The following is a 56,385-nucleotide window of genomic DNA, read 5'->3' as shown; positions in this document are numbered from 1 at the left end:
GGAATGGCAATGTAGCCCGAATCGCGGCCCATGACTTCGATAAAGAAGCACCGGTCGTGGGAGTCGGCCGTGTCCCGGATCTTGTCGATGGCCTCCAGGGCCGTGTTGACGGCCGTATCGTAGCCGATGGTGTAGTCCGTGCCGTAGAGGTCGTTGTCGATGGTGCCCGGGGCGCCCACGGTCGGAATGCCGAACTCCTGCTCGAAGATGGTGGCGCCGGTAAACGTGCCGTTGCCGCCGATGGCCACCAGGCCGTCGATGCCGTTGTTGACGAGCTGGTCGAAAGCTTCCTGCCGGCCTTCCTTGGTCTGGAACTTCATGCTCCGGGCCGACTTGAGGATGGTGCCGCCCTTTTGCACGGTATTGGACACCGAGGCGGAGTCGAGCTTCACGAATTCGCCTTTGATCATGCCGCTGTAGCCGCGCATGATGCCGTATACTTCAATGCCGTGGTAAACAGCCGTGCGCACCACCGCCCGGATGCAGGCGTTCATACCAGGCGAGTCGCCGCCGCTGGTGAAAACTGCAATGCGTTTCATCATTTCTTGGGGTAAGCCGAATCAATTCGGAATGAAGCAGGCAAAGGTGAGGATTCCGCGGCAAAATCAAAGCCTGCCGCCGGCGCTAAGTCGACTTGAGCGCGCGTCGGCTGGCTGTTTTTTTTGAAACTGCGTATTGGATGATACCGGGGGAGCTGTTATCTTAACAGCCCACAGAAGCCCGTTTAACCGGATTTCGGCCCGCCTCTTCTTTAAACATTCCCACCCCTCCTTAAGCGACGCCCCTATGTTTGGCTTTTTCGAAAACGAACAAACTAAGAAAGTAAAGAGCCACATCATGAATCTGGCGGCCCTGGCCAAAGCTGATGGGCACATCGACGAGCGGGAGATGAGCTTTATCGTGGCCGTGGGGAAAAAGAACGGCATGCGGGCCGACGAAATCAAGAACGTGGTGGCCAACTCGGGCAGCGTCAACCTGGTGATTCCCGACAACGACTCGGAGCGGTTCGACCAGATTTTCGACCTCGTGGACATGATGCTGGCCGACGGCGTGGTGGACGACCACGAAATGGACTTCTGCATCGACATGGCCGAAAAACTGGGTTTCCGCAAGGCCATCGTGGGGGTGCTGGTGCGCAAAATATCGATGGGCGTCAAGGACGGCCTGCCCCGGCAGCAGATCAAGGACGAAAGCCAGTCGTTTCTCAACTTCCAGAAAGACGGCCACGGCCCCGGGCTGTAAGCCGCCCCTTTCGAATAGAAAACAACAAGTCCTGCCGCGCGCGAGTGCAGCAGGACTTTTTTGTTGCGCCGCAAGCCGCGGGTTAGGCCGTTGCGGGCTGGGCAGTAGTTACGAAATCAATGGCGCGCAGCAGGGCGGCGGCGGCCTCGTCGATTTCGGCTTCGGAAATGGTCAGGGGCGGGGCTAGGCGCAGGGAGTTGTCGCAAAACAGAAACCAGTCGGTGAGGATGCCCTCGTGCTCCAGGGCCCGGTCGATGATGGGCTTGAGCACGGCGTAGGAGTCAAACTCGACGGCCATCAGCAAGCCGTGCCCGCGCACGGCCCGAATGGCCGGGTGGCGCAGCAGCTGCCGGAACCGGGCCGCCTTGGCGGGCACGGCCGCCAGCAGGTTCTCGTCCTGAATCACGCGCAGCGTGGCCAGCGAAGCCGCGCACGACACCGGGTGGCCGCCAAACGTGGTGCAGTGGCCCAGCACCGGGTTGCTCTTGAAGCCGGCCATAATCTCCCGAGAGGAAATAAAGGCGCCGATGGGCATACCCCCGCCCATGCCCTTGGCGCAGACGAGAATGTCGGGCTCCAGGCCAAACTGTTCGAAAGCCCAGAACGAGCCCGTGCGCCCGAAGCCGCACTGAATTTCGTCCAGAATCAGCAGGGTGCCGGTTTCAGTGCAGCGCTGGCGCAGGGCCGGCAGGTAGCCCGGCGCCGGTACCCGCACGCCGGCCTCGCCCTGCACGGTTTCGACAATGACGGCCGCGGTGCGCTCCGTAATCAGGTCCAGGTCGGCCAGCTCGTTGAAGCGCAGGTGGCGCACGTCGGGCAGCAGGGGGCGGTAGCTTTGGCGGAAGCTTTCGGAGCCGGTGATGGACAGGGCGCCGTGGGTGGAGCCGTGGTAGGCGTTGTGGCAGGAAATCAGCTCGGTGCGGCCGGTGTGGCGCTTGGCCAGCTTCAGAGCGCCCTCAATGGCTTCGGCCCCGGAGTTGGTGAAATACACCGTGTCGAGGTGGGTGGGCAGGGTGTGGTGCAGGGCCTGAGCCAGCTCGGCCGGCGGGGCCTGCACCAGCTCGCCGTACACCATCAGGTGCAGGTACTTGTCGGCCTGGTCCTTGATGGCCTGCACCACCCGCGGGTGGCGGTGACCCACGTTGCTGACGCCGATGCCGGAAATCAGGTCGAGGTAGCGGCGGCCGTCGGGGGCGTACATGTACACGCCCTCGGCGCGCTCAATTTCGAGCAGCAGGGGCGTGTCGGAGGTTTGGGCCTGGTGGCGCAGAAACAGCTGGCGGGAGGTAAGCATCATCAACTCTAAACAGATTCGGTCCGCAAAGGTACGCACACCGGGCCGCCGGTAGGGGAGTAGAGTAAAGGCAAAGGAGCCGGGGCTAACGGCGCGGCCAACGAAAGGCTATGCTGCCGAGTCGGAGCCATAAAACCGAAAAAGGCTGCCGAAGCAGCCTTTTCTTACGATGCAGAGGTAACCGGAATCAGTCGTCGGCGCCGGCGGGCAGGGCCCCCGGGCGGCCGGTGACGCGCTTGAGCACTTCTTTCGTGAATTCCCGCTCGGCCTGAAACAGCTTGCCTACCTGCCGGATGCTGAGCACTTTCTGAAACCGCTCGAAGTACTCTTTTTCCAGGTTGACCTCGCTCTGGCGCAGGGTCAGGGCCTGAGTCAGGTTGTCCCGGATCTGCTGGTCAGAAAGGCTTTCCGTGTCACTGATGCGCAGCTGGCGCATGCGGCGGTTGAGGTCCCGGCGCTTGCCGGCAAATTCGTTGTAGACGGGCCAGAACTTCTGGGCCTGGTCCTGGGTGAGGGAAATTTTCTCGGTGAGGTAGGCAATCTTGGCGTTTTCGAGCTGGCTGAGGCGGCGTCCGCCCTGGGCGGCCGCAGTGCCCGGCCCGGCCGCCAGCAGCAGCAGCGCCAGCAGGGTACGAAGCAGGTATTTCATAGGAAAAGGAGTGGGAAACATGGGGAATACAGCGCTATAAATAGGTTTCTTCGGTAGGTTGGGCGTCTAGGGCATCCTGCAGCTCGGTGGGTGAAGCCTGCAGGTAGCTGGTCATGGCCTGGTCGGTGGCGGGCAGCTCGGCCAGGTCGGTGAGCGAAACGCGGGTATCACTGGCCAGCAGGTACTGCACCAGCTCGGCTTGCGGTACCCGGGCCAGGGCCGTGGTGGGCGCGGAGGCGGAAGGCGTGAGCAGAAAGGCCGTAGCAAAGCTGCCCAGCACCAGGCCCGAGGCCAACACTGTGCGCACCGGCTGCGAAAGGGCCGCCAGCCAAGACCAGGTGGCCACGGTTTCGCGGGCCGGGGCGGGCTGCACCCGGGTCATGATCTGCATCGGCAGCCGGTCGAAGTACCCGGCGGGCGGCGCAGCCAGCGGCTGGGGCCGGCGGGGATGCTCATCGAGGCGGAATGGCGTTTTCATAGGGCTTGGATGCGGCCGGGGCCGCAAAGTTTAATCGGGCTGGGTTTCGTCATTGATATACTGCTCCACTTTTTTCACCGCGTGGTGGTAGGACGCCTTCAGGGCGCCCACGCTGGTACCGGTTATTTCGGCCATCTGCTCGTAGGGCGTCTCGTCGTAGTAGCGCATGTTGAACACCAGGCGCTGCTTGTCGGGCAAACGCAGGATGGCTTTCTGCAGGCGCTTCTCCACGTCGTCGCCGGCCAGGCCGGGGTCGGCTTCGACCTTGGCGGCCAGCTCGGCGCCCACGTCGTTGAGGGGCAGGAAAAACTTGCGCCGCTTACTGCTCAGAAAGTTGAGGCACTCGTTGGTGGCAATGCGGTAAATCCAGGTGTAGAGCGAGGCATCCTGGCGGAAGTTGCCCAAGTGGTTCCAGACCTTGACGAACGTATCCTGGGTCAGGTCGTCGGCGTCGGCGTGGTCGATGACCATCTTGCGCACGTGCCAGTAGACCTTCTGCTGGTACTTGCGCACGAGCTGGTTGAAGGCCAGATTCCGGCTGGCCGGGTCGGCGAACTTGGCAAGGATGTCCTGGTCTTCCAAGCAGGGAACGGGGTTAGAAGCGGCGGTGGTGAGCTGGTTAGAAGACCAAGATACGGTCGGGTTTAGTGGGGGCGGAATAATTTTTTCCGCCGCGCCCGTCAGCCGGCCTGGCGGAATGCGCCGCAAAAACCGGTTTGATGAGTAAGTTGCGGCCCCAAAAGCTTCCCGGGCAGCTGTAGCCAGCCGGGGCCTTTAGCCGAATTCTCAGCTCCTTCGCATGCGCGCATCTTCTCTTTCGTGTTGGGCCCTCGGGGCCGGTATTGTGGCCGGGGCCCTGGGTGGCTGCTCCCCCAAAAAAGCCGAGAACAAGGCCGTCACCCAGGCGCCGCCCCCGGCCGCGGTGCCGGCCGCGCCGTCGGTTATTGATACTGGTGCGGCCATGGGGGCCCCCGCGCTGGACTCGGCCAATCTGTCGGCTAAGTTTGTGCGGGGCCTGCGGGAGCTGACCGGCGGCAAGGACTACCGGGTGCGGGGCAAGTACCTGATTCTGGGCCGCCAGGACTCGGTGGCGTTTCCCACGGCCCTGCCCGCGGGGCGCCCGGTTATCTACACCGGGCAGCGCGGCGACCAGACGGCCACGCTCACCGTCACGCGCCTCAATTACACCAGCATCGAGTTTGTGGCCGAGCTGGCCGGCGACGAGCACAAAGCCCAGCGCGTGGAAGCCGTGGCCGACCTGAACCCGGGATTCTACCTGGGCGCGGAAGCTCCCGAAGACTCCCAGTCGCAGACGGCCTTCGGGGCGGCCGAATTCGTGGCCGAAACGCCCCAGGGCAACTTCTCGGTCCAGATTGGCCTGGATAAGGACGCGGACAAGGCTACACTGTTTGCCTACGACGCCACCGGCAAGCCTTTGCCCAAATGGCGGAACATGCCCACGCTGTGGCGGCTGGCGCTGTAATGGACGCCTTGGTTTTCCGCCGCCTGAGGCTTCTGCTGGGTGGAGTAAACCAAGGCCCGCGGGCTATTTCGTGCTGAAGGCCACACCCAGGGTCACGTTGGTATTGTCGGTGGGCTTGCCTTCCAGCACCCGGCTCTCGAACGTGTAGGCGTAGGTGGCCGAGAGGGCGAAGCGGGCGCTGAAACGCAAGGCCAGAGTCGTGAGCTGGGTGGCGCGGTAATCGGCGAAATAGGCCAGGTTGGGCTGGTAGAGCGTGGTGGCGTTAAGCGTGAACACGCGGTAGGAGTAGACCACTTTCAGCCGCGTGGAGCTGCGCGACACTACCCGCTCGGTGCCGCCCTGGAAGTAGGTGGCCTCCCGGATCAGCAGGTTGCTCAGGGCCACTTCCCGGCCCAGCGAGTCGGAGTAGAACGCCCAGCCCGGGCCGGCGCCCAGCTGAAAGCGGTTGTTGATGCCCCGCAGGTTGCTGCGCTCGTAGCCCCCGATGCCGTAGAAGCGGAACCGGCCCTTCCAGTAGTAAGGCGTGGCGTTGAAGAGCCACTCCCGCTCCCGCAGCCGCCGCTCCTGCTTGCCAAACGTGAAGCTGCCCGTGACGGGGGCGCCGAAGTGCAGGCCGCGCAGGAAGGTGGCCGAGTGGCTCGTGGAAAACAGCGTGCGGTTGACGCCCCCGGCCGAGTACTGCCCCGCCAGCTGCCCGCCGTAGCGGATAAGGGTGGTGTCGGGCTTCTGGGCCCGGGTGGGAGCCGCCAGCAGCAGGAGCAAAGGCAAAAGAAGCGGAAGAAAACGCATGGGTACCGGGGCAGCAAAAGGGCTGCGCCGGCTCAAAGGTAGGCCCGGCGGCCGGGAGTGCCGGCCCGGGGCTGCTCATACGACCCTCATCGGGGAGCCCTACCTTTGGGCCGGCGCTCCGTACGTGCCCGGGTCCGCCCGCTTCTTTTCGCCCTGTTCCTCCCTGCATGCAGCTTCCCGAACCGCTCCGCCGCCAACTCAAGGCCCGCTACGATGCCATTGCCAACCACCACATCAAGCGCGACCTGCTGAATGCACTGCCCTTTTGGGTCGGCGCGCTGGTGACGGGGCTGGTGTCAGTGCTATACGCCAAGCTGTTTGGCTGGGCCGAGGCGGGCACGCGCTTTATCTACCACCAGTCGCCGTGGCTGTTTCTGGGCGTCACGCCGGTATGCTTTCTGGTGGGGTGGTGGCTGGTGCAGCGCTACGCGCCCTACGCCCGGGGCAGCGGCATTCCGCAGGTCAGCGCGGCCATCGACCTGAGCAACCCCCGCCACCGCTATAAGGTGAGCCGGCTGCTGAGCTTGCGGGTGCTGACGGTCAAGATTATTTCGAGCCTGATCGTGGTGGTCGGCGGCGGCGTCATTGGGCGGGAGGGGCCCACCATCCAGATTGCGGCCTCTATTTTCAAGAAGATAAACGACTGGCTGCCGGCTTGGTATCCCAAGGTCTCGCGGCGCAACATGATTGTGACCGGCGCCGCCGCCGGGCTGGCCTCGGCCTTCAACACGCCGCTGGGCGGTATCGTGTTTGCCATTGAGGAGCTGACCAAAACGCACTTCAACTACTTCAAGTCGGCGCTGCTCACCGGCGTTATCATTGCCGGCCTGACGGCCCTCAACCTGCTTGGGCCCTACCTGTACCTGGGCTATCCGGCGCTTGACCATCTGCCCATCTGGATTATTTTCGTGGTGATGCTGGTGGCCGTGCTCACGGGCCTCACTGCCAGCAGCATGGCGGAAGGCATTCTGTGGATAATGCGCCAGAAAAGCCGGCTCAAAAGCCTGCCCCAACAGGCCCTCTATACGCTCGTGTGCGGCCTGCTCATTGCCGGGCTGGCCGTGAGCGTAGACGAGCAGATGTTTGGCTCGGGCAAGGAAATCATGGTCCGCACGCTGTTTACGGCCGACAAGCACGTGGCGTGGTACCTGCCGCTGCTGCGCATCATCGGGCCGGTCATTTCGTTTTCCACCGGGGCGGCCGGCGGCATCTTTGCCCCTGCGCTCAGTGCCGGGGCCAGCATGGGGGCCGTAGTGGCCGATTGGATGTACGTACCCGCCACGGCTGCCAACCTGCTGGTGCTCTGCGGCATGACCGGTTTTCTGACCGGCGTCACGCGCAGTCCGTTCACGTCCTCGATTCTGGTTATCGAAATGACCAACAGCCACAACATCATCTTTTATTTAATGCTCACGGCCCTGCTGGCCAATCTGGTGTCCAACCTCGTCACCCGCCATTCCTTCTACGACCAGCTTAAAAACCAGTATATTCAGCAGATCCACCACGCCGAGGCGCAGGCCGCCACGGGAAAATAACGGACGTGGCCTAGCGCCTACTTCAACCTGCTTTACCGGGTGTAGCCCGAAAAAAAGCCCCGGCTGCAGCGCGCAACCGGGGCTTTTTTGAGTACTGCCGGAAAAACCTACTTCGCCTTGCGGGCCAGCACTTTCTCCACGGCCTTCACGATGTCGTTTTCCATCAGGCCGTATTTCTCCATGAGCTGGTCGGGAGTGCCGGACTCGCCGAAGGAGTCGTTGACGGCCACCATTTCCAGGGGCAGGGGCTCCTCGCGGGCCAGCAATTGGGCTACGGAGTCGCCGAGGCCGCCGTTCATCTGGTGCTCTTCGGCCGTCACTACGCAGCGGGTCTTGCGGGCCGAGGTCAGGATGGCCTGGGCGTCGAGGGGCTTGATGGTGTGGATGTTGATGATTTCCACGTCGATGCCTTTCTCCGCCAGAATATGGCCGGCCAGGATGGCTTTCCAGACCAGGTGACCGGTGGCAAAGATGCTCACGTCGGCACCCTCGTTGAGCATGACGGCCTTGCCGATTTCAAATTTCTGGTCGGCGGGGGTGAAGTTGGGCACCACCGGGCGGCCGAAGCGCAGGTACACCGGGCCCTCGTAGTCGGCAATGGCGATGGTGGCCGCCTTGGTCTGGTTGAAGTCGCAGGGGTTGATGACGCACATGTGGGGCAGCATCTTCATCATGCCCACGTCTTCCAGAATCTGGTGGGTGGCGCCGTCCTCGCCCAGGGTTACGCCGGCGTGGGAGGCACAGATCTTCACGTTCTTGCCCGAGTAGGCAATGCTCTGGCGGATCTGGTCGTAGACGCGGCCGGTGCTGAAGTTGGCGAAGGTGCCCGTGAACGGGATTTTGCCCCCGATGGTCATGCCCGCCGCGAGGCCCATCATGTTGGCTTCGGCAATGCCGACCTGGAAGAAACGCTCGGGGAAATCCTTTTTAAAGGCGTCCATCTTGAGCGAGCCGGTCAGGTCGGCGGTGAGGGCTACCACGTTAGGGTTGGTTTTGCCCAGCTCGTGCAAACCCACGCCAAAGCCGGAGCGGGTGTCTTTTGATTCGGTGTAGGGGAAGTCTTTCATGTATGGGGAGTGAGAATTTTTACTTGGATGAAGAGTACTTCTGACGCCGGTACGCGTCGAAGTCAGCTTGGTAAACTGGATCCTTGGGGTGTTGCTGCACGCCGTTCCACTTCTCGACCAACTGTGGGTCGTCGCGGTGAAACAGGCCGAACAGCGTGGCTTTGGGCACCAGCCACACGGCGGCACACAGCAGGGCAATGATGGCGCCCCGGTTGAAAACTGCGCTGGCCACCGGGCCATTGGACTTACGGGCGGTCAGAAACAGCCCCAGTAGCAAAGCCAGGCTGCCAAACAGCCCAATGAGTAGGTGCAAACCGAAGCCCTGCCAGAAAAGCAGGGTGCCGGCCACGCCCACAATGCCCGTTGAGAACAGAATGCCGCCCCAGATTTTCACCGCCGCGCCCTCCGTTGCCGGACCGTCAGCTGACTTTAGGTTTGGGGAGCCCTGAAAATAGCCACCCGCAAAATACAGTACCGACAATAACCCCAGGCTGAGCACCAGCAGAAAGTCACCGCCTTTAAGCAGGGAAATTCGCATAACCAGCCCTACCAGCGCAACGGCGGCGAAAGTTATTTCCAGCAGCTTAAAGGCTTTTCTCATGGGTGGTTACTTACTAAACATGCTCACCGAGCTGGTTTGCCCGCTGCGGATGGAAAAGTTGCGCACGTCGGTGAACTTGCTGCCGGTGGCCGTGCGGGTGCGAAATACCAGTCGGTAGGCCCCGGGCTGCATGGGCAGGTTGATTTTGCTGCTGCCCTCGGGCAGGTTATACACCCAGGTCTGCGACTCGTCGTTGTTGAGCCGGTAGATGCTGCCGTAGCCTTTCAAATCCGTGACGATGTTCAGGGCCCCGGGGGCGTCGTAGGTGACGGCCGTTTCCTGGCCCTGCCGGATGCTGATGCGGCGCACGATGCGGGGCAGGGTTAGCAGTTCCACCTCGTAGTTGCCGGCCAGCAGCTTTTGCTTCGTGCCAAAGGGTAGGCTGACCACCGTCGCGGCGCTGCCCTGGGCCCGCACCACCGCGTCCACCTTGCCGTAGGGGTTAGGCGAAATGTTCGGTGACTGCAGGCTCAGCGTGCCCTGGGGCGTTTTGTAGGTCAGCACGTTGGCCTTGCCGGGCTTGATGGGCAGATTCTGCTGGCGCACTGGCGGCACGGTGTTGATGACCAGATCGTAGCTCTGCAGGGCGTCGATGTCGAGCACGTCGGCCTTGCCCTGGGCGTCGCGGTAGTGCACGTAGTTGTACTCCGGCGTCTCGGTCACGTTGTTGACGAACGTCATATTCACGTTGCTTTCCACCGGCTTGCCGGCCTCGTCGGTCAGGTTGACGCTGACCGTGGTTTTGGTCAGGGTCTGGGAAATGACGTTGTCGAGGATGGTGCGGAAGGTGCTCACGTCGGCCGCGTTGTAGTACTGGCCCAGGCATTCAAGCTGCTTGCCGAAGTCCCGCTCGGCGCCCAGCCCGATGATGAACGGGCGCAGAAACACGTGCTTGCGCTGCAACGCCACCGAGGTAGCGCACGGGTCGCCCTTGCACGATTCGAGCCCGTCGGTAATCAGAATCAGCACGTTGCGCGACGACTTGTCCACCGGAAAGTCATTGGCCGACTGCAGAATCGAGTAGGTGATGGGCGTGTTGCCCTGGGCTTTGAGCGTGGCCAGCCGGGCCTTGATAGCCTTGGCATTTTTGGGCGCGAAGGGCACTTCCAGCTTCGAATCCTCGCAGTTGTTCTCGGAGTTGGGGTGCTGGTGCCCGTAGGCCCGCAGCCCCAATTGCAGATTGGGGTAGGCGTTGAGCGAGTCCACCATCTTCGAGAGCAGGCTGCGGGCCACGTCCCAGCGCGGGCGGCCTTCCCAGGGCGCCATCATCGAGCCCGAGGCGTCGAGCACGAACAGGATGCGGGTGGTCTTGGGCCTCTCGGGCTCGGCATTCTGGGCATGCGTCGGTAGGCCGAGCAGCAGGCTACTCAGCAGGACAATCCACCGCAAATACACCAGAGGACGCATAAACCAGCCTACTGCCCGGCGGCCGGCCCGGAAAGGTCAGCCGCCGAAGCGCGTGCGTAAAAAAGAGGTCTAGTAGTCGCCGTAGGTTTCCACCATCAGCTGCTGGAGCGCCTTTTCGAGCTGCTCGTCGTTGGGGGCCACACCGTGCCACTTGTGGGAGCCCATCATGAAGTCGACGCCGTAGCCCATCTGAGTGTCCATGAGCAGCATCACCGGCACGCCTTGGCCACAGAGGGAGTTGGCTTCTTCCAGGGCCGGGAGCAGGGTTTCAAACTGGTTGCCGTCGGCTTCGAGCACGCGCCAGCCGAAAGCCTCGAACTTGGCGCGCAGGTTGCCCAGGCCCCCGATTTCGTCGGTGCTGCCGTCAATCTGCTGACCGTTGCGGTCCACGATGGCAATCAGGTTGTCGACCTTGTGGTGGGGGGCGTACATGGCCGCTTCCCACACCTGGCCTTCTTCCAGCTCCCCGTCGCCCATGAGCACGTACACGCGCCGGTCGTCGCCATTGAGTTTTTTAGCCTGGGCCGTGCCAGTCGCCACGCTCAGACCCTGGCCCAACGAGCCCGAGGCAATGCGGATGCCGGGCAGGTGCTCGTGGGTGGCCGGGTGGCCCTGCAAACGGGAGTTGAGCTTGCGGAAGGTGCTCAGCTCACTGACCGGGAAGTAGCCCGCGCGGGCCAGCACCGAGTACAGGACCGGCGAAATGTGGCCGTTGGAGAGGAAAAACAGGTCTTCGCCCTTGCCGTCCATCTGAAAGCTCGGGTCATGCTTCATGATGCGGAAATACAGTGCCACGAGCAGGTCGGTGCAGCCCAGCGAGCCGCCGGGATGGCCGGAGTTGACGGCGTGCACCATGCGCACGATGTCGCGGCGCACCTGGGCGGCAATTTGCTTGAGCTCGGCAATGCTCTTGGGGGCTTGGGGGGCGGAGGGTGCCGAAGTAGAATGCTGAGAAAGGGAAGCGTCCTGGGACATGGGGAGTGAGTAGGAGGTTTGTAGGGCAATGGTAAGGTTCTTGGCGAAGGCACCGAACGGGAAGTTGGCGCCGCCCGACCGGGTGCATGCCCGCCGGAAATAAGGCGCATTCACCGCCTTTCCGCGGGCTCCATACAGCCAAAAGCCCAGCCGAAGGGTTCGGCTGGGCTTCGGGAGCGGGGCGGCCCGCCAGGCTACAGCAACTGGGCCGCGTGGTTTTTGGTGTCGACCTTCTCGATGATCTTCTCGATAAGGCCGTTTTCGTCGATCAGGAAGGTGGTGCGCATGGTGCCCATGTACTTGCGGCCGTACATCGACTTCTCCTGCCACACCCCGTAGGCCTCCACGATTTTCTTCTCCGTATCGACCAGCAGCGGGAAGGGCAGCTCGTACTTCATGACAAACTTCTTGTGGGACTTCTCCCCGTCCACGCTCACGCCGATAACCTGCACGTTGCCGGCCGTCAGCTCGGCTTGGTGGTCGCGCAGGTTGCAGGCCTGGGCGGTGCAGCCGGGCGTGTCGTCTTTGGGGTAGAAGTACAGGGCCACCTTTTTGCCCCGTAGGTCGCGCAGGCGGATGAGGTTGCCGTCCTGGTCGAGGGCTTCAAAATCGGGGGCGGGGGAGCCGGCAGTAAGGGTCATGCGTCGGGTTCGGTTACGGGTTGGCCCGTAAAAATGAGGTTTTCCACCGGGAATCCCAGCTCCCGGCCCTTGGCCACGAGCTGGTCGCGCCAGGCGCGCTCCAAGTGGGGCTTGCGGCTCAGGATCCAGAGGTTCTTGCGGCCCGGCTCGCCCACGAGGGCATACTGGTAGTCGTGGTGGTCGAGGTCCAGAATCCAGTAGTCGCCCTCGAAGGGCCAGAAGAAGCTGACTTTAAGCTTGGCATTGGTCGTCTTGTCGACCACGCGGGCCGTGCCCTTAACCTTTTCGACGGGGCCCTCCAGCTCGTGCTTGTGACAGGTGTTGAGCACGCTCACCTTGCCGTCGGGCATCAGGCGGTACTCGGCCGTCACGTGCTGGCAATCCTTTTCGTAGCGGGTGGGCAAGCGAGCCACCTCGTACCAGAGGCCCATATAGCGGTGCACGTCCACGTGGGGCACGGTGGGCAGCTCGGTTCGCAGGCGGCGCTTGGCGTACACGAAAGCGGCCACGCCGGTCCCGACCAGGGCGGCAGCAGCGGTATATAATGCGGGTTGGGGGCGCTTGAGCAGGTTTTTCTTGGCGGGCATGGGAGTGCGAAGTGAATAGAACTACTCTCTACGCAGTAAATCGGGCGGAGGGTATCTGGTTGAGAGCCTGCTGACAAGCAATTAAAATAAAGACCGCCAGCAATGGGATGATCAGAAAATCTACGTAGCTTACCCGCAGTATATTCTATCTGTTTATCAACTCTATATTTAAAACTGTATGAAAAAAATCATACTTAGCCTGGCATTGGTGGGCACGTTGGCCTGCTCCAAAGAAGAAAATGCCCAGCCCGCCGGTCCCAAAGTTACTCCCAGCGCGGCCACTGCCGCCTTTACGGCCCAATGGAACGTAGCCGCCGAGCAGGAAAACATCACGTTTACCAATGCTTCCAAAAACGCGGTCCGCTACGAATGGGACTTCGGCGATGGGCAGGCTTCCATTGCCACAAGTCCTACCATCAAATACCCGAGCAAGGGCACTTACACGGTACGGCTGCTGGCCTATGATGCCGAGGGCAAAGCCAGTACGCTCGAGCAAACCATCAAAGTCGGGAAGCGCTACGTAAAAGAAATCAAGCTGGCCGGTCTGAGCTTCGTCAATAACTGGGGCCTGCCCTGGGACGACGACGGCACCGGGCCCGACGTGAGCTTACGCTACAGCCTGCCGCAGGGGTGGGTGGGTACCGTGCCGCTCAGCAACCTGCAGCCCGCACAGCTGCCCTTTACCTCTTCTTTCACGACCCTGACGTTAGGCAACCGGGAGATTGTGCCCGGCCGCTTCGACCTGCTCATGGTAGATATGGACGGGCCCGGTAGTTTCAGTGCCTACGACGTGATGTACCAGTGGAAAACGACCGATGTGCCGGCGCCGGTCCGCGACGAGCTGGGGCGGGGCACCTACACGTTCCAAGGACCTGTCGGCAGTCCCGGCCCCTGGAACGTAGTCGTATCCTACGAAACGTTGCTGTAGCCTGCCGCGCCCAGCAAGCTCGCCCGGGCGGTGTTCAACCCAACAAAAAAGCCGGCCCTTCGCGGGGCCGGCTTTTTTGTGTTACAGATTCAGGTTGATGACTTTCTCATTGCCGGCCTGGTCGGTGAGGCGCAGCGTGGCGGGGCCGCGCAGGGGCGGGCCCACGGTGTCCTGGCGCTCGGTGAACAGGGTAGAGTTCTTGTACTCGTAGCGCAAGAGCCGGAACCGGCCGCCAATCATGAGCTGGTAGCTGGCCAGGCCCGAGAGGTTGTCGCCGACCTGGAACACGAGGCCGGCCGCGCCCCGGCTCACGAGGCGGGCCGAGGGCGCAATGGTATCGGCGAAGATGCGGAACTGCCCGAAGGTCTTGGCCGGGAAGGTAATCTGGTTGCCATCCCACTTGCCGCCCACGTAGGCCCGGCCGCCGCGGGCATTCACCGAGTACACCGCCGAATGCTCCTTGTCGGGTACGTCGGTGGTGGGCTTGAGCGTCACGCGCAGGGGCAGATACAACGACTGGCGCGGGTTCTGCACGGTCCAGAGGCCGTCCTTGTAGCTGGTTTGCAGGTAGAGCGTGTCAAACAGGGTCTGGGGCGCAAAGCTCAGGTTGACGAAGTTGTCGGCAAAGCCCTGCTCGGTGCCGGCCGGAATCAGGGCCTGCCGGTCGAAGCGCTTCGTGACGGAGCCGAACTGCACGGAGTCGGGCAGGCCGGCGCGCAAATCGTAGAGGTACACGTTCTGGCTCTGGGTGGTGTAGCTGGGCCGGAGCTCTAGGCGGCGGTTGCCGCGCAGCAGCACCGCGTTGGCACCCTGCCGGGCCGTGTCGGGGTCGGCGGCAATGACCTTAAGAATGTTGCGGGTCACCTCGTAGCGCAACGCCGGCCTTTTCACCGCCGCGCTGCGGGTTTTGGTGTACTGCGGCTGTTGCCCGCGCAGCACGAAGGTGAGCGGGGTGGCATTACCGTAGGAGTCACTCATGCTGACTTCCACGGTGTACACTTTGCCGGCTTCCACCCGCAGCTTGCCTTTGGAGGGGCCGGTGGTGTACATGGTCAGGGCGTTGCCATCGTCGACGAACAGCTTCTGCAAAGTGCGGCCCTGGGTCATCATCCACTCGTAGTCCACGTGCTGGTTCACGGTGCGGGTGCCGGTGGGGAAGGGTACGTTGTCGACCACGTGGGCGTAGAGCGGCTGCCCGTTCACCTTCACTTCCACCTTCTGCAGACCGTTTTTGTTCCAGGCGTTGTCATACCGGTCGAAGGCCTGGAGCAGGAAGCCCACCGTGCCGAAGGCGGTGATGGTGTCGGGCCAGACGGTGGCCACGCCGGCGCCGGGGGCATTTTTGGGCACGAACACGGCCTTGTCGAAGCGGCCCAGCACCCGGGCGTCGATGGTCAGGGGCTCCACGGCAAAGGCCTGCAGGGTAGGGGCAATGTGGTCCTGTATTTCGGCAAAGCCGCCCCACTGCAAGGGGTTAAGCTGGTTGTCCTGGGCGTCGCGCACCTCCCAGTGCACGTGCGGGCCGGCTGAGCCCCCGGTGTTGCCCGACAGCGCCACAACCTCGCCGCGCTTGACCGGAAACTGGTCTTTGGCGAAGAACATTTCCTGTTCGTAGCTCTGCTTTTCGTACTGCTTGTGCAGCAGAGCCGCGGCCACGGGTCCCAGGAAGCGGTTGAGGTGGCCGTACACGGTAACCAGCCCGTTGGGGTGGGTGATGTAGAGCACGTTGCCGTAGCCGAAGCTGCTTTGCTTGAGCCGGGAAATGTAGCCGTCGGCGGAGGCGTGCACCGGCAGGTCGGTGCGGCCGTCGGTCTTGATGTCGAGGCCGCCGTGGAAGTGGTTGGGGCGCAGCTCGCCCATGCTGGCGGCCAGGAAGTTGGGCTGGCCAGGCTTAATCGGGAACAGGAAGTAGCCGTTGGGCACGGCGGGCCGGGCGGCCGGCACGGTGGCCACCCGGGCCTTCTTTTCCTCGGAGGAGTCGGCCTCCTGCCCCCCGCAGGAGACGGGCCGCAGTCCGAGCAGCAGCAGAAACGGCAGCGCCAGGCTCAGCAGCCGGCGCGGCGGGGAAAGCAATAAGGTATTCGGCATTCGGAAAATCAATCAACGGGCACGGCGCCGGGGTAGGGCCCAAACGGAAACGTCCGGGTCCTGCAAACGGCTCAATCAACAAAAACGCATGCGGGCGGGGGCTATTTCACCGCCAGATCCAGGATTTTCTCGTCCTCGATATAGCCCGTGAGCTGGTCGCCAATCTGGACGGGGCCCACGCCGCTGGGGGTGCCGGTGAAAATCAAATCCCCCATTTTCAGGGTGATAAACTTCGACACGTAGCTGATGATGACCGCGAAGGGGTGGAGCATCAGGCTGGAGTTGCCGCGCTGCTTCACCTCGCCGTTTACTTCGAGGCGGAAGTTGATGTTGGCCAGATCGGCGAAGTCAGCAACTGGCTTGAAGGTGGTGCCCAGGGGAGCCGAGCCGTCGAAGCCCTTGGCCAGCTCCCAGGGCAGGCCCTTGCTTTTGAGCTTGCTTTGCAGGTCGCGGGCCGTGAAGTCGATGCCCAGGCCGATGGCGTCGAAATAGGTGTGGGCAAACTTCTCGTCGATGTTCTTGCCGTTTTTGCTCACCCGCAGTACCAGCTCGATTTCGTGGTGAATGTCCTGGCTGAAGTCGGGGTAGAAGAAGGGCTGGTTGCGCTGGAGCAGGGCCGTGTCGGGCTTGAGGAAGATGACGGGCGCGTCGGGCGTTTCGTTCTGGAGCTCGGCAATGTGCTCGGTGTAGTTGCGGCCGATACAGATTATTTTCATGGAGGAAAGGCGAAGGAGAAACCGGAGTCGGCCAAAAATAGCGCTAATTCACGGCCCGAAAAACCGGAAATGCTGCCTACGTAACCCCGGTGGCTGCCGTTGGCCCGGCCAAGCCAAACATTTTACCCGCCGCCCGACGTATAGCACCCCAACTACCGGGCCTGGCCCGTTTTGGCCGCCGGCTGCCCCGCCGCGCGGCCGCGCCGCTCTTTTTCCACCTACGCCACTCTTTCGCTATGCTCAACCTCAAACAGTTCGTCCTCTGCGCCGGTCTGCTCGCCGCCTCCGGCTGCACCACCGTCCCCATCACGGGCCGCCGCCAGCTCAGCCTGGTGTCCGACAGCGAGATTATCTCGCTGGCCCAGCAGCAGTACGCCGAGGTGCTCCGCACCAGCACGCTTTCCAACAACGCCGCCCAGACGGCCCTGGTGAAACGGGTGGGGCAGCGCATTCAGCAGGCCGTGGAAACCTATTTCCGCTCCCAGAATGCCCAGGACCAGCTGGCTGGCTACCAGTGGGAGTTCAACCTGATTGAGGACAAGCAGGAAAACGCCTGGTGCATGCCCGGCGGCAAGGTGGCCGTGTATACCGGCATTCTGCCCACCACCCAGGACGAAAACGGGCTGGCCGTGGTCATGGGCCACGAAATTGCCCACGCCGTGGCCAAGCACGGCTCGGAGCGCATGAGTCAGGGCCTGGTGCAGCAGCTCGGCGGGCAGGCGCTGTCGGCGGCGCTGGCTTCCAATGCCCCGGCCACCCAGCAGTTGGCCCTGCAGGCCTTCGGGGTAGGCACCTCGGTGGGTTTGCTCAAATACGGCCGCAACCAGGAGTCGGAAGCCGACCACCTGGGGCTGATCTTCATGGCCCTGGCCGGCTACGACCCCAACGGCGCAATTGCCTTCTGGCAGCGCATGGATGCCCGCGAAAACCAGGCTTCGCCGCCCGAATTCCTCTCGACCCACCCCTCCAACGGCACCCGCATTGCTGACATCCAGCGGGAGCTGCCCGAGGCCCAGAAATACTACAAGCCCCGCTAACCGCCGGGGTTTGGCCCCATCCTGATGAAGATAACCAGTCGTTTTTTACTGCTTACGGCCCTGACGGCCGCCGCCGGGCTGAGCGCCTGCGAAACCACCAAGCCCAAGGGTGGTTTCCCGGAAGTCAGCTCGCCCACCGATGCTCCCGACGAAGCCCGGCGGCGGCAGCTCGAAGCCACCAGCAAGCAGGTGGCCCGCATTGCCGAGGGCAAAGTGGAGTACCTGATTCCGCGGGCCCAGCTGGCCTCGGCCTTTATCCGGGAGTTTCACGACGGCACCGTGGTCGACAAGACCATGATCCGCAAGGTGCAGGAAAATGCCAAGGACAAACCCGTTTACTACCTGGTGGGCCTGGGGCTGCGCGACGGAATGTTCCGCTCGATGGCCATTCCGCTGGAAACTTCGACGGATAAGAGCCTGTATCTGAACTCCAACGCGGAGCGCTACATCGTGACCAGCGTGGGCTGCAACTTCTGTTACTTCTCCTTCGAGAAAAACCGGATTGTGGGCACCACCTGCGAAGACAATAGCGGGGGCAGCCGCTGCGACCTGGTCGTGGAAAACACCAACGGCATCTTCCGCAAATGAACCGCAAATGGCTCCTGCGCCTCAGCCTGACCGCCCTGGCGCTGCTGGTAGTGTCGGATAAGCGCCGCCCTAAGCCCCCGGCGCTGCCCAAGCCCGAGGACAACGAATAAAACAGGCCCGCTGCATGTGTAGCGGGCCTGTTTCGTGCCAAATGGACTGATGAGCAGCCGCATCAGGGGAGCAGCAGTTCCATCTGCACGTCGGCCCGGGCGTAGGGTGAGGGCAGGGGCTGAGCCAAGGGCTGGAAGCCAAGCTTGCGGTACAGGCTTAAAGCCGGCGTCAGCACGGAGTTGCTTTCCAGGTACACCCGGCGGCCGCCCAGCTCCCGCACCCGCTGCAGGGCGGCCTGCCCGAGCAGAAAGCCAATCTGCCGGCCCTGCACGGCTGGCGACACGGCCATCTTGGCCAGCTCGTAGCTGCCGGTTTCGGGCATGCGGAGCAGGGCGCAGGTTCCCACCACTTCCCCGGCAATTTCGGCCAGCAGAATAGCGCCGCCCGGGGCCAGAATATACTCCTGAGGATGGTCGAGGGCTTTCAGGTCGGCGGGCTCGAGGGTGAAGTAGCGCGCAATCCAATCCACGTTGAGCTGGCGGAAGGCAGGCTGGTCCCCGGCTCGGTAGTCGCGCAACACCACCGGAGCGGCTGCCCGGCGCTGGCGTGCGGCGGCCACCCGCTGGCGCAGGGGCTGACGGCGGAGCTGCTGCTCAAAGGCGTGCAAGGCCGACCACAGGCTGGGCTCGGTTTCGGCCAGCAGCTCGTCCATGCTCCGGCGCACGTCCGCCGTTTGGGCACGCAGGTGGGGCAGCACTTCGTGTCCGCGCGCGGTGAGCTGCAAACGACGACGGCGCTGGTCCTGCGGGTCCGGGGTCATGGTGAGCAGCTCGTGGCGCAGCAGCTCCTTGACAATCTGACTGACCGAGGCGTGGGTGTGTCCAATCTGCTCGGCCACTTCGTTGCTGGCAATGCCGGGCTGCTGGGCCACCAGATAAAAAACCGGGTACCAGCGGGGCTGGAAATTCAGACCGTAGTCGGCATAGATGCCGGCAGCCTCGGCCGTGAGTTGCTCACTGAGCCGGCGCAGGCGGCTACCCAAAGCCACGGGACCCAACTGTTGCAGAAAGTCCATAAGTGAAAGTATTTGTGTAAGTACTTACGCAAAAATAGCGGTTTGCATGATTTCCTGGAAATGGCGGCCGCGAAAAAACATTGTTCTGAGTGCGGGTGGAATTGGCTGCTGGTCGTCAGCCTACAAAAAAAGCCCGCAGCAGGCAGCAGCGGGCTTTTTTAGAAGGAGTACGGCGGCCCTGGCTAGGCTTGCGTGGCGGCAATAAGGGCCACGATACGGCCGGCGAGGAAATCCGGGTTCACGCGCTCCAACGGGTGGGGCGTGTTCATAATGATTTCGAAGGTGGCGTGGGGCAGGTAGGTGGCAAACTGCCGGGAAGCATCCACGTCGGCGGTTTTGTCCAGCTCACCTACCAGCACCTGCACCGGAATACGGATGGTAGCCAGGCTTTCGGCCGTCAGGGGCGGGTTGGCGGCCAGCTGCCGGAGTAGGCCCGCCGTGGCGTCTACCACCGCGCCCCAGGGCGTGGGAGCGTGGACCCGGGCCAGGTGTTCGGCGAACTGCGGCACCTTCTCCTGAATCGAGGCCGGGTTGAGCAGCCGGGTTTCCGGCCCCACGGTTTCGGCGTTCCAGTTGAACTTGGTTCCCAGCGTCGTGATGGACTTGATAGTGCCCGGAGCCAGCAAGGCACTGGTCAGGGCCACGTAGCCGCCCATGCTGAAGCCGAACACGTGCACGTCAGAAAGTTGGTGCTGGCTGATGTATTGCTGCACTTCCCGGGCAAAATGCAGCATCGTAAACTCCCCGGCCACCAGCTCCCGGCCCCCGTGCCCGCTCAGCGTGAGCGGGTGAACCTGGTAGAACTGGCTGAGCTCCCGGGCCAGGGGCTTAAGCTCCTGGGCCGAGCCCAGGGCGCCGTGCAATAACAGCAGGTGAGGCTTCATCAGCTTACTTGGTTACTTCGGCGGCCAGCTGGTTCAGGTCGAGCCCGTCGAAGGTGCCCGAGGTCATCATCAGCAGGTTCGTATCCTGCCAGTTCTGCTCGTGCAGGAAGGCGGCCAGGGCCTTGCTGTCGGTAAACACTTTGAGGTCGGGGCGCTGGAAGGCCGTTTGGACGGCCTCGGGAGGCAGCGGGGGCAGGCGCTTGTGCTCCAGCACGTGGGGGTTGAAGTAGACCACGGCCACGTCGGGCGCGTCGAAGGTGTGGGCGTACTGGGGCAGAAACGCGGGGTTCAGGGAGCTAAACGTGTGCAGCTCCAGGCAGGCCACCAAGCGGCGCTTGGGGTACTGCTTCTTAAACGCCGTGGCCGTGGCCTTGAGCTTGCTCGGGGCGTGGGCAAAGTCCTTGTACACCACCGAGTCGGCGCCCTCGCCCACTTTTTCCAGGCGGCGGGCCGCGCCCTTGAACGTGGCCAGGGCCTCGTAGAAGTCCTTGCCCTTGATGCCGAGCTGCTTGCAGACTTCCTTGGCGGCCGAGATGTTGCGCAGGTTATGGTCGCCGAACACCTGAATCGGCACTTCTTCGTCCTTCTTGGTGATAAGCAGGGTTTTGCCGTCCCGGACGACGTGCTCGTGGGGGCCGTAGCCGATGTAGGTCACGTCGGGGTTGGTCGGTACGGTCACGAGCTGGACCTGCTCGTCGTTCTGGTCGTAAATCAAGACCCCGGCCTTGGGCGTCATTTCGGCGAAGATGCGGAACTGCTCCCGGTAGTCTTCCTCCGTGGGAAACACGTTGATATGGTCCCAGCTGATGCCCGAAATCAGGCCGATGTGGTGCTGGTAAAGGTGAAACTTGGGCCGCCGGTCAATCGGCGACGACAGGTACTCGTCGCCTTCGATGATGATGATGGGCGCATCCTCGGTGAGCTGAACCATCAAATCGAAGCCCTCGAGCTGGGCACCCACGGCGTAGTCGAACTTGCGCTGGTGGTAGCGCAGCACGTGCAGAATCAGGGACGTGATGCTGGTTTTGCCGTGGGAGCCGCCAATGACCACCCGCTGCTTGTCGCGGGACGCCTCATAAATAAACTCCGGAAACGAGTAGATGCGCAGCCCTAATTGCTGGGCCCGCAGCAGCTCGGGGTTGTCGGCGCGGGCGTGCATGCCCACAATCACGGCGTCCAAGTCGGTGGTGATTTTCTCGGGAAACCAGCCTTCCTGGGCCGGCAGCAGGCCCGCGGCGGCCAGGCGGCCTTTGGCGGGCTCAAAGATTTCGTCGTCGGAGCCCGTGACCTGGGCGCCGCGGCGGTGCAGGGCCAAAGCCAGGTTGTGCATGATGCTGCCGCCGGTGGCAATCAGGTGCAGGCGGTTCAGGGAAGCGGGCGTAGCGGCCATTCAGGAAAACTAAAGCGGGGCGGATAAGCTTAACAGGGGGCGCAAAGGTAGCAAACCCCCGCATTGGCCGCCGGACCGGACCTCTCCGGACAAGGTACCGAAAAGAAAGAGTTTTTTCTTGCCCCATATTCTGCGGTTGAGCCGTTAGCTTTGTGCCCCTTTTGGGTTAGATTTGCTCAAGTACACGATGAATGACCGAATGGATGACCGCCTGAAACTTTCGGCCTCGCGGGCCAAAGCCGCCTGGAACAGCCGCCCCGCCCAGCCGGGCCCGGCGGGTGCCGCCGGCAAGCTGCCCCCGCAGGCCCTGGAGCTGGAGGCGGCCGTGCTGGGCGCGCTGATGCTGGAAAAGGATGCGCTGACCACCGTCATCGACATTCTCAAGCCCCAGAGCTTTTACAAGGAAGGCCACACCCGCATCTTCAAGGCCATTCTGAACCTGTTCGACAAGTCGGAGCCGATTGACATCCTGACCGTCACGCACGAGCTGCGGGAGATGGGCGAGCTGGAAACGGCCGGCGGGGCCCACTACGTGGCCAACCTCACGTTCAAGGTCAACTCGGCGGCCAACATTGAGTACCACGCCCGCATCATCACCGAAAACGCCATCAAGCGGGAGCTGATCAACATTGCCAGCACCATCCAGCGCGACGCCTTCGAGGATACCACCGACGTATTTAACCTGCTCGACAAGACCGAGCAGGACCTGTTTGAAGTCTCGGAATCCAACATCCGCAAGAACTTCGACGACATGCGCAGCCTGATGGGCAAGGCCATCAAGGAGCTCGAGGAAAAGAAAAACCAGAAGGACGGCCTGACCGGCGTGCCCTCGGGCTTCACCGCCTTGGACCGCGTCACCTCGGGTTGGCAACCCTCTGACTTGGTGATTATTGCCGCCCGACCCGGTATGGGTAAAACCGCCTTCGTGGTGTCGGCCATGCGCAACGCGGCGGTGGAATTCAAGAAGCCGGTGGCCATCTTCTCGCTGGAAATGTCCTCGCTCCAGCTCGTGAATCGTCTGATTTCGGCCGAGGCCGAGCTGGACTCCGAGAAAATCAAGAAAGGCAACCTGGCCGACTACGAGTGGGCCCAGCTCAATCACAAGATTTCCGCGCTGTCGTCGGCCCCGATTTACATCGACGACACGCCGGGCCTGAGCATCCGGGAGCTGCGCACCAAGTGCCGCCGCCTCAAGGCCCACCACGACATCCAGATGATCATCATCGACTATCTGCAGCTGATGACGGGCAACACGGATGGCAAGGGCGGGGGCAACCGCGAACAGGAAATTGCCTCGATTTCGCGGGCCCTGAAGGGTATTGCCAAAGAGCTGAACGTGCCCGTGCTGGCGCTGTCCCAGCTCTCGCGCTCGGTGGAAACCCGCGGCGGCGACAAGAAGCCCCAGCTCAGTGACCTGCGGGAATCGGGTTCCATCGAGCAGGACGCCGACATGGTGGTGTTTCTCTACCGTCCTGAGTACTACAAGATTACCGAGGACGAAATGGGTAACCCGACCCAGGGCACCGGCGAGGTTATCATTGCCAAGCACCGGAACGGCTCTTTGGAAACCGTGCAGCTTAAGTTTATCGGCAAGTTCACCAAGTTCGCCGACCTCGACGGCGGGGGCTTCGGCATGGACGCCGAGTACAACACCGGCGCCTTCCCGGCCAGCACCTTCGACGAGCAAACCGGCTTCACACCCGGCACCATCCGGCTGGGCAGCAAAATCAACGACGGCGGCCCCGGCCCCTCGCCCTTCCCGAAAAGCAACTTCGGCAACGACGACCCGCCATTTTAAGCTTAGCCACCTGTTTCAAAAAAGCCTCCCGCCGCACTACGGGAGGTTTTTTTATGACGGCTACCGTACAAGCCCCGCTTATGCCTGCTTCCCGAAATTCAGCCCTGCCTGCTCTGCGTGTTTCGTTCCGGCTGCTGACGCTGGTGCTGCTGGTGTGTTCCGGGGCGTGCAGCCGCAGCTCCGTGCCCCGGGAAACCCAGGCGGCGGCCACGTTTACCAATCCCATTCTGCCCGCTGGCCCCGACCCGTGGGTGACCCGGAAAGACGGCTTCTACTACCTGCTCGTCACCACCAACGACAACATCACCATTCGCAAAACCCGGGCGCTGAGCAATGCGGGGGCCGCGGCGCCGGTGGTTGTCTGGACGCCGCCCGCGGTGGGGCCGAACAGCGTCAATATCTGGGCGCCTGAGCTGCACTTCCGCCGCGGCAAGTGGTATATCTACTACACGGCTGGCTCAAATAAAGCCGATTTGAGCACCCAGCGCACCTTCGTGCTCGAAAATGCGTCCGCCGACCCCACCCAGGGCCGCTGGCTCGACCGGGGCCGTTTGTTCAGCCCCCAGGCCGACTTCTGGGCCATCGACGGCACCCTGCTGCGCTACCGGGGCACCGACTATTTCGTGTGGAGCGGCCACCCCGATGCTGTGCAGAACCGGCAGTGCCTCTACATTGCCCGCATGGCGGACCCGGTGACGCTTACGGGGCCGCGGGTGCGGCTTTCCCAGCCCGAGCTGCAGTGGGAAACCAACGGTGACCCGGACGTAAACGAGGGCCCCGAAGCCCTGGTGAGTCCGCGCGGGCACGTGTTCCTGACCTACTCGGCCAGTGGGTGCTGGACGGACGACTACGCCTTGGGGCTGCTGGCGTTGCGGCCGGGCGGCAACCCGCTGAACCCGTCGGACTGGGCCAAGTCGGCGCAGCCGGTGTTTCGCCAAAGCCCCACCAACGGCGTGTACGGCCCGGGGCACAACGGCTTCTTCAAGTCGCCGGACGGGCGCCAGGACTGGCTGATTTACCACGCCAACGCCGGCGGCAGTCAGGGCTGCAAGGAGCTCCGGTCCCCGCGGATGCAGCGCTTCCGCTGGAACTCCGACGATACGCCCAACTTCGGGGAGCCCGTCAGCCTGAAAACTCCCCAGCGGCGGCCCGCCGGGGAGCATTGAGGTAGAAGCTGCTTTGTTCTGAAGCCGGTCTAGCGCAGAGCGTCCAGGGCTTTCTGCAAACGGGGCAGCGCGGCCTGAATCGACTCGAGCGAGGCTCCGCCCACCGACATGCGGAACCAAGTGGAGGTGTCGGCGGTGCCGAAAGCGCCGAAGGGCACCAAGGCCAGCTTGGCGGCGGAAAGCAGGTAAAACGTGATGTCCTTGTTGGTGTGCAGCACCTGCCCGGCCGGGGTGGTTTTGCCGAGCACGCTGAGCTGGGCCGTAAGGTAGATGGCGCCCATGGGCACGATGGCGTCGACGGGGTAGCCGGCCTTTTTGAGGTCCTGCAGGCCGTTGTACAGCGCATTCAGGCTTTCCTGCACCTTGATCTTGAAGTCGTCGAGAAAGTCGTCGACGGCGGCCGTTTGGGGCAGAAAGCTGGCCGTGGCCACCTGCTCGGCCTTCGGGGCCCAAGCGCCCACGTGGCCCAGAATGGACTTCATCTTGTCGATGACCTCGCTGGGGCCGAAGGCGTAGCCCACCCGCACGCCGGTGGCGGCAAAGCACTTGCTGATGCCGTCGATGTACACCACATAGTCGCGCAGCTCGGGGCGCAGGTTCACCGGGTCGTAATGCCGGGTTTCGCCGAAGGTCAGCATCCAGTAAATCTGGTCGTACATGATGTAGAGCGGCTTTTCGTCGGGGCGGCGGCTCTTATTTTCGGCAATAACCAAGTCGCAGATCTGCTCGAGGTCTTCCCGCGAAAACACGGTACCGGTCGGGTTCAGCGGGGAGCACAAGGCCAGCAGGGTGGCGCCCTTCAGGTGGGGCGCCACCTCGGCGGCGGTGGGCATGAAGTTGTTTTCGGCCCGGGTTTCCACCAGCACGGCCTCGGCGCCGGAGAGGTGGCAGTAGTGGTTGTTGTTCCACGAGGGCACCGGAAATACCACTTTGTCGCCAGGGTCAATCAGGGCCAGGTAGGTGGCGTAGATGAGCGGGCGGGAGCCGCCGGCCACCAGAATGTCGTTGGGCGAGTACGCCAGGCCCAGGCGCTCCTCGGTGAAGCGGGCCACGGCCTGGCGCAGCTCGGCCACGCCGTTGGCGGGCGGGTAGTTCGTCTGGTGGGCTTTGTAGGCGGTGGCAATGCCGGCCTCCAGCTCGGCCGGAATCGGGAAGATGGCGGGGGCGAAGTCGCCGATGGTGAGGTTACAGATTTCCTCGCCCTTCTTGATCATCTCGTTGACCTCGTTGCCGATTTTGATAATCTCGGAGCCAATCAGGCTGCCGGCCATTTTGGAGACTTGCATAGGACGCGTCGGTTTTTGCCCAAATATAGGCTCCTAATCCGGGGTGCAACGCTGACCCGGCGCGACCGGGGGGAAAGTTGCGGGGCGGAATCGTTTGCAGAAGCGAATTAGCTGCTTCGTCCTGAATAACGGGGGCGAGGCCCGGCAAAAATGGCCCTGCCGGCCAGTGCGGGCGGGGACCGGCGAAACTACTTGGCGAAAAATCCTAGCTTGCGGGCCTGAGTCGAATCATTAGTCTCATTATCTATAGCAGTCTATAATGAAAGCATCAGTACTAGTGCTGGCCGGCCTCGCCGCGGCCGGCAGCGCCCGGGCGCAGTCCGTTCCAACCCCAACCGAGCCCGCCTGGCGCGTTGGCCTGGGCCTGACGTCGATGTCGGGTTACTACGTCGGGACCAACACTGCCGTGGATGACATCAGCTGGGCGCCGACGCTGCACGCCCGCTACGCCTGGAGCCCCCGCCTGGCCGCGCGGAGCAGTGTCGCCTACCAGCGCCGCCAGGTAGACCGCGACGAGAGTGGGCCCGGGCAGCGGTTTGTGAAGCACAAGGTGATTCACAGCACGCTCGTGCCCCTGCTGCTGGAGGTGACGCTGAATCCGGCCGCCCCAAAATTTCACGTTGGCCTGCTCGGCGGCCTCACACTCCGGTACTCCGACATCAACGACCAGGAAACCTACTTCTACAGCGGCACCACGAACACCTCAACCCAGAATCGGGTGGAAAAGCGCCTGGATACATTTCTGGGGGGCGGCCTAAGCCTGCGCTACCAAGCCACGCCGCGCTGGGCCGTGGTAGCCGACGGCACGCTGGGCGCCCGGCTGGGCGGCAAAACGCAGTATTACGAATGGCTGCCCAGCGCCACGCTGCTGGTCGGGGTGGGCTACGGCCTAGGGAAGTAGGGGTGAGCTTAGGCGGCTAGAACCGGCTGCTTGGCCTGCTTTTTCTTGGCCTTTTTCAGGCGGTTGAGCCACATGATGGTGCCCGTAACCGGGACCGTGACGCCCAGCAGGCAGACCACCATGGCCAGCACCTTGGACGGCGTGCCGAAGATGGCGCCCGTGTGCACGGGCTTGAACGTGCGCCGCACGCGCTGGCCCAGGTTGCGGTCCGCGAAGTTGAGCTTGCCCAGGGGCCGGCCCGTGTACTGATCCAGGTACAGCTCGTCGGTGGCTGACTCGGTGGCCGGGTTCAGGGCCAGGGTGTTTACGCGGATGCTTTCGGCCGAGTCCTTGGGCAGCTGAATGGCGTAGGAGGCGGCGGCCGGCACGGCCTGGCGGGCGGCGGCATAGGCCGCGTCGAAGCTGATGGTGCGCCCGGGCGCTACTGCTGACTTGGGCGCTTCGGGACCCTTGGGGTCGGAGTGGGTGAGGGCGAAGATGCCGTTGTTGAACCACTCAAACGACCAGGCCAGGCCGGTAAAGGCAAACACGAACAGAAACAGGGCGCTGTAGAAGCCCAGCACGATGTGCAGGTCGTGGTTGAGGCGCTTGAAGCTGGCGTCCCACTTCACGGTCAGGCGCTGGCGCACGGCCTTGCGCGTAGCCGGCCACCAGAGCACGAGGCCCGTGCCGATGATAAAGAGGAAAAACAGGGTGCTCACGCCCACCACCAGCTTGCCCACGGCGCCCCCGACCATGCCCCGGTGCAGGGCCATCACGGTAAAGAAAAACGTGTCGCGGTAGCTGACCTTGTCGATGACGGCGCCGGTGTAGGGATTCAGGTACACCACCGGGCCCCGGCCGCCTTCGCCGCCGCCTTTAGCCCCGTCCTTCTTGCCGCCTTGCTTACCGCCTTTTTCACCACGGGCTGCGCCGGCCTCACTGCCGGCGGGCTTGCGGCCGCCCTCGGGACCCCCGCCGGCTAGGCTCAGCTCCACGGTGCGGGCCGGGTCGGCGTACACTTTCAGCCCGGCAACCTTGGCCTTGGAATCCGTGGCCTGTACGGCACCCACGAGCTGGGCCAGGGGCAGGCGCGGGCCGCCGGTGGGCGTCACGAAGTAGCGCTGGGGGTGCCAGGCCTGCTCGATTTCCTTTTCGAAGACCAGCAGGCCACCCGTCAGGCAAACCAGGGCAATGATCAGCCCCGAGGCCAGGCTGAGGTAGAGGTGAATGTTGCGGAAGAAAACTTTCATGGAATTGGCACTAAGGCAGCAAAGGGGGGAAGAGCAGGCGGCCGAAAGCCCGGCAGGCCAGTTGCAGCTGGACTACGCAGACCCTCGGCCTCCACTCACCATTTCATAAATTCACAACTTCACCCCTACAGGCGGTAGCTGGCCGTGGCCGAGAACGTGCGCGGGGCAATGGGGTTCACGCTGTTGTCGTCGTGCAGGTTGTAGCTGAGTTCGTTGAGGATGTTGGCCAGCTTCACGCGTACCGAAAACCGCTCGTAGGCGTAGCCCAGCGAGGCGTCGAACAGGGTGTAGTTGGGAATGCTGATCAGCTTGAAGGCGTCGGCGGTGGCGAAGGGCTGGCCGGTGGCGGGGTCGTACTTGCGGGTGTTGCGGCCGGCCATTTTGTCGCCTACGTAGTAGGAGGTGATGCCGGCGCTCAGGCCGCGCAGGAAGGTGTGCTCCCCGAAGGCGCTGCTGAAGTTGTAGTACAAACTCAGGTTGGCGGTATGGGCCGGGTTGTAGCGCAGGCGGCTGCCGTTTTCGTAGATGTTGCTCTTGGTGTAGGCCGTGTTGTTGTAGCTGTAGCCGGTGATGATGGTCCAGCCCATCATGGGCTTACTCTGCACGTCCACTTCCACGCCCTTGCTGGTTACTTCGCCGGCCAGTTCCTTGATATTGGTGTTCAGGTTGTTGGTCACCTTGCCGTCGGCGTCGGTCAGCTGGCCGAGGTAGGTCTGGGCCAGGTTGCTGTTCACAATGCGGTAGGCCGTCACGTTGGCCGAGAGCAGACCCTTGAACAGGTCGTTTTTGACGCCCACCTCGTACTGGTCGAAGGTGGAAGGCGCCAGAGCCTTGCCGGCCGCGTCGATGCCGGTGTTGGGCTGGAAGGAGTTGGCGTAGGAGGCAAACACGGCCATGGTTTTCAGCGGCTGATACACCACGCCCAGACGGGGCGAGAAGGCGTTGTCGTAGCGGCGGTTGTTGACCAGCTGCCCGGCCAGCTTGGTGGTGGTGTTGGGCACGTTGGCGTTGTTGTTGGCTACCGTGTTGTAGTAGTACACGTCGCTGGGCGTTTCCTGGTAGCTCCAGCGCAGGCCGGCCAGCACCTTCACTTTCTCCGACAAGCTCAGCAGATCCTGGGCGTAGAAGCCGGCCCGGCGGGTGTTGGCCTGGGTGTTGGTGTTGCGCACCAAATCCTGGAAGCCGGTCAGCCGCTCGCCGGGCTGCTTGATGGTTTTGTTGCGGTCCAGAATGTTGATAATGTCGTAGGCCGTCACGGCTTTCTTGGGGTCGGCGGCGCTGGCCGGGTTGGTGAAAGCCAGTGTGTTAGTCTCGTACTGGTCGGCGTCGGCGCCCAGCAGGACGGTGTGCTCGAGGCGGCCGGTGCGCAGCTTGCCGGTCAGATCGAGCTGGGCCAGGAAGTAGTTCTCATCGATTTCGGTGCGCTGCAGGCCGCGGGTCAGGTCGCCGTAGGTGGCGGCGGCGCCGCTGGCCACGGGGCGGGTCGCCGAGAGCAGCAGGTTGTCGTAGTGCTGGAAGCCGGCCACGCCCCGCACCTGCCAGGCGTCGGTAAGCTGGCTGGTGAGGGTGGCGGTGGTGCTGGTCTGGTTGGTTTCGTTTTTGGCGCCGTCCACGTTCAGAAAGCGGGTGCGGGAAGCCGGAATTTCGTAGTTGATGCTGCCGATGCCGAAGTCCGGGGTGCGGTTGTCGCGCAGGAAGTCGCCTTCCAGCAGCAGGGAGGTTTTGGGCGTCAGTTCAAACAGCAGGGAGGGGTTCACATACAGGCGCTGGGCCTGCACCTGGTCGCGGAAGCTGTTGCTCTGCTCGTAGGTGCCGTTGAGGCGGAAGGCCACTTTCTCGCTCTTGCCCACGGCCCCGTACACGTCCACCATCGGCTTCCAGAAGCCGAAGCTGCCCACGCGCAGACCCACCGAGCCGCCGCGCTGGAGCTGAGGCTTTTTGGTGACCAGATTCAGCACTCCGCCCGCGGCCACGTTGCCGTAGAGGATGGCCGTGCTGCCCTTGAGTACTTCCATGCGCTCCAGGGAGCTGGCTTCGGGCATCACGCCGTTGTTGAAGCGGACGCCGTTCTTAAAGGTGTTGTTGGAGCCGTAGGCGAAGCCCCGGCTGCCCAGCTCTTCCTGGGTGCCGCCGGTGGTGCTGGTCACGTACAAACCGCTCACGTTCACCAGCGCGTCGCTCAGGCGCAGCACCTGCTGCTGCTCCAGCACCTGCCGCTCCACGGTCACGGCGCTCTGGGGCAAATCTAGGGAGGCCACGGGCAGCTTGCTGATGCTGGTCGGGCGCTGGTTGATGTTGCGGCCCTCCGAAATGGTTACCTCGGCCAGCTGGTGGGGATTTACCACCAGAGTCGTGACGGGCACCGACGTGGTTTTGCCGGCCACCACGTCCACCGTCAGCTCTTGGGTGATGTAGCCCAGGCCGCTGATGTGCAGAAGCTGGTTACCGGCCGCGGCCCGCAGCTCGTAGGTGCCATCCTCGGCCGTGTTGACGCCCATGCCCGTTTTCTTCAAGCTCACCGACATATTCTCCAGCGGCTGTCCCTTGCTGCCGACCAGCTTGCCGGTGATAAGACCGGTGCCGGTTTGGGCCCAGATCAGACCGGGAAAGAGGAGAAAAGCGAGCAGAAAAGTCAGGCGGGAAGCAGTGCGGGGCATCGGGTCTTATTTAGACTGATTAAATATAAGACAAAGGAAGGGCTTGTTTAGACTTAATCAAAATAGGCGGCTAAAAGAATCTGAATTTTTTTAGGCCGGCCGCCCCGGCCACGAATCCGCCCTAAGAGTAGCGTCCGCCGCGGTGGCCCGCAAAAAAGGCCCGCGCCCGGCTTCCTGGCGCCGATTCAACTCAACCCTTGTCGGCGGGTTGCGTACGCTGAAAAGTGCCTTTGCAGGCTCTATCCACACTTCTCAGACTATATAGAAGCCGGCTGTTGCTGGCGGCATTGCTCCTTACCGCGCTCCGGTCGGGGCCGGCGTTGCCCGGCGCCCGGCGGCTGTACTTCCCAACCATTCACCTTTTCCCATGCCCGAAACCTTCACTACCTCTTCCGGGGCCGCTGCCAACGCGTCCCTGCCGCCGACCCGGGCGGTTAAGCTGCGCATCAACGGCGTGGAAAAGCAGTTGCAGTTGGCGCCCTGGACCACGCTGCTCGACGCTCTGCGCGAGTATCTGGATTTGACCGGCACCAAGAAGGGCTGCGACCATGGCCAGTGCGGAGCCTGTACCGTGCTCGTCGATGGCAAGCGCATCAACTCCTGCCTCACGCTGGCCGTGATGAAGGAGGGCGCCGACATTACTACTATCGAGGGCCTGGGCACCGAAGACAACCTGAGCCCCTTGCAGCAGGCCTTCGTCGACCACGACGCCTTCCAGTGCGGCTACTGCACGCCGGGCCAGATCTGCTCGGCCCAGGGCCTGCTCAACGAGGGCAAGGCCAAGACGGCCGCCGAAATCCGGGAGCTGATGAGCGGCAACCTCTGCCGCTGCGGGGCTTACTCCAATATCCTGTCGGCGGTGCAGGAAGTGCTCGACAATCAAAAAGCCTAGCCGATGAACAGCTTCACTTATACCCGCGCCGAGGCCGTTGAGGCGGCCGTGCGCGAAAAATCAGCTTCGGACCAGGTTAAATTCATTGCCGGCGGCACCAACCTGCTCGACCTGATGAAGGAGAATATCGAGCGGCCCACCCGGCTGATCGATATCAATCACCTGCCCCTCACCCAGATTGAGGCCTCGCCCGAGGGCGGTCTGCGCCTGGGCGCCCTGGCTACCAACGCCGACACGGCCTGGCACCCCGAGGTGGAAAAGCGCTACCCGCTGCTGAGCCAGGCTATCCTGGCCGGAGCCTCGCCCCAGCTGCGCAACATGGCTACCAACGGTGGTAACCTGTTTCAGCGCACCCGCTGCTACTATTTCTACGACCTGGCCACGCCCTGCAACAAGCGGGAGCCGGGCTCGGGTTGCTCGGCCATCGGGGGCTACAACCGCATCCTCGGGATTCTGGGCACCAGTGAGAGCTGCATTGCCACGCATCCTTCCGACATGTGCGTGGCGCTGGCCGCCCTGGCTGCCACGGTGCGCGTGACGGGCCAAAACGGGGAGCGGGTCGTTAAGTTCGAGGACTTCCACCGCCTGCCCGGCGACACGCCCCAGTTCGACAACACCCTGCAGCCCGACGAAATCGTGACAGCCATTGACCTGCCGGCCGAGGATTTTAGCCGCAACTTCAGCTACCTGAAGCTGCGGGACCGGACTTCCTACGCCTTTGCGCTGGTGAGTGTGGCGGCGGCTCTGCAGCTGGACGGCAACACCATCAGGGAAGGCCGGCTCGCCCTGGGCGGCGTGGCCCATAAGCCCTGGCGCGACCAGGAGGCCGAAAATATGCTCCGGGGCCAGCCCGCTACTGAGGATACTTTCCGCCGGGTGGCGGCCAAGGTGGTGGAAAATGCCCGGGGCTACAGCCATAACACCTTTAAAATCGAGTTGGCGAAGCGGGCCATTGTGCGCGCCCTGAAGCAGGCCACCGAAGGGCAGCCTGTCACCGAAGCCTTCCAGAATTCCAATCCCTGAGCCAGATGAGCCAAACTAACTATATCGGCAAAGCCCTGAATCGGGTGGATGGCCCGGCCAAGGTGGCGGGTACTGCCAAATACGCCGCCGAATTCAACGTGCCCGGTCTGGCCTACGGCTACATCGTGAACAGCCCCATTGCCAAGGGCAAGATAACCCGCATCGACGCGGCCGAAGTGCTGGCCCTGCCGGGCGTGCACCGGGTGTTTTCGCACGAGAACGTGCCCATGCTGGCCATCCTCGACCGGAGCTATAAAGACGACGTGGCCCCCGGCGGCTCCCCGTTCCGGCCCCTGCACGACGCCGAAATCAAATTCAGCCTCCAACCGGTGGCCCTGGTCGTGGCCGACACGATTGAGCTGGCCCGCTATGCGGCGTCCATTCTGAAAATTGAGTACGAGGCCGCGCCCCACGAAACCGACATCGAAACCAAGCGCACCAAGGGCTTTGAGCCGGGCCGGGGCAAAACGGGCTTCACGCCCCCGCCGCCGCCTCGCGGCAACCCCGACCGGGAGCTGAAAAACGCCGTGCATAGCATCGACCAGGAGTACGTGCACGGCACCCAGCACCACAACCCGATGGAAATGTTCGGCACTACCGTCGAGTACCTGGGGGAGGGCAAGCTGAACGTGTACGACAAAACCCAGGGCGCCCTCAACAGCCAGCAGTACATCCGCAAGGTCTTCGGGCTGAGCAAGGAAGAGGCCCGGGTGATTTCCAAGTACACCGGCGGCGGCTTCGGCTCGGGGCTGCGTCCCCAGCACCAGCTGTTTATGGCCGTGCTGGCGGCTCTGGAGCTCAAGCAGTCGGTGCGGGTGACCATGACCCGCCAGCAGATGTTCAGCTTCGGCCACCGGCCCCACACGCTCCAGACCGTGAAGCTGGGCACCAACGCCGACGGCACGCTGGCCGCCGTGCAGCACCACGCCCTGCACGAAACCTCCCAGTTTGAGGACTACACCGAAAACGTGGTCAACTGGTCGGGCATGCTTTATCAGTGCGCCAACGTGAAGCTGGGCTATCAGCTGGCCAAGCTCGACGTGTACACGCCCCAGGACATGCGGGCCCCCGGCGCCGCTACCGGCTCGTTTGCCCTGGAAGTAGCCATGGACGAAATGGCCTATGCCGCCGGCCTTGACCCGCTGGACTTCCGCATCCGCAACTACGCCGACCGGGACCAGAACCTGGATAAGCCGTTTTCGAGCAAGAAGCTGCGGGAATGCTACCACGAAGGCGCCGCCAAGTTTGGCTGGGAGAAGCGCAACCCCGCTCCGCGCTCCATGCGCCAGGGCAACATGCTCGTGGGCTACGGCATGGCCGGCGGGGTCTGGGATGCCAGTCAGCAGAAGGCCGGCGCCAAAGTGTCCCTGTCGGCTGACGGGATGCTGACGGTGCAGAGTGCCACCAACGACATTGGTACCGGCACCTATACCATTATGACCCAGGTGGCGGCCGAATATCTGGGCCTGCCCGTGGAAGCCGTCGACTTCCAACTCGGCGACACCGAGTTTCCGGCCGCGCCCGTGCAGGGCGGCTCCTGGACGGCTGCCTCAATTGGCACGGCCGTGAAGAATGCCTGCGAAGCCCTGGGCGAAAAGCTGCTCAAACAGGCTCAGAAAATGAAGGGTTCCCCGCTCGAAGACGCCAAGTTTGAGGATGTAGAGTTCGTCAATGGACAGCTGCGCCTGCGCCTCGACCCCGGCCAGGCCGTCGTTATCCGCGACATTGTGCAGGCCAGCGGCGAAACCAAGATGGAAGCCGACGCCACGGCCGCCCCAAACCTGCTCAAGCAGCAGGGCTACTCCCTGCACGCCCACAACGCGGTGTTCGTGGAAGTGCAGGTAGACGAAGATCTGGGCACGATTCACGTAACGCGGGTCGTGAATGCCGTGGCCGCCGGCCGCATCATCAACCCCAACACGGCCCGCTCCCAGGTATTGGGCTCGGTGGTCTGGGGCATCAGCATGGCCCTGATGGAGGAAACCGTGATGGACCACCAGTTCGGCCGCTACATGAACCACAACTACGCCGAGTACCACATTCCGGTCAACGCCGATATCCACGACATCGACGTGCTGTTTGTGGAGGAGGAAGACGACATCGTGAACCCGCTGGGGGTGAAGGGCATCGGGGAAGTGGGCCTGCTGGGCGTGGCCGCTGCCATCACCAACGCCGTTTACCACGCCACCGGCCGCCGCGTGCGGGAGCTGCCCATCATGCTCGACAAGCTGCTGTAGATCTTGGTAGAGCGCACCAAAAAAGCCCCGGAACCAGCTGGTTCCGGGGCTTTTTGATTTCTGCCTAAACCAGTCCCGTTAGCTTACGTGGCGGGTTTGGTCGGGTAGCGTAGGAGCAGGTCGGGGGCTTTGCGCCAGTGCCCACAGCCCCAGGGCCGGGCCTACCGCCAGGGGCAAAAGCAGCAGGTGGGTACCCAGCCGGGGCGCCAGCCAGGCCACGGCCTGCAGGCTGACGATGGTCAGGGCGAAGCCGAGGCAGGTGACGATGGTAAGCGAAGTACCCCGCACGGTTTCCGGCGCGGAGCGGGCCACCAGCGTGGAAAACAGCGGAGAGTCGGCCACCACCACCACGCCCCAGAAAAACAGAAACCCCAGCAGCAGCGGGGCCGAGCCGGCCCCCAACACCAGCGGCGAGGCCAGGCAGCACAGCCCCGATAAGGCCAAGGCGCCCGCGGCCACCGTGCGGGCCGGCAGCACCTGCGAAAGCAGTCCGCTGCCCACGCAGGCCAAGCTGCCCCCGCCGATGATGCCGAAGGAAAGCAAGGCCACGTTCAGTTCTGCCGCCGGGTGCCGGGCGTGGTAGCCGGTCAGCAGTACTGGCACGAAGGCCCAGAAAGTATAGAGCTCCCACATGTGGCCGAAGTAGCCGAAAGCGGCGGCCCGAAACTCCGGCTGGCGAAATCCGGTCAGGCAGGAGGTGAAATCCAGCTGCTGGGCCGGGCGGCGGTACGGCCCGTCGGGTACCAGCAGCACCATGCCCAAGCCGCCCAGCACGGCCAGCGCGGAAGTAGTCAGCGTCACGATTTGCCAGGGCAGGTGGGCCGCCAGTCCGCGCAGCAGGTGCGGAAAGGCCGTGCCCAGCACCAGCGCCCCCACCAGCCACCCCAACGACTTACCCAGCCCGGCCTGGTAGTAGTCGGCCGCTATTTTCATGCCTACCGGGTAAATGCCGGCCAGGAAAAAACCGGTCAGGAACCGGCAGGCCAGCAGCCCGGTACTTTCCAAGCCGGGCCAACTCACGCCCAGGTTGCTGAACGCGGCCAGCAGGGCGCTGACGAAAAACACCCGGGAAGGGGAAAACCGGTCGGCCACGGTAAGCAGGGCAAAGGCCAGCGTGCCGCTGATAAAGCCCAGCTGCACAGCGCTGGTTAGGGAGGCTACGAAATCGGGGCCAAGGTGAAACCGGGCCGCCAGGGCGGGGGCTACGGCATTGCCGGCAAACCAGAGCGAGGTGCAGCCAAACTGCGCCCCCACGATGGTGGGTAAAATGCGTCGCATGAGAAAACGGGTGGGAAGGGGAGCGGATCGGCAAAGTACCCAAATCCGGCTTGCCGACTGGCCAGTGCTAGGGGCGCACCGACGGGGAGAGGCCACCGGAACTACTGGGGCGGTTCACGGTTATTAGCCGACGGCGGCGTTCAAACCGCTGGCCTTCTTATCTTTTGCTATGAGCACCCTGCAAGACCTCCACGCTGCCGCCAGCACGTTCCAGAAAACCGACAAGATGCCCGTGCTCTTCATCGGGCACGGCTCCCCGATGAACGCTCTGGCCGATAACCCCTTCACCCGCACGCTCAACACCCTGGGCCTCGACATCCGCAACCGCCAGCCCCCGCGGGCCATCCTGGTGGTGTCGGCGCACTGGCTCACCCGGGGCTCGTTCGTGACCATCAACGAGCGGCCCGAAACCATCCACGACTTCGGCGGCTTTCCCCAGGAGCTGTTCGACATGCAGTATCCGGCCCCCGGCGCGCCCGACGTGGCCCAGGAGGTGATGGATGCCGTGCCCGATGCGCACCCCTCCGACGAGTGGGGCCTCGACCACGGCACCTGGACCGTGCTCCACCACCTGTTTCCCGAGGCCGACATTCCCGTCCTGCAGCTCAGCATCGACTACTACAAACCCATTACCTACCACGCCGAGCTGGCCCGGCAGCTGCAGTTTCTGCGCCGCCGCGGGGTGCTCATCGTCGGCAGCGGCAACATTGTGCACAACCTGCGCCAGAGCATGCCCCGCTTCATGCACGACGACCCCACGCCCTACGACTGGGCCGTGGAGTTCGACAGCTGGGCCAAAACCAAAATTGACCAGCGCGACTTGGCTGCCCTGGCGCACTACCAGGCGGCCGGGGCCAGCGGCCCGCTCGCGGTGCCCACGCCCGACCACTACATCCCGATGCTCTACAGTCTGGCCCTGGCCGAGCCCACCGACGCCATCCGCCACGCCTTTGAGGAAGTGAGCTTCGGGGGCATGAGCATGCGCAGCTTCGTAGTGGGGTAGGGCCGACTTATTTTCCTAAGCTTGCGGCATGAAAGACCTGCTGCGCCCCGACCTGTCATTTCGCCTCAACGGCCGCCTCTGGATTGAAGGCCCCACCGACCGATTTATGGGCATCGGGCGGCTCGAGCTGCTCCAGCATGTCCACGCCCTGGGCTCGATTTCCAAAGCTGCCAAGGCCATGGACATGTCGTATAAGCGGGCCTGGGACTTGGTGAACTCGCTCAACCAGCAGGCCCGGCAGCCCCTGGTGAGCACCCAAACCGGCGGCAGCCGCGGGGGCGGGGCCGTGGTGACGGCCGAAGGCCAGCAGCTGGTCCGGGAATTCGAAGCCATGCAGGCCCGGTTTGAGGCGTTTCTAGCCGCCGAAACCCAGCGGCTGGCCGAGTAGACGAAAACCTCGGGGCGGCAACTTCGTTATGTTTGTGGAAATATAACGAGAATAGAAGCTTCCGACTGCATGACGCACCGTTTACGCCCGCGCCGTAGCGCCCCGCTGTTAGTTTCCGTCCTGCTGCTGATCAGCGCTGCCGCCTGGGCCCAGCAGGTGCCGCGCCCGGCCCCCGCCGACACCACGCACCGGCGCGTGGTACTGGGCGAAGTGGTAGTGGCGGCATCCCGGGTGCCGGAAAGCATTTTGCAGTCGCCCGTGACGGTGGAGAAGCTCACGGCCCGGGACCTGCGCCTAACCCCGGCGCCTTCGTTTTTCGACGCCATCGACAACGTGAAGGGCGTGCAGGTGATTACGCCCAGCCTGAGCTTTAAGGTGATAAACGCCCGCGGCTTCACCAATACTACCAACGTGCGCTTCGCCCAGCTCGTCGACGGCATCGACAACCAGGCACCCCACCTGGGCGGGCCCATCGGCAACGTGCTCGGTCCCAGTGACCTGGATATCCGGAGCGTGGAGATTGTGCCGGGGACGGCGGCGGCGCTCTACGGGCTCAACGCCATTAATGGGCTGGCCAACTTCAGCACCCTGAACCCTTTTGCTTCGGAAGGGCTGAGCGTGCAGCAAAAAGCGGGCGTCAACCACGTGCAGGACCCCGGCACCGGGGCGCGGCCCTTTACTGAAACCAGCCTGCGCTACGCCAAGGTGCTGGCCTCGAAGCTGGCCTTCAAGGTGAACGGCACCTACCTGCGGGGCTACGATTGGGTAGCTAATGACCAGACTGAGCTCAACCCCAACGGCAACGCCACCACCGGCCTGCTGGGCGCCGACAACCCCGCCCGCGACCCGGTCAACAGCTACGGCAACGAGTCGTCGGACCGCAGCACGCTCACGCTGGGCGGCAAAAGCTACTCGGTGGCCCGCACCGGTTACGACGAGCGGGACGTGGTGGACTACCACCTGCAAACCATCAAGGCCGACGCGGCCCTGCACTACAAGCTTTCGGCGGCCACTGAGCTGAGCTACACTTACCGGCTAGCCGTGCTCGACAACGTGTACCAGCGCTCCAACCGCTTCCGCCTCCAGGACTACCGCCTCCAGCAGCACGCCCTGCAGCTGCTGGGCCCCGTGGTGCAGGCCCGGGCCTATATCACCACCGAAAACACCGGCAAAAGCTACAACCTGCGCTCCGCGGCGGAAAACCTGGACCGCAGCTTCAAGCCCGACGACGTGTGGAACCGGGAGTACACGGCGGCCTGGAACGCGGCTACCGGCAACGGGCAGTCGGTTGCCCAGGCCCACGCCGCGGCCCGGGCCGCCGCCGACGCCGGCCGCCTGCAGCCCGGCACGGCCGCTTTCCGCCAGCGGCTGAGCGAGCTGCAGGACCTCAACAACTGGGACCAGGGCGCGGCCCTGCGGGTGCAAGCTGATTTGCTCCACGCCGAAGCCCAGCTGGACCTTGGGGCCGCCCTGCGCCGGGCGGGGCAGACCTGGCTGCCGGCGGCGGTGGATGTTCGGGTCGGGGCCGACCACCGTACCTACCTCATTGTGCCCGACGGCAACTACTTTATCAACCCGGGCCCGGGCAAGGACCCGCTGCGCGACAACCTGACCTACTCCAAAACCGGCGGCTTCGGGCAGGCCGGCCTGCACCTGTTCGACGACAAGGTGCGGCTCACCGCCACGCTCCGGGCCGACAAGAACGACTACTTCACCATCCGTTTCAACCCGCGCTTCACGGCCGTGTACTCGCCCTGGCGCGAGCACAACTTCCGCCTCAGCTACCAGAGCGGCTACCGGTTTCCGAGCTTGTTTGAGGGCTTTTCCAACGTCAACAGCGGACAGGTCAAGCGCATTGGCGGGCTGCGGGTGATGTCGAGCGGGGTGTTTGAGAACAGCTACCTGCGCTCCAGCATCGACGCCTTCAACGCGGCCGTGACGGCGGCCGTCAACGCCGATAAGTCGGGCGCCACGCCGGCCCAGAAAAAGGAGCGGGCCATAACGCAAAGCCAGGGCCTGCTGCGCCGCACCCCCTACACCTACCTGCGGCCCGAACACATCCGCTCCCTGGAGCTGGGCTACAAGGCCGCCCTGCTGCCCGGGGGCCGCCTGCTGGTCGACGTGGACTTCTACTACAACGCCTACCGCGACTTTATTGCCCAGGTGGAGGCCTACGTGCCCAAAACGCTGAACCCCGACTCGGCCGCCATCTACCTCAACAGCCGGTCCACCCAGAACCGCTACCGCCTCTGGACCAACGCCCAGAGCAAGGTGTACAACTACGGCGGCTCGTTGGGGCTGCGCTACGAGCTGCCCCGGGGCTTTCGGGCCGGGGCCAACGCCACCTACGCCCGCCTGGCCCGCACCGAGTCGGGCGACGGACTGGAGGACGGCTTCAACACCCCGCGCTGGCTGTACAACGTGAGCCTGGACAACGAAAACCTGTACCGCGGCCTGGGCTTCGGGCTCCGCTACCACTGGCAGCAGCGCTACTACTCCCAGACCTTCCTGGTGAGCGGGGAGGTGCCCGCCTACCACTCCCTCGACGCCCAGCTCAGCTACGCGTTGCCCCGGCCCGACCTGCGCTTTAAGCTCGGGGCCACCAACGTGCTCAATCAGTACTACGTCACGTTTCTGGGCGGGCCGAGCGTGGGCGGGCTCTACTACGCGTCGGTGACCTACGCCGTGAAGTAAGCTGGAGCAGAGGCGGGGAGGGCCGCGTGCAACCCCGGCCGGGAAACGGGGTATTTAGCGCCCGGACAAAACCCATGACTGGGTTTTGTGCTACTTTTGTGGTTTCGCCGGCTCTTTAACTCCCTTCCTTTCTTCATTCTTATGCTTCTAGTGAAAAAGTGCGCGTTCCTGCTGGTGCTGCTGGCCCTGCCGTTTAGCCTGCGGGCCTGGGGCGTGCAAGGCCACCGCGTGGTGGGCAAGATTGCCGAAAACCACCTCTCCGACAACGCCCGCAAGCAGGTGGCCCTGCTGCTGGGCACCCAGCGCCTGCCCCTGGCCACCACCTGGGCCGACGAGGCCCGCTACTCGCCCGAATACTCGTTTACCGCGCCCTGGCACTTCATCAACACGCCCTCGGGCATGTCGTTTGAGCAGTACAACACGGCCATCAACGCCATGACCGAGCCCAATGCTTACCAGGCCCTGCAGCAAAACCTCAAAGACCTCAAGGACCTCACCAAGACCCGGGAGCAGCGGCAGGTGGCGCTGAAGTTCGTCATTCACATCATCGGCGACGTGCACCAGCCCATGCACGTCAGCCGGGCCGAGGACAAGGGCGGCAACGCCATTACGGTGAAGTATCAGGGCAAGGACACCAACCTGCACAGCCTCTGGGACAGTGGCCTGATTGAGTACGAGGGCATGACCTACTCCGAGCTGGCCGCCCTGCTCGACCACGCCAGCTCGGCCCAGGTGAAGCAGTGGCAGAAGGACGCCGTGCCGACCTGGCTGTTTGAGTCCTATACCATCAGCCAGCAGCTCTACGCCGAAACGGCCCTCAACCCCGACTTCGACTACAAGTACGTGCCCGCCCACCTGCCCTCGGTGGAAGACCGGCTCGTGCAGGCCGGCATCCGCCTGGCCGGGGTGCTGAATGCCGCCTTCTAGGCCCGGCTGCCACGCATATAAGGAAGCCCCCGCAGCAGTGCTGCGGGGGCTTCTGATTTTTAAGGAACTTGCACTTTAGCGGGTCCGGGCTGGGGGAAGGTGGCGGGAAGGTGGCTACAAGGTCCCAACTCGCTCCCGGATCGGCTTTGTCGAAAGTAGGACGATGCCGGGATGTCTACCGGTCCCCGAAGGTGTGCTGCTCGGTGGTCTGGTTGCCGGGCCGGTCGGCGGCCGTCACGATGATCCGGTCCCCGTCGAGGCTGGCATTGACGGCCTTGGCCACGAAACGGAACGTGAAGCCGTCGGCGTCGGGCAGGGCGGGGCCTTCCTCGACCAGGGTGCCGTCGGGATTCTGAATAAGGACCCGCACTTCGGTTACGGCAAAATCGTCGGTGGCCTGAACGGTGATAACGTCGCCCTTTTGGCCGCGGTAGGCGCTGAAGTCCACGTTGCGGATGTTGGGCGCGCTGAGGTAGTCGGCCACGGCCACCACGTAGGCGCTGCTGGTGTTGACGTCGATGCCGGTGGCATAGGCGGCCATGGCGGCCGGGTCCTGCTGCACGGCGCGCCCGTAGAAGGCGGCCTGCTGAAAGCGCTGCCGCTGGGCCAGCACGGCCGGGCTCGGGACCTTGGAAGAGGGGCGGGGCGCGTCGCCCACGCTGACGGTGCCGTTGGCATTGCGGCGAAATACGAGGCCCGACACTTTACCGGACAGGCCCTGGGTGAGGGCATTGGTGGCTTTAGCCATAACGAGAAAAGAATAAAGTGAAAAAGGATTGAAAACCGGCCGGCCGCAGGGACCGGGCGGGGACTATAGCAATAGGCTAGGTACGGGTAGTGGTTGAAGATGAGAAGAATAGGGGGAATGGCAAGCGCAGGCCGGGAGTTTTTGCGGGCTTTGCCGTTCTTGGCCCCGTAAGCCCCATGTGCCATGAACCTGCCGCAGCACTACGCCGCCATGCGTGCGGCCGCCGCCCGCCAGCTGCTCCGCGGGCAGGCCGAGCTGGACCCGCTGCTCGACGACGCCCGGGATTCCCGCCGGGGCCTGACCGTGCTGGCCCGGCCCCCGGCGGCCGTGACGGCCGTGGTCGGGCAGCTGCTGGCCGAATTTCGCCAACTAGAGCCGGAGCAGTACTACTACCCGGCGTCCGACCTGCACCTGACCGTGCTGTCGGTTATTTCCTGCGTGCCGGGCTTTACCCTGGAAGAAATAAACCCCGCCGACTACCAGCGGATTGTGCGGGAAGTAGCGCGGGAGAGCCGGCCGTTCCGCATCCGGCTGGCGGGGCTGACGGCCTCGGCGGGCGGCATCCTGGTGCAGGGCTTTCCTGAGGACGAGGGCCTGGCCGCCCTGCGCGATACCCTGCGCGCGGCCATCCTGGCCGCGCCCTTGCGCCAGTCCATTGACCAGCGCTACCGCCTCGAAACGGCCCATTCCACCATTATCCGCTTCCGCCGCCCCCTGCGCAACCCGGCCGCGCTGCTGGCCAAGCTGCGGGAGTACGAGCGGTACTTTATCGGCGCGTTCGAGGTGCCGGCCGTGGAGCTGGTCTACAACGACTGGTACCAGCGGGCGGCCAATACTGGGCTGCTGGGGCGCTACGAGCTGAGTGGGCGCTAACCCCACCCAGTAGTCCCGACCTTGCCGGGCCAGCTTGCGTAGGGAGAAACCTTGGCCCCCAAGGCGGGGCCTGCCCACCAACCCCTGCCGCTATGTCACCGCGTCCTTACATTCTGGCCGAAACCACCTGGAAAACCGTCCGGGAGGCGAATTACGAAGTAGTGGTGCTGCCCTGGGGCGCCACCGAGGCCCACAACTACCACCTGCCCTACGCCACCGACAACTTCCAGAGTGACTACGTGGCGGCCGAGGCGGCCCGGCTGGCCTGGGAGCAGGGTGCCAAGGTGGTGGTGCTGCCCGGCATTCCGTTCGGGGTCAACACCGGCCAGCTCGACATCACGCTCGACATCAACCTGAACCCGAGCACCCAGCTGCTGATTCTGCGCGACGTGGTGCAGGTGCTGGCCCGGCAGGGCATTCCGAAGCTGGTGGTGCTGAACGGGCACGGGGGCAACGACTTCCGCCAGATTCTGCGGGAGCTCCAGGCCGAGTTTCCGACGGTGTTCTTGAGCACGCTCAACTGGTTTCGGGCCGCCGACCGCACCGCATTCTTTTCGGCCCCCGGCGACCATGCCGACGAGCTTGAAACCAGCGTCATGCTGCATATTGCTCCCGACCTGGTAAGCCCGTTGGCCGAGGCCGGGAGCGGGGCCGCCAAGCAGTTTCGCATCCAGGCCCTGCGCCAGGGCTGGGCCTGGGCCCAGCGCGAGTGGAGCCAAGTATCAGCCGACACCGGGGTGGGTGACCCGGCCGCGGCCACGGCCGAGAAGGGCGCGGCCTTTTTGGCGGCCGTGACGCGCAACATCAGCCAGTTTCTGGTCGAGCTGGCCGCGGCCGACGTGCGGGACTTGTACGAGTAGCGGGGTAGGGAAAAGGGTAGGAGCGGGGCGCCAGAAATGCATCCGCGGCCATAACCCTGCGCCCCGAAAACGAGTACCCCACAACTTCACTTACCCGGGCCCACGCCCGTCGGGCCGCACTCCGGCGGGCGCCAGTGGCCCCGCCGCTTTCTTACATCGGGATATTCTTATATTCAGGAACCCGAGCCCCCAACCTATGACGCAGGAACAACTACGCTTACTCGAGTCGAATGCCCAGAAGGCGCCGTGGAAGAAGTTTGGGCCCTACCTGACCGAGCGGCAGTGGGGCACCGTGCGCGAAGACTACAGCGCCGACGGCAACGCCTGGGACTTCGTTACCCACGACATGGCCCGCAGCAAGGCCTACCGCTGGGGTGAGGAAGGCATCGGCGGCATCAGCGACGACCAGCAGCGCCTGTGCTTGAGCGTGGCGCTCTGGAACGGCCAGGACGAGATTCTCAAGGAGCGGCTCTTCGGCCTCACCAACGGGCAGGGCAACCACGGCGAGGACGTGAAGGAGCTCTACTACTACCTCGACAGCACGCCCACCCACTCCTACATGCGGATGCTCTACAAGTATCCGCAGCGGGCTTTTCCCTACCAGCAGCTGCTAACTGAAAACGCCGCCCGCACCCGCCAGGAGCCCGAATACGAGCTGCTCGACACCGGCATCTTCAACGACCGGCGCTACTTCGACGTGTTCATTGAGTACGCCAAGGCCAGCGCCGAAGACATCCTGGTGCAGCTGACGGTGCACAACCGCGGCCCCCGCCCGGCCCGGGTGCAGGTGCTGCCCCAGCTCTGGTTTCGCAATACCTGGAGCTGGGACACCCGGGAGCCCCGTCCCACGCTGCGCGAAGCCCGCCCCGGCGCCGTGCACGCCGACCACCCCACGCTGGGCCGCTACTACTTCTACTGCGACCAGGCGCCCCGGCTGCTGTTTTGCGAGAATGACACCAATGGTGCCCGGCTCTACGGCCTGCCGGCCAAGGGCATGCACTTCAAGGACGGCATCAACGACTACGTGGTCGACGGCGTGCGGGGCGCCATCAACGCCGAGCAGCAGGGCACCAAGGTCGCGGCCCAGTACAAGCTCACCATCAAGCCCGGGGAAAGCCAGACCGTGCGCCTGCGCCTGAGCCAAAAGGAGTTCGACGACCCGTTTGCTACCTTCGACCAGCTGCTGGCCACCCGCCAGCAGGAGGCCGACGAGTTCTATGGCTGCCTGCAGGAAAACCTGCCCGACCCCGACGCCCGCAACGTGCAGCGCCAGGCCTTTGCCGGCATGCTCTGGAGCAAGCAGTTCTACTACTACGACGTGACCCAGTGGCTCGACGGCGACCCGGCCATGCTGCGGGCCCCCGCGGCCCGGCGCCGGGGCCGCAACAGTGCCTGGCGCCATCTGCACAACGCCGACATCGTTTCCATGCCCGACAAGTGGGAGTATCCGTGGTACGCGGCCTGGGATTTGGCTTTCCACTGCATCCCGCTGGCCATGGTCGACGCCGAGTTTGCCAAGCAGCAGCTGCGCCTGCTCACCAAGGACTGGTACATGCACCCGAGCGGACAGCTGCCGGCCTACGAGTGGAACCTGAACGACGTGAACCCGCCGGTGCACGCCTGGGCCACCTGGCGGGTGTACCAGATGGATAAAAAGCTCAACGCCGGCCTCGGCGACGCGGCTTTTCTGGAGGCTGTCTTTCACAAGCTCACGCTGAACTTCACGTGGTGGGTCAACCGCAAGGATAAGAGTGAGCGCAACATCTTCGAGGGCGGCTTTCTGGGCCTCGACAATATCGGCGTGTTTGACCGCAGCGCCCCGCTGCCCACCGGCGGCTTCATTGAGCAGAGCGACGGCACGAGCTGGATGGCCATGTTTGCCCTGAACCTGATGCGCATGGCCCTGGAGCTGGCCAAAACCAACCCCGTGTACCAGGAAATGGCCGGCAAGTTCTTCGAGCACTTCCTCTACATTGCCGACGCCATGACCCGGGGCGGCGACGGGGAATTCAACCTCTGGGACGCCGAGGACAAGTTCTACTACGACGTGCTCCACACCCCTGACGGGGAGCGAACCAAGCTCAAAGTGCGCTCCATCGTGGGACTGATTCCGCTGTTTGCCGTGGAGGTGATTGAGCAGGATCTGCTGGATCAGATGCCCGAATTCACGGCCCGGGCCCGGTGGCTGCTCGAAAACCGGCCCCACCTAGCCAAGCTGGTCAGCCGCTGGGAAGAGCCCGGCAAGGCGGCCCGGCACAAGCTTTCGTTGATGCGCAAAGACCGCCTCAAAAGCCTGCTCAGCCGCATGCTCGACGAGCGGGAGTTTTTGTCAGAGTTCGGTATCCGGGCCATGTCGCGCCACCACTTGGAGCAGCCCTACGTGTTCAGCACCGAAGACACGGATTTCACGGTGCAGTACGTGCCGGGCGAGGCCGAGTCGAGCATGTTCGGGGGCAACTCCAACTGGCGCGGCCCGATCTGGTTTCCTATTAACTACCTCATTATCGAGTCGTTGCAGCGGTTTTACTTCTACTACGGGGAGAAGTTTACGGTGGAATACCCCACCGGCTCCGGGCAGCAGCTCAACCTGCAACAGGTGGCCCACGAATTGGCCGGCCGCCTCAACCGGCTGCTGCTCAAGGATAAAAAGGGCCGCCGCCCGGCTTTTGGCAACTACCGGTTGCTGCAAACCGACCCCTACTTCCGGGACAATATCCTGTTCCATGAGTACTTCCACGGCGACAACGGCCGCGGTATGGGCGCCAGCCACCAGACCGGCTGGACGGGCCTGATTGTGCGTTTGCTCCAGCTCTAACTGCCCGGCAGCGCCCAGCGCGTCAGGGAGCAGCAGCAAAAAAACTGGGCATACGCGCGAGGCGGAGTGGCGGCGGCAACCGTAGAAACCCGCGCTTGTGAATAAAAAGTATGGTTGAGAATTGGTGGGCTAAATTACAGTAAATCAAAGATTTGGCATCTGTAAAAAACTAGGTGCGGCGGGCGTGTTGGCGGGCGTGAAGGCGGCAGCTAGGTAGAAATGCGTGGTTCGGGAATCGGGTGTTTTCGCCTGAAAGACGGCGGGAGCGGGGCGCTAGGTTTGTCTCAGCAATTGGATGTGTCAACGGCCAAACCGGACCGGGACGCACACTTCCAAAGGCCGGGCACACGCCGAACAGCCCTTTCCAAAGTAGGCACCCGCTACCCCTCTTTTCTCCCCCAACCGTTCACCATGGAAACCCAGACCCTCCAACCCCGCCAGACGAACGTGGCCACCCGGCCCGGCGCCATGTATGCTATTCAATCAGTAGGTGCCGGCGGCCCGATTGTGCCCATCCAGAACACGTTCTTCCAGGAACTCAACAAGCAGGCCCAGGATACCGTCGTCAAAAATTTGGGTATCAATGACATGGTGCCGGTGGATGAGGGAGCCCTCGGCGACTTTCCCTGGTTCTGGAACAATCTGGGCGTGTTCAACCTCAACACCTACCAGTGGCTCAACAACGTGTTCAGCTACAATCAGGCCGGCGGCTACGTGCAGGCCGCCAGTTCGGAGCTGACCACGGCCTACTTCAACGTGGTGTCGGGCATCACCTACCAGCTCTCGGCTGAGGATCAGGCCAGCCTCAACAACGCCGTCAACCAGAACGCGGCCGTGGCCAACACGCTCTACAATGACTGGATCAGCTTTGCCGGTCCGATTCCGGCCTCGGCCAACGCCACTACGATGGCGGCCAAGATGGGCTATATCACGAGCCAGGTAATACTGTGGGGCGCCACGGGCCTGACGCTGGGCGCTCTGCGCAGCAGCCAGGACCCGATTTCCCTGTTGCCCAACATGCCGCTGGGCTCGGAAACGGTGGTCAATGACCTGATGACTTACCTGGCTAACACCAGCGCCGTGGCCGGCATTCAGTCGTCGGTGCTCTCACGCAACAACCAGCTGGCCAACCTGCGCAAAAACCTGCAGCCCGCCCCGGCCACGGCCACCCAGGGCTGGATACAGGCCGCTGGCGCCAACGGTACGGTGCTCATCGAGCCCGGCATGAACATCGCCGAGCCCATTGGCGCCATCCAGAACGCGCTGTACCCCACCAGCGGCGGGGCGAGCTTCTCGGTGACGATGAACGTGAGCAAAGTTGACCAGAACACCGTGCACGTCACCGCGGACGGTGGATTCGGCGGCAGCGGCTCCATCGGCTGGTTTGGCATCAGCGGCAGCGCCAGCGCCTCCTACAACATGTTCTCTTTCAGTCAGCAGACCGAAAATTGCACTGTGACGATGACGTTCAACGGCGTGACCAAAGTAACGCCAACCATGGCCCCCTACGACATCTCTTCGAGCACGGGCTGGTGGCTGCCATCGGTCATCAAGCAGGCGGTCAACTTCGACCCCAAGGTGGGCGGCTACCAGTTCACGATTCCCACGTCCTACGACTTCGGCACGGATGGCACCTTCGGCATCATTTCAAGCCTGATCATCAGCCAGCTGCCCACGTTCGAAATGACTTACACCAGCACCGACTATTCCTCGTTCCAGGAAGTGTTTCAGGAGCAGTCGTCGTGGGGCGTGTCGTTCCTGGGCATTCCGCTGGCCGGCGGCTCCCAGTCGTATTACAAGTCGACGCTGAGCCAGAACTCCACGGCCGGCACCATCACCGTGACCATGTCGCCGCCCGCCAACTCGACGCCCGTACCTACGCTGGGGCAGGTCGCCTTCGTGGTGGGCGCTGAAATGCAGTGGCCGTCGGCGTAAGTCCGGCAATGCTTCGGCCGGTACCGAGTATCAAGAACGCAAAAAGCGCCCGGCACCAGTGCCGGGCGCTTTTTTTGGCGGCCGCGGGCAGTCCGCAACTGGTCAGAGCGAGTAGCGGGTTTACTTGAAGCAAAACGGTTGGAGTCGTGGGTCTTTCCGATTGCGGGTCGTGAAGAGCGTAAGCTAGTGGGTACCGTGGTAAGCAGGAGGACCGATGCCGGCATGTTTGCTTGGATGCTGCGGCGCAGACCAACTGCGCTACTGCCCGGCTCGTAGCCGCCGGCGTACCTCGTTCGTATACAGCTGGTTCTCACGAATCAGCCTCTACTGTTCCACCACCAACAACTATCGCCGATGCGCCACGACGAAAACCACCGCACTCACCGTATTGGCTGGCTCCGCGCCGCCGTGCTTGGCGCCAACGACGGTATTATCTCCACGGCCAGCCTGATGGTGGGCGTGGCCGCCGCCAGTGCCTCCCGCGACAGCGTGCTGGTGGCCGGCGTGGCCGGGCTCGTGGCCGGGGCTATGTCAATGGCCACGGGCGAGTACGTGTCCGTCAGTTCGCAGGCCGACACGGAGCAGGCCGATCTGGCCCGGGAGCGCGCCGAGCTGGCGGCCGACCCCGAAGCCGAGCATCGGGAACTGGCAGCCATCTACGTGGAGCGCGGTCTGGCCCAGCCCCTGGCCGACGAAGTAGCCACCCAGCTCATGGCCCACGATGCTATTGGCACCCATGCCCGCGATGAGCTGGGCATCACCGATACGGCCGCCGCCAACCCCATTCAGGCGGCACTGGCTTCGGCCGGTACATTTACGGTGGGCGCCGCGCTGCCGCTGCTGGTCATTCTGGTTTCGCCCGTGGCCTTGTTAACCTGGACGGTGTCGCTCACGTCGCTGGTATTTCTGGCCGCGCTGGGGGGCCTGGCCGCCTACGTGGGCGGCTCGGGCGTGCTGAAAGCGGCGGCCCGCGTTACGTTCTGGGGGGTACTGGCCATGGGGCTCACCGCCCTGATTGGCCACCTGTTCAACGTCACCACCGCCTAGGCGTTTGCCCGACCTTATCTGTGCTGTCAGCTATCCGGCAAAATCTCTCCTTCTGAACGGCACTCATCTTCACCGGCTTCTTAATTGTATTCCCAGCCTGGGCAGTCTGTTTGGCCTGCTGTTGCTCTTCGTCGCGGTGATTCGGCGCCAAGAACCCCTAATCAGGGCTGGTAACGTAGGTCGTGGCGGCCCTGCTGACCATTCCTACCCAACTGACGGGTGAAGGCGCGGAAAAGGTGGTGGAAGACCGGCCCAGCGTGACGCACGCCTTGATTCACGAGCACGAGGAGGCGGCCGAGGTGAGCTTGTAGGCCATGGAAGCCACTGGCGCTGGCAATCCTGCTGGCCCGCCGCCGCGCCAACGTCCGGCTGTATTCGCCCCAGCCATCTTATCCTATTTCAGCAGTTCCGCTACGGATTCTCCCTCTTCAGCCCGGCTGAGTTTCGCCGTGGGCCGCGCCGTCATCAGGGTGCCGTCTTTAGCACCTCCATTTAATAGCTTCCCGGCGTCCAGGACATACGCGCCAACCGCCCGGCGTGTCACCAGGCCCTGCCGCCTTTGCGGGGCGGCCAACGCAGGTTAGTTGTTGCGGTCGGTGAGCAGGGTCAGTTGGGCCGCCATTTCGGCCGGGCCCTGGTACACTAGGCGGCCATTTTTCAACGAGCCGGCGTACACTTCCACCTCGGCCGAGTTGTGGGGCACAAAGACGCGGACCGATTCGCGGTAGCCCGGCCGGATGTAAGTGGCCCCGGCTACGGCCGAGTCGGGACTGGCAATTTCGTAGAAACCGGCGTTGGCGAGCTGGGCATTGAGCATTGGAATCGGGGATTGATTTCAGGGTGCCAAATGCAATTGAAACTAGGATAGTTCATCTACTAAATAAAAATATTTCGATACTTGCTTAGGCTGCGTTGTTGGCGCTACGCTTTGCCGTTCAGCTAATTAGGGGCTGAATACAAAAAAAACGACCGGGCAAGTTGCCCGGCCGTTGCCGTAGTCACGCTTTTGCGCCCGACTACTTCAATTTAGCTTCAATCAGCTTGATGACTTCGGCGTTGCCGCTTTCCTTGGCCGCGGCCAGCGCGTCCTTGCCGTCGTCGTCCTTGGCTTTGGCATCGGCCCCGTTGGCGAGCAGCAACTCTACCACGGCCTTATGACCCTTGCCGGCAGCCGCCATCAGGGCCGTGGCCTTGAATGCATCGGGCTGGTTGATCTGGGCTTTGTGCTTGAGCAGGGCCTTAACCACCTCCAGGCTGCCGTTGTTGGCGGCCGTAATCAGGTAGGTCGTGGGAAAGCCGGGCACTACTTCGATGGCCGCGTTAGGGTCGGCGCCGGCCGTGAGCAGGGTTTCCACCTGCGGGGCGTTGTTTTTCATCACGGCCGTGAACAGCTCTTTGTTATTGGGCGGCGTGGCCAGGGCCGCGGCGCTCAGGCACAGCAGCAGGGAAAGGAACAGAAAACTCTTTTTCATGAAGCAAACAGGCGGAGAATAGGTCAGCACAAGCTGCAAAAGTACAAAACCGACCGGCTTCCACCAACAGCCCCGGCAAATGAGCATTACCGGTTCAGCTTGCCCCAGTAGCGCAGATTTTCCATCGGATCAGCCGGCTATAGGATAGGTTAATCACGATATTGTGCAGAATTGTAGTCAAGCTGCCTCTGCCACTGCTTCCCGTCGACCCATTTGCTGGGCCATGATGCTGGCCAGGATAATCTGGAGGGCGTGGTAGAGCATCAGGGGCAGGAGCAGGGCCCCCAGCGCCGCGCCCGGAAACAGCAGGCTGGCCAGCACGCTGCCGTGCACCAACGACTTCTTGGAGCCGCAGAAAATGGCCACAATCCGGTCGGGGCGGCTAAAGCCCAGCAGTTGGCTCAGGCCCCAGATCAGGCCGAAAATCAGGAAGTACAGCGCCACCATACCCACGCCCAGGGCCAGGATATCGGTGGGCACGTAGCTGCGGAACACGCCTTCGGCAAAGGATTCGCAGAAGGAGGTAAAAACGATGAGCAGAATCGTGAGTTGGTCGAAGAGGCGCAAACCCTGGCGGTGTCGCTCGGCCAGGTGCCCAAAGCGGCGGTTGAGCAGCACGCCCGCCACCACGGGCAGGACCACCTGCCAGAGCAGACTCAGCCCCAGGCTCCACAGCTGGCCGTCGGCGGTGCCCGTGTGCAGAATAAAGCTGCACCAGAGCGGGGTGACCACAATACCAATCAGGCTGGAAATGCTGGCGTTGAAGATGGCCGCCGGCAGGTTGCCGCCGGCAATGCCGACCATCACCACCGACGTCGACACGGTGCTGGGCAGGGTGCAAAGAAAGAAGATGCTCTGCCACAGCAACTCCCCCTTTTCGGAAGTCAGGAAGGGCCGGGCCGCCAGCGCCAGCAGCGGGAACAGCACGAAGGTGGTCAGCTGCACAACCGTGTGCAGGCGCCAGTTGCGCAGGCCCGCGGCCAGCTTTTCGCCGCTCAGGCGCAGCCCGTAGAAAAAGAAAATCAGGGCCACGCCCCCGGTTGTGATGGCCTTCCAGGGCACCGGGCTGGCTTTGCTGCCGGCATCGGGGAAGAAGTAGGCCAGGGTCACGACCCCAATCAGGGCCAGCAGAAACCAGTCGAGGCCGGCGCGGCTGAGCAGGGCCACCAGCGGGTGGGCCGGCTTGTCGGGCGCCGGCGCCAGTTGGGTTGGAGTAGTACGCATTGCGAAAGTATACGGGCAAAGATGGCCAGCGTCGGCCGAACGAGCAGGAGCAGGGCAGCTGGGCCCGTCCCTGCCCGGCGCGGCTTGGCAAGCAGGCAGCTCGAGGCAGTGCCGTTGCGGTTTGGGGGCGAAACTGGGTTAGCCGGCATGGGCCAACCGGGCCGGGGCCGCCGCCTGGGGCAGCTCGAAGGCTTCGGCCAGCAGCTCGTAGGAGCGGAGCCGGTCCTGGAAGTCGTAGCAGATGGTGACGGCCACAATTTCCTCGACCCCGTAGGCGGCCGCCAGACGGGTGAACTGAGCCTTAACCTGCCCGGGTGTGCCGCTGATGATGCGCTGGTGGTGGTAAGCTAGGCGGGCGCGCTGTTCGGGGGCCAGCGGAAAGTCGCGCACCGTGGCGGGCGGGCCAATGGGCGTCCGGTCGCCCAGCTCCAGCTTGAGCATCTGCAACGCCAGGGCGTCGGCCAGTTCCTGGGCTTTTTCCTCGGTGTCGGCGCAAAAGGTGAAGATGGCCACGTTGGCCCGGGGGGCGGGCAGGTCGGCTGAGGGCTTAAACCGCTCCCGGTACAGGCGCACCATATCGGGCCCGCCAACGGGGTTGATGAAGTGGGCAAAGGAAAAGGCCGCCCCGATTTCGGCTGCAAACAGCCCGCTCTGCCCGCTCGAACTCAGCAGCCACAGCTCCGGCACCGTGTCGATAAAGGGCGCGGCCTTCACCCGGGCGTGAATGGTATCGGGCACCACCTCGTCGTGCAGGTAGGCGCGCAGGTCCATGAGCTGCTCGGCAAATTCCTCGTCGCGAAACTGGTTGTGCGGGTTCAGGGCGTGGGCCGTCACCCGGTCGGTGCCGGGCGCGCGGCCGATGCCCAGGTCGATGCGGCCGGGGTAGAGGGCTTCGAGCAGGCGGAAGTTTTCGGCCACCTTCAGGGCAGAGTAGTGGGGCAGCATCACCCCGCCCGAGCCCAGGCGGAGACGGGTGGTTTCGGCGCCCAGGCGGCCCAGCAGCACTTCCGGAGCCGAGCCGGCCAAAGAGCCGGCGGTGTGGTGTTCCGAAACCCAGAAGCGGGTGTAGCCCAGCCGGTCGGTGAGGCGGGCCAGCTCCAGGGTTTCGTGCAGGGCCTGCCGGGCCGTGCCGCCCTGCCGGATGGGCGACTGGTCCAGGACGCTGAGCTGAAGAGAAGAAGACATAGCTAGTCGGTTGCGTAAGACAAAGTCCCCGCGGCGTGGGGCCGCCGGGTTCGGTCCATAACAATCCAGCCGCATTTTTGACTTTCGGACGCCTACTGCGGGGCAGAAGACGGAGGCGTAGCCGCGGCCGTCAGGGCAGCGTGTAGCCGGCTGGCCACCCGGTCGTGGCCGGTGGGGCCGACGTAAATGCCTTCCGCCAGGAACAGGGAGTTACCCGCCGCGTCGGTATGGCCCAGCAGGTCGAGGTACGCAATGCCGTGGGCCGCGAGCTGAGGCTCGAAAAAGCCGGCCAATCGGTTGGAAAGAGCATCCTCGTAGGCGGAGCAGGGCCGCGAAACTGGTCCGGTTACCAGCAGCCGGGTGCCCTGGGTGCGGCAGAAGTCGGCCAGCTCGAGCACCAGGTGCAGGTACTGCTCAAGGGCGTACTGCTCGTTGCCGAGCAGCGTGCCCAGGCGGTAGTTGAGTTCCCGCAGCCGCCGCGGCCCCGGGGCGTAGGAAGGCGGCGCCGGAGGCCGCGGCGTAGGCCGCGCGGGGCGCACGGTTAGCAGGTCAAACCGTTCGGCGGGCACGCGTCCCCAGCGCGGCAGGTTCAGGGCGTGGCGCAGCTGGCCGGCATCATCGAGGTGCTTGTAGTAGAGCTTGAGCAGGCGCAGCACGGGCTCAGCCCGCACGTGAAACAGCAGCACGGCAATAGGCGCCTGCGCCGCCGAGGCCCGCACCCGGGGCAGGCAGGAGCCAAACCGCTCGTAGCGGATAACGTCCACCGTGACGGCGGCCGCGCCGTCGGGCTGCTCCAGGCGGCGCTTCAGGGTCTGGTGGTAGAGGCGGTCCGGGGTGATGTTGTGCTGCACCGGAAAGCAGCCGCCGAGGATAGTGAGCTTCACGGGGTGTCAGGCTTGCAGGTGGTGGCGGGCCGCCCGCAGCTCGTGCGGACTAATCAGCGCCCGGGCGGCATCGACGGCGAAGGCGGTACGGGGGCGGCGGTGGGCAGCAAAGTCCTGTACAACGCGCCGGGCCCAGCGGGCCGCGTCCAGGCGGGAGTCGGCTAACGCAGGCAGGGGACCGGCTTCTGCTCGGGCTGCGGCGCAAAGCTGGGTTTGGGCCAAGGACAGCGTAATCTGCCCCCCAATGCTGGGATAAGCTTGCAGGCGGGTGAGCATGGCCCGGTAGGCGGGCGCGTCGTCGAGCTGAAGCATGGGCGAGTTGAGCAGGCGCTTGCCCGCGCGGTGGCAGTGCCGGTCCAGAAAGTCCAGCCAGGCCCAGTACCGGGGCGAGTCGTGGTGGTGGAAGGGAGCGTGCCCGCAGCTCAGGTTGAAGTCGCAGTGTCCGAAGGCGACCAGCGCGAGGCGCGGGTCAGGAAGGGCCAGCAGGGCTTCCGCATTGGCAAAGGCTCCCGCCGTTTCCAGCACCGGAATTACGTTTTCGACGGGGCGGGGCAGCTCCTGCAGCAATTGCTGAAGCTGACCGGGGTGCTCGGCTTTGGGCAGAAATACGCAGCCCAGCGCCGGCAGCTGGGCCAGGGCCGCCAGGTCGGCCTGGTAGTCGGCGGTGCCCACGGCGTTGATGCGCAGCCCGAGGTAGCGAAAGTCGAGCTCGGGAGCCAGCGCGAGCAGTTGCTCCACAATAGCCCGGCGCTGCTGCTGCTTCAGGACCCGGGCCCGGGCGGGATTATCGTGGCTGATGCTGTCTTCGAAATCAAAGCAGACCACTCCCCCACAGGCTCTGACGCGCTGGTAAAAGGACAGAAAGCCACTTTCCCGAAACTGGGCAAAGTGGTACGCCTGAATGCCGGACATAGGATGCGGAATACGATAATGATGCAATAACCTAGTCTGCAAGATACGCGCTGTCGTCCGGGCAGTCAACTGCCGGGCTAGGCGCGCCCCAGTCCGGCGTTCGACTTGCGCAGGGGCACTTCCGGAATAAAGAGCGAGGTCACCCAGCCCGCCGCCACCAGGCAGATGGTGCACCAGTAGATGCGCGACACGGCGTGGGCAAACGCCGCCCGCAGCTCGGCCGCCGGCATGCCACCCGGGGCCAGGGCCGAGGCCAGCACGGGACTTTCCGCGGCCACGGCCGCCGGGGCCGCAAGGGAAGTTGGGGCGGCGGGCAGGGTGCCGGCCAGGGTCATTGTCAGCACGGCGCCGAGCAGGGCCGCGGCCACGGCCCCGCCAATCTGCCGGAAAAACTGGCAGGCGGCAGTGCCCTGACCCATAAAGCGGGGCTCAATGGAGTTTTGCACGGCCAGAGTGTAGAGCGGCATGGTGGGACCCAGGCCCAGACCGCAAAGCAGCACGTACACCAGTACCTGTACGTAGGCCACGGTGGGGGGCATGGTGGCCAGCAGCAGTCCGCCGAGCAATAGCAGCCCGCCGCCCAGCATCCAGCGCTTGTAGTGGCCGTAGCGCGACACCATACGGCCGGCTAGCATCGAGCCCATCACGACGCCCATCGACAGCGGAATCAGACTCACGCCGGCCCGGGTGGCAGTGGTGCCCAGCACGTTGATCATGAACACGGGCTCGAAGATGACGATGCTCAGAAACGAGCCGCCGAGCAGGAAAACGGCTAGGATGGCGGGCCGGAACACCCGGTTGCGAAACAGCGTCAGGTCCAGAATCGGGTTGGGGGAGCGCAGGGAGCGAATTACGAATAGTGTGAGCGAGGCCGCCGCCGTCGCCAGCAGCCCCAGCGTGGGCCCGGACAGCCAGCCGTACTGGGTTTTATTGAGCTGCAGGGCAAGAATAAGCGGCACCAAGCCCGCCATCAGCAGCAGGGCGGCCACGTAGTCGAGGACTTGGCGGGGGCCGCGAGGCTTGAGCTTGGGCATGCGCGAGAGGATAAACCAGAGCGCCAGCAGGCCCAGGGGCAGATTCACGTAGAACACCAGCCGCCAGCCCGCAATGCCCGGGATCAGGCCCGTGCCGTGGTCGGTGAGCAGGCCACCCAGAAAGGGGCCCAGCACCGACGAGGTGCCGAACGTGGCACCCACAAACCCCTGGTAACGACCCCGCTCGGCGGGCGGAAACAGGTCGGCAATGACGATGAAAGCCATGGCAAACAGCCCGGCTCCGCCCAAGCCCTGCACGGCCCGGAAAATAATCAGCTGGCTCATCCCGTCGCCCAGCACCGGCAGGGTGCCAAACTCACCGGCCAGACCGCACAACGCCGAGCCGAACAGAAACACCAGGATGGCGGTGACCTCAATGGCCCGGCGCGAGTACATGTCGGCCAGCTTG

General features: G+C 63.8%; 51 protein-coding genes (1 of these 51 only partly in view). 22 read left to right on the top strand and 29 right to left on the bottom strand.

Annotation, left to right across the window (positions count from 1 at the left end; genetic code table 11):
• Window positions 1-539, bottom strand: the 5' portion of a protein-coding gene (gene pfkA / locus EWM57_RS15210; protein WP_129922018.1) for a 6-phosphofructokinase. 433 nt of this gene lie to the left of the window's left edge; 539 of the gene's 972 nt are visible here — the first part of the coding sequence; its start codon is at window positions 537-539; its stop codon lies beyond the left edge, outside the window.
• A gap of 247 nt (window positions 540-786) precedes the next feature.
• Between pfkA and EWM57_RS15205 the strand changes: the two genes are divergently transcribed.
• Entirely contained in the window at window positions 787-1,242 is a 456-nt protein-coding gene (locus EWM57_RS15205) for a tellurite resistance TerB family protein (protein WP_129922011.1), read from the top strand.
• 82 nt (window positions 1,243-1,324) lie between these two features.
• Here EWM57_RS15205 and EWM57_RS15200 read toward each other — a convergent pair whose 3' ends face one another.
• The 4 genes from EWM57_RS15200 to EWM57_RS15185 form a co-directional block, all read right to left on the bottom strand.
• A complete protein-coding gene (locus EWM57_RS15200; RefSeq protein WP_129922017.1) occupies window positions 1,325-2,536 on the bottom strand; it encodes an aspartate aminotransferase family protein in 1,212 nt (403 codons plus the stop codon).
• A gap of 187 nt (window positions 2,537-2,723) precedes the next feature.
• Complete coding sequence (locus EWM57_RS15195; protein WP_129922010.1) at window positions 2,724-3,185, bottom strand: hypothetical protein; 462 nt, start codon at window positions 3,183-3,185, stop codon at window positions 2,724-2,726.
• A 34-nt stretch (window positions 3,186-3,219) separates the two neighbouring features.
• Window positions 3,220-3,663, bottom strand: a complete 444-nt coding sequence (locus EWM57_RS15190) for a hypothetical protein (protein WP_129922009.1) — start codon at window positions 3,661-3,663, stop codon at window positions 3,220-3,222.
• Window positions 3,664-3,693: 30 nt separating this feature from the next.
• Window positions 3,694-4,245 carry an RNA polymerase sigma factor gene (locus EWM57_RS15185; protein ID WP_129922008.1) on the bottom strand — a complete coding sequence of 184 codons (552 nt, stop codon included), beginning with the start codon at window positions 4,243-4,245 and terminating at the stop codon, window positions 3,694-3,696.
• Between the two features lie 217 nt (window positions 4,246-4,462).
• On the opposite strand from EWM57_RS15185, the gene EWM57_RS15180 reads away from it, so the two are divergent.
• Window positions 4,463-5,146, top strand: coding sequence for a hypothetical protein (locus EWM57_RS15180; protein ID WP_129922007.1), 684 nt, complete (start codon window positions 4,463-4,465; stop codon window positions 5,144-5,146).
• Between the two features lie 63 nt (window positions 5,147-5,209).
• On the opposite strand, the gene EWM57_RS15175 is transcribed toward EWM57_RS15180, so the two are convergent.
• Window positions 5,210-5,914, bottom strand: coding sequence for a DUF481 domain-containing protein (locus tag EWM57_RS15175; RefSeq protein ID WP_165370536.1), 705 nt, complete (start codon window positions 5,912-5,914; stop codon window positions 5,210-5,212).
• Window positions 5,915-6,102: 188 nt separating this feature from the next.
• On the opposite strand from EWM57_RS15175, the gene EWM57_RS15170 reads away from it, so the two are divergent.
• Window positions 6,103-7,470 (top strand): chloride channel protein, encoded by a 1,368-nt coding sequence (locus EWM57_RS15170; protein ID WP_129922005.1) that lies wholly within the window; start codon window positions 6,103-6,105, stop codon window positions 7,468-7,470.
• A gap of 107 nt (window positions 7,471-7,577) precedes the next feature.
• Here EWM57_RS15170 and EWM57_RS15165 read toward each other — a convergent pair whose 3' ends face one another.
• The 6 genes from EWM57_RS15165 to EWM57_RS15140 all read right to left on the bottom strand — a co-directional run bounded on the left by EWM57_RS15165 (window position 7,578) and on the right by EWM57_RS15140 (window position 12,748).
• Window positions 7,578-8,537, bottom strand: a complete 960-nt coding sequence (locus tag EWM57_RS15165) for a transketolase family protein (RefSeq protein ID WP_129922004.1) — start codon at window positions 8,535-8,537, stop codon at window positions 7,578-7,580.
• Between the two features lie 19 nt (window positions 8,538-8,556).
• The gene (locus EWM57_RS15160; RefSeq protein WP_129922003.1) at window positions 8,557-9,138 is read right to left on the bottom strand and encodes a hypothetical protein; all 582 of its coding nucleotides are present in this window, start codon (window positions 9,136-9,138) and stop codon (window positions 8,557-8,559) included.
• A gap of 6 nt (window positions 9,139-9,144) precedes the next feature.
• The gene (locus EWM57_RS15155; RefSeq protein WP_129922002.1) at window positions 9,145-10,545 is read right to left on the bottom strand and encodes a vWA domain-containing protein; all 1,401 of its coding nucleotides are present in this window, start codon (window positions 10,543-10,545) and stop codon (window positions 9,145-9,147) included.
• 69 nt (window positions 10,546-10,614) lie between these two features.
• Complete coding sequence (locus EWM57_RS15150; RefSeq protein WP_129922001.1) at window positions 10,615-11,520, bottom strand: transketolase; 906 nt, start codon at window positions 11,518-11,520, stop codon at window positions 10,615-10,617.
• Between the two features lie 194 nt (window positions 11,521-11,714).
• Window positions 11,715-12,161, bottom strand: a complete 447-nt coding sequence (bcp, locus tag EWM57_RS15145; RefSeq protein ID WP_129922000.1) for a thioredoxin-dependent thiol peroxidase — start codon at window positions 12,159-12,161, stop codon at window positions 11,715-11,717.
• Window positions 12,158-12,748, bottom strand: a complete 591-nt coding sequence (locus EWM57_RS15140; protein ID WP_129921999.1) for a lipocalin family protein — start codon at window positions 12,746-12,748, stop codon at window positions 12,158-12,160. The genes bcp and EWM57_RS15140 overlap by 4 nt, the downstream gene beginning before the upstream one ends.
• A 178-nt stretch (window positions 12,749-12,926) precedes the next feature.
• Between EWM57_RS15140 and EWM57_RS15135 the strand changes: the two genes are divergently transcribed.
• Complete coding sequence (locus tag EWM57_RS15135) at window positions 12,927-13,676, top strand: PKD domain-containing protein (RefSeq protein WP_129921998.1); 750 nt, start codon at window positions 12,927-12,929, stop codon at window positions 13,674-13,676.
• An 81-nt stretch (window positions 13,677-13,757) separates the two neighbouring features.
• Here the strand turns inward: EWM57_RS15135 and EWM57_RS15130 are convergent, their stop codons facing one another.
• On the bottom strand, window positions 13,758-15,764 hold the full coding sequence (locus tag EWM57_RS15130; RefSeq protein WP_129921997.1) for a M23 family metallopeptidase: 2,007 nt from the start codon (window positions 15,762-15,764) through the stop codon (window positions 13,758-13,760).
• A gap of 101 nt (window positions 15,765-15,865) precedes the next feature.
• The gene (locus EWM57_RS15125; RefSeq protein ID WP_129921996.1) at window positions 15,866-16,480 is read right to left on the bottom strand and encodes a fumarylacetoacetate hydrolase family protein; all 615 of its coding nucleotides are present in this window, start codon (window positions 16,478-16,480) and stop codon (window positions 15,866-15,868) included.
• Window positions 16,481-16,716: 236 nt separating this feature from the next.
• On the opposite strand from EWM57_RS15125, the gene EWM57_RS15120 reads away from it, so the two are divergent.
• Window positions 16,717-17,517, top strand: a complete 801-nt coding sequence (locus EWM57_RS15120; RefSeq protein WP_129921995.1) for a M48 family metallopeptidase — start codon at window positions 16,717-16,719, stop codon at window positions 17,515-17,517.
• Window positions 17,518-17,541: 24 nt separating this feature from the next.
• On the top strand, window positions 17,542-18,105 hold the full coding sequence (locus tag EWM57_RS15115; RefSeq protein ID WP_129921994.1) for a hypothetical protein: 564 nt from the start codon (window positions 17,542-17,544) through the stop codon (window positions 18,103-18,105).
• A gap of 172 nt (window positions 18,106-18,277) precedes the next feature.
• On the opposite strand, the gene EWM57_RS15110 is transcribed toward EWM57_RS15115, so the two are convergent.
• The 3 genes from EWM57_RS15110 to EWM57_RS15100 all read right to left on the bottom strand — a co-directional run bounded on the left by EWM57_RS15110 (window position 18,278) and on the right by EWM57_RS15100 (window position 21,505).
• Complete coding sequence (locus tag EWM57_RS15110) at window positions 18,278-19,231, bottom strand: bifunctional helix-turn-helix transcriptional regulator/GNAT family N-acetyltransferase (RefSeq protein WP_129921993.1); 954 nt, start codon at window positions 19,229-19,231, stop codon at window positions 18,278-18,280.
• Between the two features lie 182 nt (window positions 19,232-19,413).
• Window positions 19,414-20,115, bottom strand: a complete 702-nt coding sequence (locus EWM57_RS15105; RefSeq protein WP_129921992.1) for an alpha/beta fold hydrolase — start codon at window positions 20,113-20,115, stop codon at window positions 19,414-19,416.
• 4 nt (window positions 20,116-20,119) lie between these two features.
• Window positions 20,120-21,505, bottom strand: coding sequence for a UDP-N-acetylmuramate--L-alanine ligase (locus EWM57_RS15100; RefSeq protein ID WP_129921991.1), 1,386 nt, complete (start codon window positions 21,503-21,505; stop codon window positions 20,120-20,122).
• Between the two features lie 187 nt (window positions 21,506-21,692).
• On the opposite strand from EWM57_RS15100, the gene dnaB reads away from it, so the two are divergent.
• Complete coding sequence (gene dnaB, locus EWM57_RS15095; protein ID WP_207218327.1) at window positions 21,693-23,303, top strand: replicative DNA helicase; 1,611 nt, start codon at window positions 21,693-21,695, stop codon at window positions 23,301-23,303.
• An 80-nt stretch (window positions 23,304-23,383) separates the two neighbouring features.
• Window positions 23,384-24,469 carry a glycoside hydrolase family 43 protein gene (locus EWM57_RS15090; protein ID WP_207218326.1) on the top strand — a complete coding sequence of 362 codons (1,086 nt, stop codon included), beginning with the start codon at window positions 23,384-23,386 and terminating at the stop codon, window positions 24,467-24,469.
• A 29-nt stretch (window positions 24,470-24,498) separates the two neighbouring features.
• On the opposite strand, the gene EWM57_RS15085 is transcribed toward EWM57_RS15090, so the two are convergent.
• On the bottom strand, window positions 24,499-25,755 hold the full coding sequence (locus EWM57_RS15085; protein WP_129921990.1) for a pyridoxal phosphate-dependent aminotransferase: 1,257 nt from the start codon (window positions 25,753-25,755) through the stop codon (window positions 24,499-24,501).
• Between the two features lie 259 nt (window positions 25,756-26,014).
• On the opposite strand from EWM57_RS15085, the gene EWM57_RS15080 reads away from it, so the two are divergent.
• The gene (locus tag EWM57_RS15080) at window positions 26,015-26,656 is read left to right on the top strand and encodes an outer membrane beta-barrel protein (RefSeq protein WP_129921989.1); all 642 of its coding nucleotides are present in this window, start codon (window positions 26,015-26,017) and stop codon (window positions 26,654-26,656) included.
• 8 nt (window positions 26,657-26,664) lie between these two features.
• On the opposite strand, the gene EWM57_RS15075 is transcribed toward EWM57_RS15080, so the two are convergent.
• On the bottom strand, window positions 26,665-27,888 hold the full coding sequence (locus tag EWM57_RS15075) for a PepSY-associated TM helix domain-containing protein (RefSeq protein ID WP_129921988.1): 1,224 nt from the start codon (window positions 27,886-27,888) through the stop codon (window positions 26,665-26,667).
• Window positions 27,889-28,013: 125 nt separating this feature from the next.
• Window positions 28,014-30,545, bottom strand: coding sequence for a TonB-dependent receptor (locus EWM57_RS15070; protein WP_129921987.1), 2,532 nt, complete (start codon window positions 30,543-30,545; stop codon window positions 28,014-28,016).
• Window positions 30,546-30,912: 367 nt separating this feature from the next.
• Between EWM57_RS15070 and EWM57_RS15065 the strand changes: the two genes are divergently transcribed.
• Genes EWM57_RS15065 through EWM57_RS15055 form a run of 3 tightly spaced genes read left to right on the top strand, consistent with a single transcriptional unit; the run spans window position 30,913 to window position 34,697 of the window.
• Entirely contained in the window at window positions 30,913-31,437 is a 525-nt protein-coding gene (locus tag EWM57_RS15065; RefSeq protein ID WP_129921986.1) for a (2Fe-2S)-binding protein, read from the top strand.
• Window positions 31,438-31,440: 3 nt separating this feature from the next.
• Window positions 31,441-32,460, top strand: coding sequence for an FAD binding domain-containing protein (locus EWM57_RS15060; RefSeq protein ID WP_129921985.1), 1,020 nt, complete (start codon window positions 31,441-31,443; stop codon window positions 32,458-32,460).
• 5 nt (window positions 32,461-32,465) lie between these two features.
• Window positions 32,466-34,697: a xanthine dehydrogenase family protein molybdopterin-binding subunit gene (locus tag EWM57_RS15055; RefSeq protein WP_129921984.1), complete on the top strand. Its 2,232-nt coding sequence runs from the start codon at window positions 32,466-32,468 to the stop codon at window positions 34,695-34,697.
• 78 nt (window positions 34,698-34,775) lie between these two features.
• Here EWM57_RS15055 and EWM57_RS15050 read toward each other — a convergent pair whose 3' ends face one another.
• Window positions 34,776-35,975 (bottom strand): MFS transporter, encoded by a 1,200-nt coding sequence (locus EWM57_RS15050; RefSeq protein WP_129921983.1) that lies wholly within the window; start codon window positions 35,973-35,975, stop codon window positions 34,776-34,778.
• A gap of 169 nt (window positions 35,976-36,144) precedes the next feature.
• Here EWM57_RS15050 and ygiD point away from each other — a divergent pair, with 169 nt between their 5' ends.
• From ygiD to EWM57_RS15030, 4 genes are all read left to right on the top strand, one after another.
• A complete protein-coding gene (gene ygiD / locus EWM57_RS15045) occupies window positions 36,145-36,978 on the top strand; it encodes a 4,5-DOPA-extradiol-dioxygenase (protein ID WP_129921982.1) in 834 nt (277 codons plus the stop codon).
• A gap of 28 nt (window positions 36,979-37,006) precedes the next feature.
• Window positions 37,007-37,366 (top strand): winged helix-turn-helix domain-containing protein, encoded by a 360-nt coding sequence (locus EWM57_RS15040; RefSeq protein WP_242510087.1) that lies wholly within the window; start codon window positions 37,007-37,009, stop codon window positions 37,364-37,366.
• 69 nt (window positions 37,367-37,435) lie between these two features.
• Complete coding sequence (locus EWM57_RS15035) at window positions 37,436-40,060, top strand: TonB-dependent receptor (RefSeq protein WP_207218325.1); 2,625 nt, start codon at window positions 37,436-37,438, stop codon at window positions 40,058-40,060.
• Window positions 40,061-40,201: 141 nt separating this feature from the next.
• The gene (locus EWM57_RS15030; RefSeq protein ID WP_129921981.1) at window positions 40,202-40,987 is read left to right on the top strand and encodes a S1/P1 nuclease; all 786 of its coding nucleotides are present in this window, start codon (window positions 40,202-40,204) and stop codon (window positions 40,985-40,987) included.
• Between the two features lie 175 nt (window positions 40,988-41,162).
• Here EWM57_RS15030 and EWM57_RS15025 read toward each other — a convergent pair whose 3' ends face one another.
• Window positions 41,163-41,735, bottom strand: coding sequence for a hypothetical protein (locus tag EWM57_RS15025; RefSeq protein WP_129921980.1), 573 nt, complete (start codon window positions 41,733-41,735; stop codon window positions 41,163-41,165).
• Between the two features lie 183 nt (window positions 41,736-41,918).
• Between EWM57_RS15025 and EWM57_RS15020 the strand changes: the two genes are divergently transcribed.
• The 6 genes from EWM57_RS15020 (at window position 41,919) to EWM57_RS21805 (ending at window position 49,576) form a co-directional block, all read left to right on the top strand.
• The gene (locus tag EWM57_RS15020; RefSeq protein WP_129921979.1) at window positions 41,919-42,608 is read left to right on the top strand and encodes a 2'-5' RNA ligase family protein; all 690 of its coding nucleotides are present in this window, start codon (window positions 41,919-41,921) and stop codon (window positions 42,606-42,608) included.
• Between the two features lie 92 nt (window positions 42,609-42,700).
• Window positions 42,701-43,468 (top strand): creatininase family protein, encoded by a 768-nt coding sequence (locus EWM57_RS15015; protein ID WP_129921978.1) that lies wholly within the window; start codon window positions 42,701-42,703, stop codon window positions 43,466-43,468.
• A gap of 196 nt (window positions 43,469-43,664) precedes the next feature.
• Complete coding sequence (locus EWM57_RS15010) at window positions 43,665-46,283, top strand: MGH1-like glycoside hydrolase domain-containing protein (RefSeq protein ID WP_129921977.1); 2,619 nt, start codon at window positions 43,665-43,667, stop codon at window positions 46,281-46,283.
• A 411-nt stretch (window positions 46,284-46,694) separates the two neighbouring features.
• Window positions 46,695-48,218, top strand: a complete 1,524-nt coding sequence (locus EWM57_RS15005; RefSeq protein ID WP_129921976.1) for a hypothetical protein — start codon at window positions 46,695-46,697, stop codon at window positions 48,216-48,218.
• Window positions 48,219-48,572: 354 nt separating this feature from the next.
• Window positions 48,573-49,265 carry a VIT1/CCC1 transporter family protein gene (locus EWM57_RS15000; protein WP_129921975.1) on the top strand — a complete coding sequence of 231 codons (693 nt, stop codon included), beginning with the start codon at window positions 48,573-48,575 and terminating at the stop codon, window positions 49,263-49,265.
• A gap of 182 nt (window positions 49,266-49,447) precedes the next feature.
• Window positions 49,448-49,576, top strand: a complete 129-nt coding sequence (locus tag EWM57_RS21805; protein ID WP_262708252.1) for a hypothetical protein — start codon at window positions 49,448-49,450, stop codon at window positions 49,574-49,576.
• A 269-nt stretch (window positions 49,577-49,845) separates the two neighbouring features.
• Here EWM57_RS21805 and EWM57_RS14995 read toward each other — a convergent pair whose 3' ends face one another.
• The 7 genes from EWM57_RS14995 to EWM57_RS14965 form a co-directional block, all read right to left on the bottom strand.
• Complete coding sequence (locus EWM57_RS14995) at window positions 49,846-50,082, bottom strand: hypothetical protein (protein ID WP_129921974.1); 237 nt, start codon at window positions 50,080-50,082, stop codon at window positions 49,846-49,848.
• Between the two features lie 199 nt (window positions 50,083-50,281).
• Window positions 50,282-50,737: an ankyrin repeat domain-containing protein gene (locus tag EWM57_RS14990; protein WP_165370535.1), complete on the bottom strand. Its 456-nt coding sequence runs from the start codon at window positions 50,735-50,737 to the stop codon at window positions 50,282-50,284.
• A 177-nt stretch (window positions 50,738-50,914) separates the two neighbouring features.
• A complete protein-coding gene (locus EWM57_RS14985; RefSeq protein ID WP_129921972.1) occupies window positions 50,915-51,961 on the bottom strand; it encodes a bile acid:sodium symporter family protein in 1,047 nt (348 codons plus the stop codon).
• A 138-nt stretch (window positions 51,962-52,099) separates the two neighbouring features.
• Complete coding sequence (locus EWM57_RS14980) at window positions 52,100-53,146, bottom strand: LLM class flavin-dependent oxidoreductase (RefSeq protein ID WP_129921971.1); 1,047 nt, start codon at window positions 53,144-53,146, stop codon at window positions 52,100-52,102.
• Between the two features lie 92 nt (window positions 53,147-53,238).
• Entirely contained in the window at window positions 53,239-54,030 is a 792-nt protein-coding gene (locus EWM57_RS14975; protein ID WP_129921970.1) for a hypothetical protein, read from the bottom strand.
• Window positions 54,031-54,036: 6 nt separating this feature from the next.
• Window positions 54,037-54,942 carry an aldolase/citrate lyase family protein gene (locus EWM57_RS14970; RefSeq protein WP_129921969.1) on the bottom strand — a complete coding sequence of 302 codons (906 nt, stop codon included), beginning with the start codon at window positions 54,940-54,942 and terminating at the stop codon, window positions 54,037-54,039.
• A gap of 77 nt (window positions 54,943-55,019) precedes the next feature.
• Window positions 55,020-56,385: MFS transporter (locus tag EWM57_RS14965; RefSeq protein WP_129921968.1), on the bottom strand; the 1,366-nt coding region annotated here is incomplete at its 5' end.

The organism is Hymenobacter persicinus (genome assembly GCF_004167665.1).
GTDB classification, from domain to species: domain Bacteria; phylum Bacteroidota; class Bacteroidia; order Cytophagales; family Hymenobacteraceae; genus Hymenobacter; species Hymenobacter persicinus.
The sequence above is the reverse complement of the archived record's forward strand: the minus strand, read 5'-3'. Positions and strand labels throughout refer to the sequence as shown.

Bases quoted from the DNA above. Each gene is read 5' to 3' on its own strand.
- EWM57_RS15135 (WP_129921998.1), top strand. From the start codon at position 12,927: ATGAAAAAAATCATACTTAGCCTGGCATTGGTGGGCACGTTGGCCTGC.
- EWM57_RS15165 (WP_129922004.1), bottom strand. From the start codon at position 8,537: ATGAAAGACTTCCCCTACACCGAATCAAAAGACACCCGCTCCGGCTTT.
- EWM57_RS15085 (WP_129921990.1), bottom strand. From the start codon at position 25,755: ATGCAAGTCTCCAAAATGGCCGGCAGCCTGATTGGCTCCGAGATTATC.
- EWM57_RS15000 (WP_129921975.1), top strand. From the start codon at position 48,573: ATGCGCCACGACGAAAACCACCGCACTCACCGTATTGGCTGGCTCCGC.
- EWM57_RS15020 (WP_129921979.1), top strand. From the start codon at position 41,919: ATGAACCTGCCGCAGCACTACGCCGCCATGCGTGCGGCCGCCGCCCGC.
- EWM57_RS15130 (WP_129921997.1), bottom strand. From the start codon at position 15,764: ATGCCGAATACCTTATTGCTTTCCCCGCCGCGCCGGCTGCTGAGCCTG.
- EWM57_RS15065 (WP_129921986.1), top strand. From the start codon at position 30,913: ATGCCCGAAACCTTCACTACCTCTTCCGGGGCCGCTGCCAACGCGTCC.
- EWM57_RS15035 (WP_207218325.1), top strand. From the start codon at position 37,436: ATGACGCACCGTTTACGCCCGCGCCGTAGCGCCCCGCTGTTAGTTTCC.
- bcp (WP_129922000.1), bottom strand. From the start codon at position 12,161: ATGACCCTTACTGCCGGCTCCCCCGCCCCCGATTTTGAAGCCCTCGAC.
- EWM57_RS15105 (WP_129921992.1), bottom strand. From the start codon at position 20,115: ATGAAGCCTCACCTGCTGTTATTGCACGGCGCCCTGGGCTCGGCCCAG.
- ygiD (WP_129921982.1), top strand. From the start codon at position 36,145: ATGAGCACCCTGCAAGACCTCCACGCTGCCGCCAGCACGTTCCAGAAA.
- EWM57_RS15050 (WP_129921983.1), bottom strand. From the start codon at position 35,975: ATGCGACGCATTTTACCCACCATCGTGGGGGCGCAGTTTGGCTGCACC.
- EWM57_RS15025 (WP_129921980.1), bottom strand. From the start codon at position 41,735: ATGGCTAAAGCCACCAATGCCCTCACCCAGGGCCTGTCCGGTAAAGTG.
- EWM57_RS15155 (WP_129922002.1), bottom strand. From the start codon at position 10,545: ATGCGTCCTCTGGTGTATTTGCGGTGGATTGTCCTGCTGAGTAGCCTG.
- EWM57_RS15200 (WP_129922017.1), bottom strand. From the start codon at position 2,536: ATGCTTACCTCCCGCCAGCTGTTTCTGCGCCACCAGGCCCAAACCTCC.
- EWM57_RS15190 (WP_129922009.1), bottom strand. From the start codon at position 3,663: ATGAAAACGCCATTCCGCCTCGATGAGCATCCCCGCCGGCCCCAGCCG.
- EWM57_RS14985 (WP_129921972.1), bottom strand. From the start codon at position 51,961: ATGCGTACTACTCCAACCCAACTGGCGCCGGCGCCCGACAAGCCGGCC.
- EWM57_RS15140 (WP_129921999.1), bottom strand. From the start codon at position 12,748: ATGCCCGCCAAGAAAAACCTGCTCAAGCGCCCCCAACCCGCATTATAT.
- EWM57_RS15195 (WP_129922010.1), bottom strand. From the start codon at position 3,185: ATGAAATACCTGCTTCGTACCCTGCTGGCGCTGCTGCTGCTGGCGGCC.
- EWM57_RS14980 (WP_129921971.1), bottom strand. From the start codon at position 53,146: ATGTCTTCTTCTCTTCAGCTCAGCGTCCTGGACCAGTCGCCCATCCGG.
- EWM57_RS15170 (WP_129922005.1), top strand. From the start codon at position 6,103: ATGCAGCTTCCCGAACCGCTCCGCCGCCAACTCAAGGCCCGCTACGAT.
- EWM57_RS15060 (WP_129921985.1), top strand. From the start codon at position 31,441: ATGAACAGCTTCACTTATACCCGCGCCGAGGCCGTTGAGGCGGCCGTG.
- EWM57_RS14970 (WP_129921969.1), bottom strand. From the start codon at position 54,942: ATGTCCGGCATTCAGGCGTACCACTTTGCCCAGTTTCGGGAAAGTGGC.
- EWM57_RS15205 (WP_129922011.1), top strand. From the start codon at position 787: ATGTTTGGCTTTTTCGAAAACGAACAAACTAAGAAAGTAAAGAGCCAC.
- EWM57_RS15015 (WP_129921978.1), top strand. From the start codon at position 42,701: ATGTCACCGCGTCCTTACATTCTGGCCGAAACCACCTGGAAAACCGTC.
- EWM57_RS15040 (WP_242510087.1), top strand. From the start codon at position 37,007: ATGAAAGACCTGCTGCGCCCCGACCTGTCATTTCGCCTCAACGGCCGC.
- EWM57_RS15150 (WP_129922001.1), bottom strand. From the start codon at position 11,520: ATGTCCCAGGACGCTTCCCTTTCTCAGCATTCTACTTCGGCACCCTCC.
- EWM57_RS15125 (WP_129921996.1), bottom strand. From the start codon at position 16,480: ATGAAAATAATCTGTATCGGCCGCAACTACACCGAGCACATTGCCGAG.
- EWM57_RS15120 (WP_129921995.1), top strand. From the start codon at position 16,717: ATGCTCAACCTCAAACAGTTCGTCCTCTGCGCCGGTCTGCTCGCCGCC.
- EWM57_RS15090 (WP_207218326.1), top strand. From the start codon at position 23,384: ATGCCTGCTTCCCGAAATTCAGCCCTGCCTGCTCTGCGTGTTTCGTTC.
- EWM57_RS14990 (WP_165370535.1), bottom strand. From the start codon at position 50,737: ATGAAAAAGAGTTTTCTGTTCCTTTCCCTGCTGCTGTGCCTGAGCGCC.
- EWM57_RS15055 (WP_129921984.1), top strand. From the start codon at position 32,466: ATGAGCCAAACTAACTATATCGGCAAAGCCCTGAATCGGGTGGATGGC.
- EWM57_RS15010 (WP_129921977.1), top strand. From the start codon at position 43,665: ATGACGCAGGAACAACTACGCTTACTCGAGTCGAATGCCCAGAAGGCG.
- EWM57_RS15180 (WP_129922007.1), top strand. From the start codon at position 4,463: ATGCGCGCATCTTCTCTTTCGTGTTGGGCCCTCGGGGCCGGTATTGTG.
- dnaB (WP_207218327.1), top strand. From the start codon at position 21,693: ATGAATGACCGAATGGATGACCGCCTGAAACTTTCGGCCTCGCGGGCC.
- EWM57_RS15160 (WP_129922003.1), bottom strand. From the start codon at position 9,138: ATGAGAAAAGCCTTTAAGCTGCTGGAAATAACTTTCGCCGCCGTTGCG.
- EWM57_RS15030 (WP_129921981.1), top strand. From the start codon at position 40,202: ATGCTTCTAGTGAAAAAGTGCGCGTTCCTGCTGGTGCTGCTGGCCCTG.
- EWM57_RS15115 (WP_129921994.1), top strand. From the start codon at position 17,542: ATGAAGATAACCAGTCGTTTTTTACTGCTTACGGCCCTGACGGCCGCC.
- EWM57_RS15080 (WP_129921989.1), top strand. From the start codon at position 26,015: ATGAAAGCATCAGTACTAGTGCTGGCCGGCCTCGCCGCGGCCGGCAGC.
- EWM57_RS14995 (WP_129921974.1), bottom strand. From the start codon at position 50,082: ATGCTCAATGCCCAGCTCGCCAACGCCGGTTTCTACGAAATTGCCAGT.
- EWM57_RS15005 (WP_129921976.1), top strand. From the start codon at position 46,695: ATGGAAACCCAGACCCTCCAACCCCGCCAGACGAACGTGGCCACCCGG.
- EWM57_RS15075 (WP_129921988.1), bottom strand. From the start codon at position 27,888: ATGAAAGTTTTCTTCCGCAACATTCACCTCTACCTCAGCCTGGCCTCG.
- EWM57_RS15110 (WP_129921993.1), bottom strand. From the start codon at position 19,231: ATGGACTTTCTGCAACAGTTGGGTCCCGTGGCTTTGGGTAGCCGCCTG.
- EWM57_RS15070 (WP_129921987.1), bottom strand. From the start codon at position 30,545: ATGCCCCGCACTGCTTCCCGCCTGACTTTTCTGCTCGCTTTTCTCCTC.
- EWM57_RS15100 (WP_129921991.1), bottom strand. From the start codon at position 21,505: ATGGCCGCTACGCCCGCTTCCCTGAACCGCCTGCACCTGATTGCCACC.